This is a genomic window from Halococcus thailandensis JCM 13552, assembly GCF_000336715.1.
Classification (GTDB): Archaea; Halobacteriota; Halobacteria; order Halobacteriales; family Halococcaceae; genus Halococcus; species Halococcus thailandensis.
This window is the reverse complement of the sequence record NZ_AOMF01000155.1, coordinates 164,927-213,539: the sequence shown is the minus strand read 5'-3', so window position 1 is coordinate 213,539 and position 48,613 is coordinate 164,927. Positions and strand designations below refer to the sequence as shown.

Below are 48,613 nucleotides of genomic sequence, written 5' to 3'. Positions count from 1 at the left end.
GGACGCGGGTCTCGCTCGTTGCCTGACTTAACAGGACGCCTCACGGTACGAGCTGACGGCGGCCATGCACCTCCTCTCAGTGGCTCAAGTAAGCCCATCAGACTGACTGTCACTGCACACTGTCGGTGCCGGTGAGATGTCCGGCGTTGAGTCCAATTAAACCGCAGGCTCCTCCGGTTGTAGTGCTCCCCCGCCAATTCCTTTAAGTTTCATCCTTGCGGACGTACTTCCCAGGCGGCTCGCTTCTCGGCTTCCCTACGGCACAGCGCTGGCTCGTAGCCAACGCCACACCTAGCGAGCATCGTTTACAGCTTGGACTACCCGGGTATCTAATCCGGTTCGAGACCCAAGCTTTCGTCCCTCACCGTCGGGTCCGTTCTCCAGAGACGCTTTCGCTACCGGCGGTCCGTCCAGGATTACGGGATTTCACTCCTACCCCGGACGTACCTCTCTGGTCTCCCGGCCCCAAGCCGACTGGTTTCCGCCGGACGTCCACCTGTTGAGCGGGTGGATTTCCCGACGGACCCGTTCGGCCGGCTACGGACGCTTTAGGCCCAATAATAGTGGCTATCACTCGAGCTGCCGGTATTACCGCGGCGGCTGGCACCGGTCTTGCNGTTCGGCCGGCTACGGACGCTTTAGGCCCAATAATAGTGGCTATCACTCGAGCTGCCGGTATTACCGCGGCGGCTGGCACCGGTCTTGCCCAGCTCTTATTCTGAGACCTTCTTACGGTCACGAAAAGCGAGGACTGTATGCCCTCGCACTCGGGGTCCCCTTATCGCACTGGCGTGCAGTGTAAAGGTTTCGCGCCTGCTGCGCCCCGTAGGGCCCGGTATCTTGTCTCAGATACCGTCTCCGGGTTCTTGCTCTCACAACCCGTACCGATTATCGGCACGGTGGGCCGTTACCCCACCGTCTACCTAATCGGCCGCAGTCACGTCCTCCGGCGGCGGACCGTTTCCGACTTTCTGTNGTACCGATTATCGGCACGGTGGGCCGTTACCCCACCGTCTACCTAATCGGCCGCAGTCACGTCCTCCGGCGGCGGACCGTTTCCGACTTTCTGTGTTCCAACATGAAAGCAGTATCCGGAATTAGCCTCAGTTTCCCGAGGGTATTCCGGTCCAGAGGGTAGTTTGACCACGTGTTACGGAGCTATTTGCTACGGGTCTAAACCCGTACAACTAGCATGGCTGAATCGGACCCCGATAGCNACACAAGGGTGTGTTCACCTATCGGGTTCGCGTTCGTGACACCGCGGACCGAACCGGGTGTCACCGAACTATCAGGGCTAACGTCAGATCCCGTCTTGACGGCGGACCGCAGGGGCGGAATCCTCATCTCCTTCGGATCTCTTCGTACACCGTTCGAGGGTATAAACCCTTCGAAGCGGTGACCCGGTGAGCGAGCCGATCTCGCCCACCGCGATCCGGCGAGAGCCGAGTTGAACGGCCCCCGAGTGTCGCTTTCTTTCTGCATTCCATCCGAGTGCCCTGTACCACTTAAGGGCGTCGGATCGTCGTTCGGTCGATCGTTTCCAACCGACCTTCGCATTCCATTCGAATGCCGGGTAACGGATAAACCCGTCGGAAGAGACGCCGTGTGTCGCCCGTTCACGCCGAACTCGTGTGTCGCTGTGACGAGTGAAGTTCGATGCCGCGCTTCGAAAATATTGCTGCTACCAAAAGGACAGAGCCCGGAGACCGCCGCGAAAAAACGGCGAACTATCATTACTGTGATTGTATGGCCTCGAAGAGCTGTTGCGCGGCTGGAGGTCGACCGTTCATCCCGCGCGTGTGCGTCGGGTCGGGTCGGATGTCTGGCCGCGCGTGTGGGCGTCGGCACGTCGAACAAAAAGTCGGCCCGGTTCGTCGGTCGCGGCTTACAGCTCTTCGAGATGTTCGATGCCCTGTTTCGAGACGTTCGCCTCCGTGATCCGATCGGGCATCCAGTCTGGTTTGTCGTCGGGTGCGTCCTCGCGCCACGCCCAGCCCTCGTAGATGTGGACCTTCTGCGTGCCCTTCTCGCGCAGTCGGAGATCCGCCCGACCGGCATCGTCCTCCGAATCGGCAGGATCGAGCCGGCGAGCGGCCTTCAACGCCGCCTGCCGTGGCGTCCGTCCCGAGAAGACGCTCGTTTCCCCATCACTCTCGCGCAGTGCGAAGTTTCGCTTACCGTCCGTATCACGTGCCATGGTTTTGGTCGCTCCATGGGAACCCAACGCAGGCCACATTATAAATATATCCCCGGCAGGGGGCGTCGACACGGATCGGGACCTATCGAAGCGTCGATCACCGACGGGGAGGGTGATCCGGTCGCCGCTCGGACCGTAACGTTAAGTGTATGCTACGTCGAACCCCGGTCAAGACTCCGCGATGGTACGGAAAAAGAAACTGAGTCCCAGCGGGGCAAAGGACGACGACGGCGAATACCACAACGTCCACGTCAACCTTCACGAGGACGAGCTGGCCGTCGCCGGGATGGCCATCGGCGACGAGGTGTTCGTCCGGGTGCGCGAGGACAAGATCATCATCCAGAAAGCCGACCAGGACGAGGTCGAGCACGACTTCTGAGTCGCCCAAACGACACATTCCCGATGCGCGCGTACGATGCCCTGAAACCACTGTTGTTCCGCCTCCCGCCCGAAACCACCCACAGCGCGGCCCACGCCCTCCTCGATGGCGTCCAGCACACGCCGCTCGAACGCGCCCTCGACGCCCGCTACACCGTCGACGACCCCCGACTACGGACGGACGTGTTCGGCTGTGAGTTCCCGAATCCGGTCGGCGTCGCCGCCGGTTTCGACAAGAACGCCGAGGTCCCGCGCGGGCTCTCGAAACTCGGCTTCGGCCACGTCGAAGTCGGCGGCGTCACCGCCGAGCCGCAGTCGGGCAACCCACAGCCGCGGCTCTTCCGCCTCCCGGAGGACAGGGCGCTGGTCAACCGAATGGGGTTCAACAACCACGGTGCCGACCGCATCGGCGACCGACTCACGCGTGCGCGCGTTGATGTTCCCGTCGGCGTCAACATCGGGAAATCGAAGACGACGCCGCTCGACGAGGCGGCCGCCGACTACCGCTACTCCTACGAGCGCTGCGCGGCGGGCGACTACTTCGTCGTGAACGTCTCCAGCCCGAACACGCCGGGCCTGCGCGATCTCCAGAACCGCGAACATCTGGAACGGATCCTCGGTACGCTCCAGGACGCCGGCGCGAGCCCGCTGCTCGTGAAGCTCTCGCCGGATCTCACCGACGACGCGACCGCGGAAGCGATCGAGGTCGCCGAAGAGCGCTCCCTCGACGGGATCATCGCCACGAACACGACCACCGAGCGAGCGTCGTCGCTTCGTGGGAAACACCGAACCGAAGAGGGCGGGCTCTCGGGAGCGCCGCTCGAATCACGTGCGACGAGAGCCGTCCGTTTCGTGGCCGAGCGCACCGACATGCCGGTGATCGGCGTCGGTGGCGTTTCGAACGCGAAGGATGCCTATCGAAAGATCCGAGCCGGCGCGTCCCTCGTCCAGCTCTACACCGGGCTCGTCTACCGGGGACCGGCCATCGCGCGCGCGATCAACCGTGGCCTGCTCGCTCTCCTGGAGCGCGACGGGTTCGAATCGGTCGCCGACGCGGTCGGCGCGGACAATTAACTATCGCAGCGCGTCGGCGCGAAACTCGAAACCGACGACAGGAACCTCCAGCCCGTGCTCGACCAGTACCTTCGGGTGGAGTTCGCCGACGACGCCCGCGTGCTCGCCGTCGAGCACGACGCTCGCGACGCGACCCTCGATGAACGAGGGATGGTCGGTCGCAGATGTTTGCAATTCGACGTCGAACGCGCGCGCGAGCGATTCTAGCCGCCCCTTCGCGTCCTCGTAGGAAGCATCGGTCCGGGCGAGCACGCCAGCGATGCGGCGCTCCTCGGCGACGTTCGTGTTCTCGTCAGGATCGACATGGGCGGCGAGACCGACCTCGNCGAGCTCCTGTGGGTAGCGTCGATGGGTGTTGTTCTCCAGAACCATCAGTAGCGAGGGGAGCGCCCACGTGCGGACGATCTCGTAGTCGCGGCTATACGGTTCGGCGATCGTCGCGGGCTCGGCGGCCCCGAGAGCGTCGTCGCTCGGCGAGAGGTCCATTCGGTCGAAGTTCTCCGACTCGCCGATGAGATGGAAGTCCAGCAAGTCCTCGAAGCCCAGGCCGACGAGCGTCTCGCGGATCGCCCGCTCGTGGCGCGAGCGCTCGTGGCGGCCGCCGACGGTGCTGACGTCGGGATACTCCGGCTCCAGACGGTTGAACCCGTACGCGCGCCCGATGTCGTCGATCACGTCGACGGGATGGAGCACGTCGGTCCGATAGGGCGGGATCGAGACGCGATAGCTGAGTGTGTCGCCCTCGCCGTCGCTCTCGGCGTCGAGCCCCGCCCGTTCGAGCAGATCGATCACCTCCTGCTGGTCGACGTCGATGCCGAGTGCGCGCTCGATACGCTGGTGGGAAACGGTCTTGTCGTCGGTCGCGAGATCGGGACGGTCGAGCGTTCGGTCGGGATATTCGACACTCACGCGCTCGATCGTCGCGCCGCGCGCGTCGAGCGCGTAACAGATGATGTTGCACATCCGATCGATCGTCCACTGGTCGGTGCCCGTGAGCTCGACGAACAGTCCCCGACTGCCCGTGTCGACCTCGGTGCGCCGACCGTTGATCACCGGCGGGAACGAGAACAGTCCGAGATCGTCGTAGATAGCGGGGTAGCGCTCGTAGCCGTCGAGCAGGGGGGCGTACGTCTCGCCGGTCGGATGATCGGTGAGCACCTCGGCGGGCGTGAGTTCGTCGTTGCTATCGAGCGGGACGAAACTCTCCCCGTCTGGATCGATACCGCGATAACTGATCGAGTTCTCGCCGCCCTCCACCCGTGACTGGCCCTTCAGCATCGTCAGATCGTGAATGCCGATCGCGCCCTTCGCGCGCCCGCGACCCATCGTCGCGTGAAGTTTCTCCTGAAGCTGGATCAGCGAGTCGAGTCCTGCCTCGTCGAGGTCGAGACCACGGATCACGGCCCCGGTGACGTACGGGCGCTCGTCGGGCACGCTCTCGTTGACCTCGATCGTCCAGTCGGCGTCGTTGGTCGATGGAACGTAGACCCCGCTGTCGTCGCCGTACTGATAGCGCAGCGAGCGCGCGACGCCCTCGACCGAGAGGCGATCCAGTCGATCGGCCTCGAACTCCAGTTGAAACAGTCCGTCCTCGGTCTCGCCCTCGAACTCCAACCCGAGCTCGAAGAGGTCATCGAGCAGTTCGTCGTCATCCTTCTCCCCGTGGCCGGTGAACCGCCGGAGTTCGTCGGGATCGACGTCGACGACGGGCATCAGTAGACCACCTCCGCGTTCCGCAGGAAATCGAGATCGACGAGCGTCCCGTGGACGTCGCGGATGTCCTCGAAGCCGTGCGTGAGCATCAGCAGTCGTTCGAGCGCGAGCCCCCAGGCCATCACGTCGCAGTCGACGCCGAGCGGGTCGAGCATCTCCGGGCGGAACAGTCCAGAGTTGCCGATCTCGACGAGCTCGCCGGTAGTCGGATGTTCGCCGAACAGTTCGAAGCTCGGCTCCGTGTAGGGGTTGTACGTCGGCTTGAACTCCAGATCGGTGATGCCGAACTGGGCGTAGAACTCGGTGAACGTACCCATCAGGTCGCGTACTGAGAGATCCTCGGCCATCACCAGCCCTTCGATCTGGAAGAATTCGAGCAGATGGGTCGCATCCAGCGTATCGTTTCGATACACCTTCTCGACGCTGAACAGTCGCTGTGGCGGTTCCAAGTCACCGGCTGCGACGCCGGCGAGATGGCGCGCCGACAGCGAGGTCGTGTGTCCGCGCAGCGAGAGCCGTCGGGCGACGTCGGTCGACCACGGCGAGTGATAGCCGTCGCCGTCCGGACCGACTCCCTCGCGGTGGGCGTGTTCGACGCCAGCGACCAGTTCGTCGGGGAGCTCGTCGATCGCGTCGGGGTCGGCAAGCGTGAACTGGTCCCAGTGGGTTCGTGCGGGGTGATCCTGGGGCATGAACAGGCAGTCGTTGATCCAGAATTCGGCGTCGGCGTGTGGGCCGTCCATCTCCTCGAACCCCATCCCGACGAGCACGTCCGTCACACGCTCGGCGGTCCGGCGAAGCGGATGGAGACGACCGGCCTGCGCGCGCTCGGCGTCGGCTTCGACGTTATATGCGGCGAAATCGGCGTCGCGCCACTCGCCGGTGGTGAGCATTTCGGGAGTGAGCGCCCCCACCGTATCCGCCGTTTCGATCCCCTCCATCAGCGCGGTGACGCCGTCGTCGGTGAGCGTGACCTCGCGAATCGTGGTCTCCTCGCGCGCGACGAGGTTGCGACCGGCGAGCCCGTCGAGCACCGACTCGTCGTCGATAGATCCGTCGTCGGCGAGCGCCGCGAGCGCCAGCCGCTCGGGATCGTCAGCCGGGTCCGCATCGGGAGCGACCGAGATCTGTCCATCCTCGATCGTTCCGTAGCCCTTCCTGGAGAAGTTCGAGAGCGCGATGTCGACCTGCGGGCCCTCGAGATCGGCCTCGTCGATCGCGCTGCCGAGGTCCGTCTCGCCGCCGATCGCGACGACGGCCTCGCGGAGCGCCAGTTCGGGCAACTCGGTGTCGGCGTACTCGCGGCCTTCCTCGGTGAGCGTCGCGTCGGTCTCGACGCGTTCGGTGAGGTCGACGAGTCCCTCCTCTTCGAGAGTGAAGGCCGCGCCGACCACTGTCGGTTCCGGCAGATCGGCCTCGGCGGCCAGTCGCTCGATCGACCGTGCCTCGTTCGCGCTCGCGGCTTCGAGCACGGCGCGTTGTGCGTCCGGGAGTTTCATGCAGGCGTCTATCAGGGTCGCTCAACTAACGGTTCCGACTCGGGGCGCGGACCCACCGAAGAGCTAACCCCGTCGAGCGAGAGGCTTCGGGAACGATGTCGCCGAAACGCATCGCCGAGGCGGAGGCCGACGAGGCCGAGATCGAGAACCAACGGGCCACCATCACCGAACGCGCGGCGATGGATCGCCAGCGCGACGAGGAGATCGAGAACGTGCTCGACGCCGACCGCGAGACGCTCGTCGAGCGCGCGGGAGTCGACGAACCACCAGGCGACGTGGTCGGTGAGCAGGAATCGTGGCACGAGGCCATCGAGCAACTCGCCGCGACGAACGCGGAGTCGATGGCCGACGCGATGGCGACGAAGGTCGACACTCTCCGCGGGCGGGCCGAACGGGAGCATCCGTCGCTGTTGCGCCTGCGCTTTCGTCCGGAGGAATCCTTCGAGTTCGTGCCGGGTCAGTACGCGCGCATCAGCTACGAACAGGAGGAGCCGCGCGTCTACTCGATCGCGAGTTCGCCCAACAGCGACGAGCTCGAACTCTGCATCCGGCGCGTGCCCGACGGCGAGCTCACGCCCGATCTCTGCGACAGAACCGCCGTGGGCGACGAACTGTTCCTTCGCGGACCCTACGGCGACGAGTTCATGCTCCAGGACCCCTCCGAGCGCGACCTCGTCTTCATCGCCACCGGAACGGGCGCGGCCCCGTTCAAGAGCATGATCGACTACACCTTCGAGGAGGGGCGCGACGAGTTCGAGGGTCACGAACGCGACGTCTGGCTGTTTCTCGGGGCTTCCTGGAAGGACGACCTCCCCTACCGCGAGGAGTTCCTCGCGCTCGCCGACGAGAACCCGAACTTCCACCCTGTCTTCACCTGCAGCCGCGAGGAGTATCTCGGCGACTGGGACGGCGCGACCGAGTACGTCCAGCACACCTTGCTCAAATATCTCGACCCCGACTGCGTCGACACCGACAGCCTTCCGCCCGATATCGCCGAGTTCGTCGGCGGCGAGACGAAAACCGGCATCGAAGCGAGAATCGACCCGAAAAACGCCGAGGTGTACGTCTGTGGCATCGGCGCGATGTGCGAAAGCGTCCGCGAGGTCGTCGAGCCACTCGGGGTGCCCGATCTCTACTACGAGGAGGAAAGCTACGGGTAAGCGGGCGGATCGGCCGAATTAGGCAGTCAGTTTGCCGCTTCGGTTTCGGCACCGAGGCCGAGATCGATGTCGAGACCATCCAGCACTTCCTTCGCTTCCTCGCGTTTTTCCTGATGATCTTCGAGGAACTCGCGCATCAGTTCCGCGGCCTGCTCCTTGCAGCCACCACAGAGGCGCTCGCCGTTCGTACACTCCTCGTAGACGCGGATCGCGAACTCGTCGTCGTCCGCCGCGAGCAGGTAGTTGTAGAGCTCGTAGACCGGACATTCGTCGGCCCGACCGCCGAGTTCGCGCTGTTTTTCGGCCGTCTCGCGCCCGCCCGTGGTCGCCGATTTCACTTTCTCGTAACCGTCTTCGGGGTCGTCGAGCAGGCTAATGTGGCTCGCCGGCACCGAGGAGCTCATCTTCCCACCCGTGAGGCCGGTCATGAACCGGTGATAGATCGAGGAAGGAGCGACAAACCCGTAGCCGCCGTGATCGAGTTCGACCTCGCGCGCGAGCGATTCGGCATCCTCCCGCGAGAGCTCGAAACTGTCGATGTGGCCCTCGTAGACGCGCTTTTCGCCCTCGACCGCCTCGATGAGCGCTTCGAACGCCTCGTCGGTCGCGGTGCGATCGAGGAACCGGGTCCGCGGGCGGAGCGGTTCCTTGCCGGCGGCGCGGAGTTTCTCGATCGCGCCCGCGCGTGTGGAGCCCGCGTCTCCCGAATCGGCGAGCCAGTCGGCGGCCTCGACGCAGCGGATCGGCTCCTCATCGGTGCTCTCGGAGAGCGCGTCGTACGCCTCGCCGATGAGTACGCGCTCCTCGCTGTCGGTCTCGAAGCTCGCGTACGCTTCGCTGACCTTGAAATAGCGCATGCTGGCCGCGAGATCGCGCGAGAGCCTGACGTGGGGATCCTGGTCCGGGCCCACCGGGATCACCGTGGGTTTCGGTTCGTCGATCTGAGGGTAGAGGATGTCCGCCATCTGGGTGACGACGCTCTGCATGTGCGAGACGTTGGTCTCGCCGTCGAAGCCGTAGAGCGCCTGCATCTCCGAGAAGTTGACGTGCGCGCCGAGTTCGAAGGCGAGATCCTGGAGCGGACGATTATCCGATTGGCGATAGATCTCACCCTCCTCGGGATCGAATCCGAGCGCGATGAGGCTCAGCAGGTACTCACGCGAGTGGCGGGCGATCTCGTCCCAGGAGAGCCCGCGGGCGCTGTGGGCCTCCATGTCGGCGATCAGCGCGTAGGCGTCGCCGCCCTGCTGCTGGTGCCAGACGATCTCGTCGATGACGAGCTTGTGACCGATGTGCGGATCGCCGGTCGGCATCCACCCGGAAAGAACGGCGAACTCGTCGTCGTTCGCCATCGCGCGCGCGACACGATCGTATCCTCGATGGCCGAAGATGACCCCGCGACGCATCAGATAGTGGGGGCTCGGCACGTCGGGGAGCACGTCGTCGAACTCCTCGATGCCGAACTCCTCGAAGAGCTTGCGGTAGTCGGCAACGGTCGAGGATCCCCACGGGTCGAGCGTCGTCTCGTCGGCTCCAGTCGCTGTGCCACCATCCGTTCGAGGTAGCTGGTCCGGCGCTCGTCGGTCGTCCGCGGGCTGTGGGTCGGTCATGGTGTGATTCGCTCGACGGCGAGCCAGTCGATGTCTTCATTCATGTGGGTCAGCGCAAAAGCCATTCGCTTGTGAACCCCGCCGGCGAGCCGCACGTCGAGCGAGAGTTCGCGCGGGCCGAAAGTATAGTCGGCGGGAAGCACTCGCACCAGAAATTCCGAGTGGCCGAGGTTCTCGACCGACTCGACGTCCGCGTATGTCCGGAAATCAGCGCCGAACTTGAACCCGGTTTTGGGGACGAGTCCCGACCGCCGCAGCGTGGCGTAGACCGCAAGTCGGCGGTCGAACCGCTCACCCTCGACCGCTCGCCCGCGCTCGACGACCGTTTCGGCTCCGCCGTCGAGCTCCAGCACCCCCTCCCGGGCGAGAAATGCCGTCTCGACGAGTGAGAGCTGGAGCGGGCCACCCTCGGCCCCGCGGCCGGCGAGGCGCTGACCGTAGAACGCCCGCTCGTAGAGATCGTCGGGTGGGTTCCAGAGCACGGTTCGATCCTCCAGCAGGTCGGCGGCGATCCCGGTCGGGCGATCGTAGTCGGTGCTTCCCGTCATCTCGGGACGCGAGGTGTCGAGATAGGTGATCTCGCTCTCTTCGTCGACGACGGCGAGCACCACGCTCCCGAGGTCGCTCGCGGACACCGCCGCGCGCTCGCCGACGACGCGCACGTGGTAGGCGATCGCGTCGTCCCACGGTCCGTTGCCCTGCGGGTAGACCACGAGATCCGCACTCGTCCGTGCGTCGTCACCGTCGACCCAGCCCTCGCGCGCGGGCGAGAGGTAGAACCCGCGCTCGCGGAAGTCCTTGTAGACCAGAAACCGGACCACACAGTCGGTCGCAGCGAGGAATTCCGCCAGCCCCATCCCGTCGACTGCGTCGAGATCGTCGCGAAAGAGCAGGTGGGCGGCCTCGACCGGCGCGAGCACGACGCCCGCGCCGTCGGGCCGACCGTAGCCACTTGAGTCGTAAAAGCGCTGGCGCGCGTCGCCGCCGACCCGGACGACGCCGCCGTCGAGCGTGCCTTCCATAGCGACAGCGGGTCGCGCGACGACAAGTCGCCTGCGGTCGGCCGTGATGGCCTAATGAAGATCGAAGCGGATCAACCGGCGCGCCCGCAGGTCGCGTCGAGACAGCGCCGTCCACTAGTCGTGTCGAACGCCGGCAACCCGCACTCGCAGTCGCCGTCGACCGTTCCCGACGGGATCGAGAACGCGGTCTCGCAGTCGGGATAGTTCTCACAGCCGGCGAGCAGTTGGCCGTTGCGGACGATATGGAGATCGCCGTCGCAGTCAGGGCAGCCCCACTCGTGATCGAACGCTTCGTTCACTCGGTCGTCGAGCGATTCGCACTCGCGGTCGATGCAGAGCGTGAACGCCCGCCCGCGCTCGGCGACCATCGTCGGCAACCCGCAGTCGCGACAGGCCCGGTCGAGCACGTCCGCGCCCGCCGGCAGCCCGTAGCGCTCGTCGCAGTCGAGACACGTCACCGCACCGTTCGTGCGGACGAGCACACCCTCGCAGTCGGGGCAGTCGCCTACGGGAACGCCGGCGTCGGAGGCCGGATAGCGCGCGAGTCCGTGCTCCTCGTTGGCGACGACGTCCAGCGACGAGTCGCCGTCGGTGGCGGTCAGCGAAAACGTCCCGCCGCTCGTCCCTTCGTAGCTGAGCGTCTCGGGACGGGTGAGCCACGCCGCGGGCTGATAGCCGTCGCGGTCGTGGATCAAAACCGTGTCGTCGGGTTTGATCACCACGACGACGTCGCCACGCTGTTCGCGCTCGCCGTCCTCGGTGATGGTGCAGTCGCCGGCGAAGATTCGGATAGCATCCATGAGGCGGCTGGCCGCGGCTTCGTAGTTGAACCTACGCCTCGCTGGGAGGAACTCAATCGACCCAAACGGTTCGCGTCTCGGTAATCGGCGCGAGCGGCAGATCCGGGAAGACGATCTCGACGATGAACTTGAGCGTATCGGGCTCGCCGCCGAAGACCGGGGCTGGAACGGTCTCCGACCCCAGAAACGAACTCGTCGCCGTCATCTCGGTGTCGTTGACCGAGACGCGGATCCCGGCGCGCGCGCCGTCGCCATCGTTCTCGATCGTCACCTCGCACAGTTCGTTCTCGCCGCGTGCGATCCGTTCGGGGAATTCATTCCAGTCGATCGACAGCGCGGGGAGATCGCGCGCGCTCTCGACGACCCGCTCGGCAACGCCTTCCGTGAGACCGGCGGCGACGAGCTCCTCGACACCTGCTTCGACGACGGCAGCGGGAGTTTCGATCCCCTCACCGGCGAGTTTGCTCGCTCTGCCCGGGCCGACGCCGTCGATTGCGGTGAGCGCGACTGACTCCTCGCCCACCCCGTTCTCGACGCGCGCGGCCGCGCGACGTGCACGATTGGCCTCCCACTCCGAGCCGAAGCGATCGAGGAAGGCCCGGAGCGCGGCGAGCAGGCGCACGGCGTTCTGGCGAATGACCCACGCGTCGCTCTGGAGTTCGCTCGGCGTCGCGGCGCGCGTGCTCGACGCGAGAATGGCCAGCACCTTTCGTCGGCCCGGATCGAGATCGCCGTGACCGTCGAGCACGCTCTCGATGGCGTCGCGCTCGGCGCGGCGGGCGTTCACGCTGTCGAACTCCGCGCTCCGGGCGACCGCTTCGAGAAGGGCGCTCGTCGTCGGATCGGTGCCGGCGAGATCGTAAAATCGGTGAGCGGTCGGCAGTCTGAGGTAGTACGCCGACGCGAGCGTGCCGAGCGGGGTGGCCGAGACGGTGTCGTCCTCGATCGCGACGAACCCCCGGTCGTCGAGCGTCGAGAGCGCTTCACGGACACGTTCCCTGAGCGCCGCGACCGCGCCCCCGTCGGCACTCTGGGCACGGACGAACGCGAACGTCGTCTCGAGCCACTCCATCACCTCGGAGACGTCGTCGATGGTGCCCATCGCGATCTCGGCGTTGAGATGCGTGTCGAGGTCGGCCGTGAGGTGGGAGTCGATCTCCGTCCCGTCACGGAGCAGTTTGCGATATTTCTCGGCATCGCTCCCGTCACAGACCACGTAGGCGTAGCCCGCGTCGTCGTAGCCCGGCCGGCCCGCGCGCCCGAGCATCTGGAGCACGTCGAGCGGGCTCATGTCGACCTCGCCCTCCAGGGGGTCGTGATATTTCGTGTCGCGGATCACGACACATCGTGCGGGCAGGTTGACCCCCCACGCGAGCGTCGAGGTCGAGAAGAGGAGCTGTATCTTCCCCTCGCGGAACCATTGCTCGACGTGGTCTTTGTCCGATTTCGACAGACCGGCGTGATGGAAGGCGACGCCGTCGAGCGCCGATTTCCGGAGGGTCTGGTTCTCCAGAACCTGCGTCTCGGTATGGAAATCGTAATCGCCGCGCGCGCCGATCGGGACGTCCCGCGAGGCGAGTTCGTCGCGAGCCTTCTCGGCCGCACGCACCGTGTCCTGACGAGAGGCCACGAAGACCAGTGCCTGGCCGTCGTCGCGGATGTGTTCTTCGGCCAGATCGAGCGCACGATACAGCCGACGGTATTTGTCGGCGAAGGCGTTCTCGCCGTGCGTGTAGGTCCGGACGCCGGATTCGAGATCGACGGGTCGATACTCCTGGCCGAAATCGAAGGTCGTCTCCGGGACTGCGTCGAGCCAGTCGGCGATCTCGTCGACGTTGGGCATCGTCGCCGAGAGCGCGACGACGCGCGGGGCCGCGAGCCGGCGGAGCCGGGAGATCGTGACCTCGAGCACGCTCCCCCGATTCTCCGAATCGAGCAGATGGACTTCGTCGATGACACAGCAGCCCACGTCGGTGATGAACTCGTACCGGGGCGAGTCGTGTTTGCGCGTGGCCGAATCCACCTTCTCGGGCGTCATCACCAGAATGTCGGCGCGTTCGGCTCTACGGGGGTTCAGGTCGCGCTCGCCGGTGACGACGTAGACCGAGTAGCCCAGCTCCTCGAACCGTTCCCACTCGCTTTCCTTCTCGTTGGTGAGCGCGCGCAGTGGTGCGATGAACAACGACGTCCCGCCCGCGTCGAGACACTTGCAGATGGCGAGTTCGGCGAGAGCGGTCTTCCCGCTCGCGGTGGGTGCGCTGGCGACGACGTTCTCGTCGCGGTCCATGATCGCCGGCAGCGCCTCGCGCTGCATCCGGTTGAACTCCTCGAAGGCGAAGGCGTCGGCGAACTCGGGGACCGCCTCGGCGACGTTCATGAGGTTTGCTCCCGGAGACGATCCCCACGAGCACGTCGCGAGCGAAGCGAAACGACGACGTTCACGAGCGTCGCCCCCATCGATCCTGGAGGCGTCGCGGGCGAAATGAGGCGACGGGAGTCACGTGCGTTGGTCTGTGGCTGGCGCGGCCAAAGGCGTTTCCTTACGCCCGCATGGCGCGTCTCGGCGACTCGCTACCCATCCGCATCCGCGTCGGCATCGGTACCATCGGCGTCAGCATCGGCCCCGTCCGCATCGGCGTCAGCGTCGTAGCCGTCAGCGTCCGCATCGGCGTCGTTCCCGTCCGAATCGCTGTCGGTGTCGGTGCCGTCGGAGTCACTGTCCCTGTCGATACCATCCGAATCGCTGTCCCTGTCGATACCATCCGAATCGCTGTCCCTGTCGATACCATCCGAATCGCTGTCCCTGTCGCCGGTCGCGGTCGGTCGGCCGGAGCGATCGTCTGGAGAGCGGTCGTGTTCGGCGAGGTCGTCGCCGGTGAGATAGAGATAGACAGGCGGGAGGAGGTAGGCGACGATGGCGACGGCGACGAACCACTGCTCGAAATACGCGAGCAGTCCGAGCCCGGTGAGCGCCGCCGTCGCCGCCGCGTGGATCCCCGTCCGCTGCTTCGTGTATCGCCGGTAATACTCCCAGCCCCGACGGAGTCGACCCATGCTTGCCGTGCTCATGGGGCCACTACCGTCGCCGGCGTAATCAGGATGTTCCCGGCACAGTGGGCGGCGACGCGCTCACCGACGGAAGTGTGCCGCCCATGATCTCGTGACGGCGGAGATCCAGAAGAGCGCAAGGATAACGACGTACGAGAGTACGTCGACGCCAGCGACGCGACGAGGCCTCACTCGTATTCGCCCTTGTCGACGTCGGGTTCGGGTTGGACGGACATGCCGACGCGCTGTTGGGGGAGGAAATGCGCGAGATCGGTCGTAGTGACGATGCCGACGGGTTCGCCGTCCTCGGTCACGGGGAGTTTCTTGACCGTGTTCTGGCCCATGCGCTCGCCCGCATCGCCCACGCTGTCGGTCGGACGGATGGTGACGACCGGATCGGACATCAGTTCGGCGACCGCCGTTTCCGTCGGATCGAGCCCGTCGGCGACGCTACCGACGATATCCGTCTCGGTGACGATCCCCTCGATGCGCTCCTCGCCGACGATCAGCGAGCCGATCCCCTGGTCGGTGAGCGCACGGGCAGCGACCGCGATCGTCGTCTCGCCGGTGACCGTCCGGACCGGCGTCGTCATGACGTCGTTCACGGGTGTGTCCTTCATTGGCGTGTGTAGCGGTATCGTTCCCACAACTTAATCGTACTGGTCGTGGCGACCCGACGAACCGCACGCTTTTGCCGGGCGACCCCCGACGGGCGGTATGAGTCGGGCGCGCAAACCGGCGTGGCTGAAGAGCCGCCCGCCGTCGGGCGAGCAGTTCACAGAGATCAAGGCGACCCTCCGCGAGCGCGACCTCCACACCGTCTGCGAGGAGGCCAACTGCCCGAACATGGGCGAGTGCTGGTCCGGACGGGACGGACCGGGCACCGCGACGTTCATGCTGATGGGCGAACGCTGCTCGCGCGGCTGCAACTTCTGTGACGTCGAAACCGGCGGCATGAGCGCGCTCGATCCCGACGAACCCGCGAACGTCGCCGACGCGGTCGCCGAGATCGGCCTGGAGTACGTCGTCCTGACGAGCGTGGATCGCGACGATCTCGACGACTACGGAGCCGCCCACTTCGCCCGCACGATCAGGGCGATCAAGGAGCGCGACCCGTCGATCCTCGTCGAAGTGCTGATCCCAGATTTCCAAGGCGAACCCGAGCTCGTCCGAGAGATCATCGACGCCGGCCCGGATGTGATCGCTCACAACATCGAGACGGTCGAACGGCTCCAGTGGCCCGTCCGCGACCGGCGGGCGAACTACGCCCAATCGCTCTCGGTGCTCGAACAGGTCGAACGCGAGTCCGAGATCCACACCAAGACCTCGATCATGCTCGGCGTCGGCGAATACGACCACGAGGTCTATCGCACACTGTCGGACCTCAGGGAGGCCGACGTCGACATCGTGACGCTCGGCCAGTATCTCCAGCCCTCGCGCTCGCATCTCGACGTCTCTTCCTACGTGCATCCCGATAAGTTCGAGACCTGGCGGACGGTCGCCGAGGAGGAGTTGGACTTCCTCTACTGCGCCAGCGGGCCGATGGTCCGCTCGTCGTACAAGGCCGGCGAGCTGTTCGTCGAGGCCGTGCTGCGAGAGGGCCAGTCGGTCGAGGGGGCTCGTCGGTCGGCGCGGGCGGCCTCGCAGTCGGTCTGATCGAGGGCTCAGGCGATCCCGAATTACCGATCAGACGCGTTCTTTCAGCTCGATCCGGTAACCGAACGGGTCGACGACGTAGATCGACGGAGCCTCACCGGTCGCCCCGCGCGGCGCGGCGAGCTCGTCGTCGATCTCGACGCCTTCCTCGTCGAGGCGTTCCCTGATCGTTTCAACCGATTCCTCGACGACGACGCAGAAATGGTTGAAATTCGTCGCCGTCGGTGGCTCGAACTCGTCGGTCGGCCAGAGATGGACGACCGCGGTCGCCGACAGTCGTGCGTCGAGAAACGGTTTTTCGCCCGTCTCGTAGAGCGTGTCCTCGATGCCGAAATCGAGCCGGTCGCCGTAGAACGTCCGTGCGGCGTCGGCCCCGTCGGCCGGGATGCGGAGATTGACGTGATCGAGATGTCGTGCCTTCACGCATCGATCTTCGTCGCCGAGTCGCAAAAACCGTCTGGCGGTCGGCTGGTCGTCGCCCGTCCCGCGACGGATGTTCGTGGTTCCGATCTTCACGAACGAACCGCGATTACTGACGAAGTCGTCGTTTTTCGTGTGCGAACGCGACACACGAACGGTTTTTCAGGGCTAGGGTGGCAAGAACAGCGGTCACAAAAACCCTTTTACAAAAAGGATATAACTGCGGCAATCAATGGTGCAGGTATGTCAGCGAGGTGGCTCCGCCCGTGAGCACGTTACAGCACGAGGTCGGCGAGCGCATCGAAGTTCTCGACAAGAACGGGGAGGTACGCGACGGTGCGACGGTGCCGGACATCGACGACGAACTGCTGATCGCGATGTACCGCGAGATGCGGCTGGTACGCCACTTCGACCAGCGTGCCGTCTCGCTCCAGCGCCAGGGACGCATCGGCACCTATCCGCCGCTGTCGGGCCAGGAGGCCGCACAGATCGGCAGCGCCCACGCGCTGGCCGAGGAGGACTGGCTGTTCCCGAGCTACCGCGAGCACGGCGCGTCGATGATCCGTGGGTTCTCGCTGGAGCGGACCCTGCTCTACTGGATGGGTCACGAGGTGGGCTACGAGGAAGAGGACGCCAACATCTTCACGCCCGCGGTGCCGATCGCCTCCCAGCTCCCGCACGCCGTCGGCGCGGCGTGGGCCTCGAAACTCCAGGACGAGACGAAGGCGTTTCTCTGCTACTTCGGCGACGGCGCGACCAGCGAGGGCGATTTCCACGAGGCGATGAACTTCGCGGGCGTGTTCGACACCCCCACTATCTTCTTCTGTAACAACAACCAGTGGGCGATCTCGGTTCCGAGAGAACGACAGACGGCGAGCGCGACGCTCGCCCAGAAGGCCAACGCCTACGGGTTCGAGGGCGTGCAGGTCGACGGGATGGATCCGCTCGCGGTCTATCAGGCCACCCAGCAAGCCGTCGAGAAGGCCAAGGATCCCGACGAGGACGAGCTGCGGCCGACGATGATCGAGGCCGTCCAGTACCGCTTCGGCGCGCACACGACCGCCGACGATCCCTCGGTCTACCGCGAGGACGACGAGGTCGAGGAGTGGAAACAGAAGGACCCGATCCCGCGACTGGAGGCGTTTCTGGAGGATCAGGGACTGCTCGACGACGAACGCATCGATGCGATCGAGGAGGACATCGAGGAGAGCGTCGCCGACGCGATCGAGGCGGCCGAGTCCCACGAGCGCCCGGAGCCCGAGGAGATGTTCGCGGACGTCTACGCCGAGATGCCGAAACGGCTCGACCAGCAGCTACAGTACCTGAAGCGCCTGCGCGACGACCACGGCGACGAGGAGATCCTCGAATGAGCACGACAGAACAGCAGGAAACGGGCGAAACGCAGAGCCTGACGCTCGTCCAGGCGGTTCGGGACGGGCTCTACGGCGAGATGAATCGGGACGACGACGTGGTCGTCATGGGCGAGGACGTCGGCGAGAACGGCGGCGTCTTCCGGGCGACGCAGGGCCTCCACGACGAGTTCGGTGGTGATCGCGTCATCGACACGCCGCTGGCCGAGTCGGGCATCATCGGCACGGCGATCGGGATGGCCGCCTACGGGATGAAACCCGTCCCCGAGATCCAGTTTCAGGGGTTCATCTACCCGGGCTTCGACCAGATCGTCAGCCACGCGGCGCGGCTCAGAAACCGCTCGCGCGGCCGGTTCAACTGCCCGATGGTGATCCGTGCGCCCTACGGCGGCGGCATCCGCGCGCCGGAACACCACTCCGAGTCCAAAGAGGCGTTCTTCGTCCACGAGGCTGGCCTCAAGGTCGTGATCCCGAGCACGCCCTACGACACGAAGGGGCTGCTCGCCGCCTCGATCCGCGATCCCGACCCCGTGCTGTTCCTGGAGCCGAAACTCATCTACCGTGCCTTCAGGGAGGACGTTCCCGACGAGTCCTACACCGTGCCGCTCGGCGAGGCCGCCGTCCGCCGCGAGGGAAGCGACGTCTCGGTGTTCACCTGGGGTGCGATGACCCGCCCGACGATGGAGGCCGCCGAATCGCTCGCCGAGGAGGGCATCGACTGCGAGATCGTCGATCTCCGTACGCTCTCGCCGCTCGACGACGAGGCGATCGTCGAGTCGTTCAAGAAGACGGGGCGAGCGGCGGTCGTCCACGAGGCCCCCAAGACCGGCGGGCTGGCCGGCGAGATCACCGCGACGATCCAGGAGGAGGCGCTCGTCTATCAGGAAGCACCGATCACGCGCGTCACGGGCTTCGACACGCCGTTCCCGCTCTACGCGCTCGAGGACTACTATCTGCCCGAGGCCGCCCGCATCGAGGACGGGATCCGGGAGGCCGCGGAGTTCTGAATGGTCCGCGAGTTCGAACTGCCCGACGTGGGCGAGGGCGTCGCCGAGGGCGAGATCGTCGACTGGCTGGTCGAGGAGGGCGACGCGGTCGAGGAGGACCAGCCCGTCGCCGAGGTCGAGACCGACAAGGCGGTCGTCGACGTTCCCTCGCCAGTCGACGGCAGCGTCCAAGAGATCCATGCCGAGGCGGGCGAGATGGTGCCGGTCGGTACCGTGATCATCACGTTCGCCGAGGAGGGCGACGAGGCGACGAGCACCGAGGAACCGACGGAGACGGACGCCACCACGGAGGAAAGCGCAGCGACGGGCGACGTGGAGACGACAGCCGAAGGGACGGCGGACGAGGAGACACCGACCGCGAGCGGGCGCGTCTTCGCCGCCCCGAGCGCGCGGCGGCTGGCGCGCGAACTCGGCGTCGATATCGGAAGCATCGACGGCTCCGGACCCGGTGGTCGAGTAAGCGAACACGACGTGCAAGCGGCCGCCGATGACGCGACGGGAACGGACGAGGAGGAAAGCGATTCGCCCGAACCGGCCGCCACGCGCGTCGAGGACTCCAGTGGAGCGAATGCTGGATCCACGGACAGCGCCGGGGGCGGCGCGGCACAGACATCATCGACGGGACAGCCGTCGGCGAGCGGGTCCGCGTCGAGTGGTGCGATGGCAGGCGAATCGGCCGACCGCGAGCGGACGCTCGCTGCGCCCGCGACGCGGAAACTCGCCGAGGATTCGGGGATCGATATCGACGCCGTACCCACCGACGAGGAGCGCGACGGCGAGGCGTTCGTCACGCCGGCGGCCGTCGAGTCCTACGCCGAAGCCCAGCAGGCCGCACAGGACGCCGATAGGAAGGCACTCGCGGGGGCGAGGGATGAAGAGCGGATCCCCTACCGCGGGGTTCGGCGAACCATCGGCCAGCAGATGGCGGAATCGAAATACACTGCGCCCCACGTCACTCACCACGACGAGGTCGACGTCACCGCGCTTGTCGAGGCACGGACCGATCTCAAGGAGCTCGCCGACGAACAGGAGATCAGCCTCTCGTACATGCCGTTCGTCATGAAGGCCTGCGTGGCCGCGCTGCGCGAGTTCCCGATGGTCAACTCGATGCTCGACGAGGAGGCCGAGGAGATCGTCCAGAAGAAATACTACAACATCGGCGTTGCGACCGCGACCGACGCCGGGCTGATGGTGCCCGTCGTCGAGGATGCCGACCGAAAGAACATGCTCCAGCTGGCCTCGGAGATGAACGAACTCGTCGAGAAGGCCCGCGAGCGCACGATCAGTCGGGACGAAATGCAGGGCGGCACCTTCACCATCACCAACGTCGGGGCCATCGGCGGCGAGTACGCGACACCGATCGTCAACCACCCCGAGGTGGCGATCCTCGCGCTCGGCGCGATCAAGGAGAAACCGCGAGTCGTGGACGGCGAGATCGTCCCCCGAAAGGTGATGACGCTCTCGCTGTCGATCGACCACCGCGTCATCGACGGCGCGATCGCGGCGCAGTTCACCAACCGCGTCGAGGAGTTCCTGCAGAATCCCCAGCGGTTGCTGCTCGAAGCGTAGTCGATTCAGACCCTACTGATTTTTCACGTCCGCGCGCCTCCGATCGGTATGGTCGTCGGAGACGTCACGACGGGGACGGACGTACTGATTATCGGCGCTGGCCCCGGTGGCTACGTCGCCGCCATCCGCGCGGGACAGCTCGATCTGGACGTGACGCTCGTCGAGAAAGAAGCCTACGGGGGAACCTGTCTGAACCACGGCTGCATCCCCTCGAAGGCGCTCATCTCGGCGACCGACGTCGCCCACGACGCGAGCACGGCCGAGGAGATGGGCATCCACGCCGATCCGGCCGTCGATCTCGCGGGGATGGTGAGCTGGAAGGACGACGTCGTCGAGCAGCTCACAAGCGGCGTCGAGAAGCTCTGCAAGGCAAACGGCGTGAACCTCGTCGAGGGGCGTGCGGAGTTCGCGGGCGAGAACACCGTCCGCGTCGCCCACGCGGGCGAGGGGCAGGGCTCCGAAACGATCGAGTTCGAGCACGCGATCGTCGCCACCGGCTCGCGCCCGATGGAAATACCGAACTTCGAGTTCGACGGCGAACACATCATCTCCTCGCGCGAGGCGCTCGCGCTCGATGCAGTGCCCGAGAGCCTCGTCGTCGTCGGCGCGGGCTACATCGGCATGGAACTTTCGACTGTCTTCGCCAAGCTCGGCACCGACGTCACCGTCGTCGAGATGCTCGATTCGGTGCTGCCGGCCTACGAGGACGACGTCGCGCGCGTCGTCAAGAACCGCGCCGAGGAGCTCGGCATCGACTTTTACTTCGGCGAGGGCGCGAGCGAGTGGGAAGAATCGGGCGACGGGATCACCGTCAAGACCGAAACCGAGGACGGCGACATCTCGGAGTTCGGAGCCGAAAAGGCGCTCGTGGCGGTCGGGCGCGAACCCGTCACGGACACGCTGAACCTCGACGCGATCGGGCTCGCGACCGACGAGGGCGGCTTCCTCGAAACCGACGACCGCGCACGGACCGACGTCGAGAACGTCTTCGCCGTTGGCGACGTCGCCGGCGAGCCGATGCTGGCCCACAAAGGGATGAAGGAGGGCGAGGTCGCCGTCGAGGTCATCGCCGGCGAGCCGTCGGCGCTCGACTACCAGAGCGTGCCGGCCGCGGTGTTCACCGACCCCGAGATCGGGACTGTGGGAATGACCGAAGAAGAGGCCGAGGAGGCGGGCTTCTCGACCGTGGTGGGCGAGATGCCGATGCGTGCGAGCGGGCGCGCACTCACCCTCGGCGAGAGCGACGGGTTCGTCCGCGTCGTCGCCGACGACGATGCCGGATTCATCCTCGGTGCGCAGATCGTCGCGCCAGAGGCTTCGGAGATGATCGCCGAGCTCGGGCTGGCCGTCGAGATGGGTGCGACCCTGGAGGACGTCGCCGCGACGATCCACACCCATCCCACACTCGGCGAGGCCGTGATGGAGGCCGTCGAGAACGCGCGTGACAGGGCGATCCACACGCTCAATCGCTGAGTGAATTCACGGATTCACGTGAATTCGTGAGTTTCGGAGAGCACCGACGAGCACCGCAGTGTCCGCCGGGCTTTTGTTCGACTAGTCGTAACGTAGCGGTATGAGCGGCTCCGAGGAAGACATCGAAGAACTGCGCAAGCAGAAACTCGAACAGCTCAAAGAACAGCAGCAGGGTGGCGGGCAAAACGAGGAAGCCAGACAGGCCCAGCAGGAACAGGCCGAAGCACAGAAATCGGCCGTACTCCGCCAGAACCTCACCGACGGCGCGCGACAGCGGCTCAACTCGGTGAAGATGAGCAAGCCCGAGTTCGGCGAACAGGTCGAACAGCAGGTGTTCGCGCTCGCACGCAGCGGCCGGCTCGGCGACAAGATCGACGAGGACCAGATGCGGGAGTTGCTCCAGGAGCTCAAACCCGACAAGAAGAGCTTCGACATCAAACGACGGTAAATTCGATCCACACAGGATATTACTATTCGTAAACTAGATTAGATTGGTGAAAGCCAAGGGACGTCATCAGGCACCCATATGTAACTATGTTGTCAAATATGCTGGATTCTGTATTGTCAGTAGCAGTATCATTAATTACAGCAGTTACGACTGTCCTGCTCACGTTTTACGGGAGAGACAGAAAGAAAAAGAGTAGTTCCCTAAAGGCGTTGGAAACCGAAATAAGTCAGAACGATATACACACAGAAATGATTGCTCATGATTTATTTCAGTTCAGAGATGGTACAGGAGAAGTTGCCAATGAGAGAACAACACTTCCACTAGAGACATCTGCATATGAACTCGTTAAAAATTCCGGCTTTTTAGCGACTTTACCACCAACTAGTAGGCAGAGTATACATTATCATTATACATTAGTACGAAGTTTGAATAGAAAGTTGGAGCAGCGCAATGATGTGCAGCATGGTGTTGGATCTTCTGGAGAAAGTAGTGCGGTGAATGATATTGATGAGATGATTCTGCATCGTATAATCGACATTAGCGATCCACGTCGTCTTGAAGTAATTGCAGAGAACTTACGAGAAAATGAAATAGTTGAATCAGAGTTTAGAAATGCTTCAGAGAGCCAGCCAGATGAAAGAGAAGAAAGAAAAGACTTGCCAAGACAAACGTATGATGGTATCTTGCATTTCGTTGAAAATGAAATGAGATCAGAGGGTATTATTCCAAGATTATCGGAGCTATTCAGCCGGATGTGATAAACTATCTGACAGTTTCTGCCCCTGATTGAAATATTGATTTGTACACCCAGCCTAATGAGTCTCTATTTTCTCACAGTGTTCTATAAGTAGCGCATTCCGTAAGGGTGAACACGCCGATACCGCCAACGGACAGTATGTACGACCGCATCAAGGGCTTTCGCGACTTCTACCCCGGCGAGATGAGCGCTCGCCGTGAGGTCATCGACGACGTCGAGGAGGTCGCCCAGCGCTACGGCTTCCGCGAGATCGGCACGCCGGCGCTCGAACGCACGCAGATGTACGCCGACAAGAGCGGCGAGGAGATCGTCGAAGAACTCTACAACTTCACCGACCACGGCGGCCGCGAGGTGGCGATGACGCCCGAACTCACCCCGACGGTCGCGCGAATGGTCGTCGAAAAGCAGCAGGCGCTCTCGAAACCGATCAAGTGGGTCTCCTCGCGACCGTTCTGGCGCTATGAGGCGGTCCAGCAGGGCCGCTTTCGCGAATTCTACCAGACCAACGTCGATATCTTCGGCTCGTCGGAACCGATCGCCGACGCCGAGATCCTCGCGTACGCCGCCGACGCGCTCACCGAACTGGGGCTCACGGGCGACGACTTCGAGTTCCGGGTGAGCCACCGCGACATTTTGGGTGGGCTGTTGGAATCGTTCGATGCCGACGTCGACACCGAGGCGGCGATCCGCGCGGTCGACAAACGCGACAAACTCGCCGTCGGCGAGTATCGCGCGCTGCTCGGTGATGCGGGCCTCTCGGAATCCGACGCCGAGGCGTTCGACGAACTGCTCGCAACCGAGGAGGAGAACCTCGACGAGCTCGTGGCCGCCGCCGAGACCGAGCGCGTCGAGAACGCGGTCGAGAACCTCCAGAACGTGCTCGACGCGACCGCGGATCTCGGCGCGCGCGACTACTGCACGCTCTCGCTCGACACCGCACGGGGGCTCGACTACTACACCGGCGTCGTCTTCGAGTGTTTCGACACCACCGGCACGGTGGGCCGAGCGGTGTTCGGCGGCGGGCGCTACGACGACCTCATCGAGGGGTTCGGCGGCCAGCCGACGCCCGCGGTCGGTGTCGCGCTCGGGATGGCGACCCTCTCGCTACTCTGCGAGCGCGCCGGCGTCTGGCCCGAAGAGACCACGACGACCGACTACTACGTGCTCCAGGTAGGCGACACGCGCGAGACCGCCGCCGGGATCACCCGGGATCTGCGCGAGCGTGGCCACGTCGTCGAGACGGACATCGCCGGCCGGAGCTTCGGTGCACAGCTCGAGTACGCCGACTCGATCGGTGCCGAGACGACGGTAATCGTCGGCGAACAGGACCTCGCCGGCGGGAACGTGACCGTCAAGGAGATGGCATCGGGCGATCAGCGCCAGGTGCCGGTCGACGAGTTTCCCGACGCCAGCGAAAGAAAGTAGGGAACAGGGTCGTTCGGTCGGGCAACGATGACGGACGACCTGCCGACACCGGGTGAAATCATCACCATACACGAACGGATCGATCGACGATACGGTCTGAAATACGAAGGTATCCGTATCGCAGCACCGAGGAGGATGCTCAGACGCGAGGTCATCGAACCGGCTGCCGAGTACGACGACCCGTACCACCGGGCGGCGACATTGCTGTTCGGGATACAGAGTGCCCACGTCTTCGAGAACGCGAACAAGCGGACGGCGTGGACCGCGACGATGGAATATCTGGAACGAAAGGAGATCAGACCTGACTTTCAGCAAGACAAGGAGACGATCGAACGCATCATTCGCCGTGCCGGTCTATTCGAGATCGGCGAACTCGCCGCGTGGTTCGAAGCGGGCGAGATCGACGAATCGAGCCTGCCGGAACACTAATCATGAAACGAAACGATAGCACTGGCATGGCCGAATCGGAACACGAATCGGACGAGGACGGATTTCGCGAGCGTGTCGACCGGATCATCGAACGCGAACGGCCGATTCTCGACCGACTCGCTGACGAACAGACCGACACCACATAGCGTCGCACCCGTTCCAACGGCATTCGCTGGACGTTGTGGGATCGTCTGATCATCAAGTACGTTATCTATTCTCGTTTTTCCACGAGAGTTTTCGAGAACGGCTGCCAGAGAGAGCGACGTTAGTCCTGGGCTGTCGGTGCGGAGCCGACGGTATCGGGGTCGACGGCGACGGTCTCCTGAACCTGCGTGTAGACGAGCACGAGGCCGAGAGCGGCGAGCACCGCGCCGAAGACGAACGGGGCGGCGTAGCCAAAGCGCACCAGAAAGCCCGACGCGAGCGGCCCGATCGCGGTGCCGAGGCCGAACGACATCGTCAGGACCGACAGCTGCGTGCCGGACGAGCCCTTGCTCGCGAGATCGCCCGCGAGCGCGAGCGCCGGCGCGAACACGAGCGCGCCCGCGATCCCCTGTGCGGCGCGGGCGACGATCATCTGCCACGGCGCGACGACGAACCCCTGCGCGAGCGTCGCGGGCACGAGCAGGACGAGCCCGATGAGGATGAACGGTTTGCGGCCGTAGCGATCGCTCGCGCTCCCGATGGGTGCCTGGAAGAGCACCTGCATCAGGACGAACGCCGAGAACTCGATGCCGAACAGCTGTGCGCCCTGTCCGAGGCGGGCGTTGACCTGCGGTTCGATCGCCGAGAGCAGGGCGATACCGACGGCCATGAACAGCGAGGCGACGCCGAGGGCGAACACCGGGTCGATCAGCCCGTCGGCATCGTGGTCGAACACCGCGATCGAGGTGTCCTCGTCGTCGGTCGAGCGCTCGATATCGGGATCGTCGACGAGCAGCGTGACGAGTGCGAAGCTCACCACCGCCGAGACAGTCGCGATGTAGAACGCCGCCTCGAAGCCCGTGATCGAGAGCCCGAGAAGGGAGTACGGGCCGCCGTTGATGACCGAGCCGGCGACGACGGGCCCGGCCCCGAAGCCGAGCAGTCGGAAGGTGTTGAACGTGCCCATGTTTCCGCCACGGGTCTCGTCGTCGGCGAGTTCGTTGACCAGCGCGATCGTCGCGACGATCGTCAGCGACGCGCCGAGCCCCTGTGCGATCCGGATGGCGAACAGCATCCAGTAGCTCGTCGCCAGCGAGTAGGTGAAGTTCGCGACCGCGAGCAGTCCCAGCCCGGCGAGGACGAACGCCTTTCGCTTGCCGAGTTTGTCCGACAGACGTCCGGCAAAGGGCTGGAGCGCGCTGTTGAAGAAGCCAAACGCCGAGAGGATCAGCCCCGTGAGCAGCGAGACGCCGAGCCCGCCCGTCCCGCCCTCGATCGTGCCGCTAGCGATGTAGATCGGGAGGACGACGATGAGAAAGGAGTTGCCCACCGAGTCGGCCATCCGGGCGATCGCCAGCGCGAGCACCTCACGGTTGATGCCGAGATACTTGTTGATCGTGCTCACTGTCGACCCGCGCGTTCGGACTGTGCCGCTCCGACGGACGACCGTCTCCGTTCGACGTAACGATTCTGTTCGAAAACCATCTCTGACTGGTCGGTTAGTCTCGCGCTCGTATGAACCCTTTGGCCAGAAACGATCAGTTGCGACGGTCGACCGACGGAATCGGTACGGGTCGTCTGGTTTCCGACGGAACGAAGAGTCGACGGGGCGAAACACGATCGATGCGTGCGTTCCGGCTCGCCTACGACGGCCGTCCGTTCCACGGCTTCCAGCGCCAGCCCACGGTACCGACCGTCGAGGGGACGCTGTTCGATGCGCTTCGCGAGCTTGGCGTGCTCGATCCGGACGAACGGAAACCGTCGGGCTACGCCGCCGCGGGACGGACCGACCGGGGTGTCTCGGCAGTCGCCCAGACGATCGGACTCGCAGCGCCGGAGTGGCTCACGCCGCGGGCGCTCAACGGCGTGCTTCCAGGGTCGATCCGCGCGTGGGCGCACGCCGATACGGAGTCGTTTCACGCGACCCACGACGCCGTTGCCCGTGAATACACCTACCAGCTCCACGCGCCGGCGGCCGACGGCGAGCGGGCGCGCACAGTTCTGAGACGACTCGCGGGCGAACACGATTTCCACAATTTCACGCCCGACGATCACAACACCATTCGTACGCTCGCCGGCGAGATCGAGCGCGACGGCGAGTTCCTGATCGTGACGCTCCGTGCGGGCGGCTTCTCACGCCAGCTCGTTCGCCGGATCGTCACGTTCGTTCGGAACGTCGCGACCGGCGATGCGTCGCTCTCGATGGTCGATCGCGCGCTCTCGGACGAAACGCTCTCCGGGCCGGACGGGATCGCGGCCGCGCCGGCCGCACCGCTCGTGCTCACCGGGGTCGACTATTCGGGACTCGACTTTCGCGTCGACAGCGAGGCCGCCGCGAGCGCTCGGGAGCTGTTCGAAAACATTCGTACGGAGGCCACGACGCGAGCGCGCGTCGCCGGCGAGATCGAGCAACGGATCGAATAATGAGGAGAGCTACTGGACGTCGTGACGGGCCGGGGTGTCGGCGCTCGCCTCGTCGAGGGTCGTCCCGCACCACTGACAGAAGTCGAGATCGTCCTCGACGGGCCGGCCGCAGTCGGGACAGACCGCCATCTCCGTGCCGGCGCTCCGGACGCGGAGGAGGTAGTTGTTGACGACCGCGAGCCGGTAGGCGTCGAGCACGCTGAGCAGCGAGACGGCGAGCAGCGGCGCGGCGTCGAGCCACGCGAACGACTGGCCGGAGACGAGCGCATCGAGCGTCGCGTCGGGGACGAACGTGCTCGAGAGCATCGTCAGCCCGAGCCAGCCGAGCGCCCGGAGCCACCGCCGGAGGTAGAGGTGGCCGAACGCGGGCGCGATGGCCGAGAGCAACGCCGCGAGCCACGGCCGTTTCCGCGAACGGGTTTCTCCCATACATTGACTGAACAGTTATTCATTCTTGAGTCTTTCGTTCGTGGCGCTTCCGTCGCCGGTTCGGGAAGGTTTACCCCGCTCGGCCGCCGTGTTCTCGGCATGAGTTCGGTTCCCGAACGCAGCGAGATCGACACCGAATACACGTGGGACCTCTCGAACCTCTACGCCACCGACGAGGACTGGGAAGCCGCCTACGAAGACGTCGAGGAGGGTATTTCGGCGCTCGAAGCCTACGAAGGCCGGGCAACCGAGGACGGCGAGACCCTGCTGGCGACGCTCGAAACGCGCGAGGAGCTGTTCAGAAGCCTCTCGAACGTCGTCTCCTACGCACGGATGCGCCGCGACGAGGACACCACCGACCAGCAGTATCAGGCCCTCACCGCGCGGGCGCAGTCGCTGGCGAGCGACGCATCGAGCGCGGCGAGTTTCATCGACCCCGCGCTCCAGGACTGCACGCGCGAGGAGCTTGACGCGATGATCGAGGAGGAGCCGGGGCTCGAAACGTACGATCACTACTTCGACGACGTGTTGCGGATGAAGCCCCACACTCGCTCGGCGGAGATCGAATCGCTGCTCGCGGATCTCGGCGAGGTGACGGGCGCGGCCAACGAGGTCTACGAGATGCTCACGAACGCCGACATGGAGTTCCCGACCGTCGAGGACCCCGACGGTGAGGCCGTCGAGATCTCGCTGAGCAACTTCACGAAGCTCCAGAAGCGCCCCGACCGTGCCTTCCGGCAGGACGTCTACGAGCAGTTCTACGACGAGTGGGAGGACGTCAGAAACGCGGTCGGAGCGGCCCACCGCAACAGCGTCAAGGCCGACGTGAAGCTCGCCGACGCCAGGGACTACGACAGCGCGCGCGAGGCCGGCCTCGACGGCGCGAACATCCCCGTCGAGGTCTACGACACGCTCGTCGATACTGTACGAGGGAACCTCGACGTGCTCAACCGCCACGCCGACCTCAAACGCGACCGCCTCGGGGTCGACGAACTGCGGATGTGGGATCTCTACATGCCGATGGTCGACTCCGAGAGCCCCGAGGTGCCCTACGAGGACGCCAAAGAACACGTCACGGCCGCGGTCGCGCCGCTCGGCGAGGAGTATCAGGAGCAGCTCGCGGCAGGCCTCGACTCCCGCTGGGTCGACGTCTACGAGAACCAGGGCAAGCAGTCGGGGGCGTACTCGGGCGGAACCTACGATTCGCAGCCCTACATCCTGATGAACTACCAGGACGACATCGCCTCGATGTACACGCTCGCCCACGAACTCGGCCACTCGCTGCACTCCGAACTGGCGAGCGAGGCCCAGCCCTACATCTACGGGGACTACGAGATCTTCGTCGCCGAGATCGCCTCGACGGTGAACGAGGCGCTGCTGACCCACCACCTGCTCGACACCGTGGAGGACGAGTCCTTCCGCCGACACGTGCTCAACGAGTATCTCGAACGGTTCCGCGCGACGCTCGTCCGCCAGACGATGTTCGCCGAGTTCGAGCAGCAGACCCACGAGCTCACCGCGGCGGGCGAGGCGCTCACGCCCGACCGTCTCGACGACATTTACGGCACACTCAAGGGTGATTACTATCAGAACGCGGCGATCGACGACCGCATCGCACGCGAGTGGATGCGGATCCCGCACTTCTACCGGCCGTTCTACGTCTACCAGTACGCGACGGGGATCTCGGCGGCGGTCGCGCTCGCCGAGCGCATCCGCGAGGGTGACGATGACGCCGCGGAATCCTATCGGGAGTTCCTCTCGGCCGGCTCGCACGGCTATCCGATCGACCTGCTCCGCGAAGCGGGCGTCGACATGACCACCGCGGACCCGATCGAGGCGGCGTTTACGGCCTACGACGACGCGCTTTCGGAATTCGAAGAGCTGGCATAAACACCCCGAACCCAAAACCACTTTTAACGAAGAGACCCAATCGTGGGGTAAGAATGTCCCACAGTCCCTCCCTCCCGGACCGACCGCGCCTCGATCTCGATCCGGAGTTGAGCGATGCCGAACGGCTCGATGCCCTGGCCAAACACTTCGAGAGCGTCTCGGACGTTCACGACGAGCTCGCCGACCGCCTCGAAGAAGCCGAGGCCGAGCGCGAGGAGCTTTCAGAGGAGGCCGAACGGCTCCAGCGCGAGAACGAGGCGCTCAAGACCTCCTCGCTGTACGTCGCCACCGTCGAGGAGTTCACCGACGAGGGAGCGATCGTCAGACAGCACGGCAACAACCAGGAGGTGCTGACGGAGGTCGCGCCCGGGATCGCCGACGAGATCGAGAACGGCGATCGCGTCGCCGTCGACGACTCCTTCAGCATCCAGCGCCCGCTCGACAGCGAGACCGACGTGCGCGCGCAGGCGATGCAGATCGAGAACCGCCCGGCGGTCGGTTACGCCGACATCGGCGGGATCGACGACCAGATCCGAGAGGTCAGGGAAGCCGTCGAGATGCCGCTGGTCGATCCCGAACGGTTCGACACCGTGGGCATCGAGCCGCCGACCGGCGTCCTGCTCCACGGCCCGCCCGGCACGGGCAAGACGATGCTCGCCAAGGCCGTCGCCAACGAGACCGATGCAACCTTCATCAAGATGGCCGGCTCGGAGCTCGTCCGCAAGTTCATCGGCGAGGGTGCACGGCTCGTCCGCGATCTCTTCGAACTGGCGAGCGAGCACGAACCAGCAGTGATCTTCATCGACGAGATCGACGCCGTCGCCTCCAAGCGCACCGATTCGAAGACCTCCGGCGACGCCGAGGTCCAGCGCACGATGATGCAGCTCCTCTCCGAGATGGACGGGTTCGAAGATCGCGGCGACATCTCGATCATCGCCGCCACGAACCGCTTCGACATGCTCGATCGGGCGATCCTCCGTCCCGGCCGGTTCGACCGCCTCATCGAGGTGCCGAAACCCGGGCCCGACGGGCGCGAGAAGATCTTCGCCATCCACACGCGCGGGATGAACCTCGCCGACGACGTCGAGTTCGACGAGCTCGCAACGATGGCCGACGAGTTCAGCGGCGCGGAGATCGAGAGCCTCACGACCGAAGCCGGCATGTTCGCCGTCCGCGACGATCGCAGCGAGGTTCGGATGAGCGACTTCGAGGACGCACTGGCGAAGATCACCGAGGACGACACCGCCGCCGATCCGGTCGCCTTCCTCTGAGCGACGCGGATCGCAACGCTCACCGTTCGGTCGCTCCATCTTCCTGTATGCAGATCAGAATCGTCACCGGAACCGGCACCGGGCCGACGCCGATCGCGGCCTACGATACTGCACTCGCCGCTGCTGGCGTCCACAACTACAACATCACCACCGTTTCGTCGGTGATCCCCGACGACAGCACGCTCGAGATCGTCGACAGCGCCCCGGATCTCGGACCGGTCGGCGAGCGCCTCACCGTCGTCGAGGCGCGCGCCACGAGCGGGGTGGGTGAGAACGGTGCGGCGGCCGGTCTCGGCTGGACGACGACCGAGAGCGATCGGGGACTGTTCTACGAGGCGACCGATACCGACCCGGAGAGTGCCCGTGAGGGCGTGGCTGCGGGGCTCGACTCCGGGCGCGCGCTCCGCGAGTGGACGTTCACCGACGAGCGCATCGTGACCGAACACGTCGAAGGGACCGACGGAACGTTCGCGACGGCGCTCGTGCTCGGGATCTACGGCGACAGCGAGCCGATCTAGCTCGATCACCAGACGTGACAGGTGGTGTCGCGAACGGGAGTCTTTTCAGTACGTCGGCCCAACCATCGCCGTCCTTCTCATGAACGATCGCACACCAATGGGACCGAACGTCAACACCGCCGACGTGGAGCTCTCGGTCGAGCAGCGCCGGGCGCTCCAGGCCGGTCTCGACACCGTGGCCGCCCGCACCCGCGAGTATCTCCCCGACGAGTACGTCGTCGGCGCGCAGATCATCGCCGGCACGGACGGTCCACAGGGGACGATCGCGGTCCAACCACCGATCGGTGCGGCCGTCAGCGCCGGCTTCACGCCGGATTTCGACGATCTGAGCGACGGCATCGCCGAAGAGGACAGAACCGAAGTCGCGAGACAGCTCGCCGCCAGCGCCGCCCTCCAGGTGAAACAGGCGGTCTCGGACGGCATCACACCGGTCGGTCGCTAACTTAGACGCAGCCGTTCGGCGGGTCGTAAAACAGCACGTAGCCGAGCATCCCGATCGCCGGCAGCGTGCCGATGGCGAGCGCGACGGGGAGCGACAGCGCCGAGACAACGCCGGTCGCCCAGCCCGCGAGCAGGAGCGCCGGCAGCGCGATGAGCAGGAGATCGGCCGGCGCGATCGTTGGCCGGCGCTCGCGGACGATTTCGACGACCGAATCCTCCGAATCGGACTGGCCTGAGCGGTTCATCGTACGACGGCCAACGGCCGCCGGGTAATTAAATATTATTACCGCCAGCGACGAGCGGTCACTTCCCCCAGAAGGGGTCGCGCTGGCGCTGTTTGTCGAGATAGACGTGCAGCGCTTCGAGCTCATCGGCCGGGATGTCGTCGGTGAGCTCCTGTTCGAGCACCTTGGCGTGTTTTTCGGGGATCTCCGACCAGAGTTCGTCGCCCTCCTCGATCTGGCGGCCGACCGTCGGCCCGTCGATCGCGACGCTGACGCGCTCGCCCGCACGGGCCTGGTCGACGTCCTCGCCCTGTTCTTGGATCCCTTTGACCTGCCCGCGGCGCTCGGGTTCGCTTCCCTCGAAGTCGACGACGGTTGCGTTGCGCTTCAGCGTGCCCGTCATCACCTCGACGCCGACGACGGCGGGGTCGTTCTGCCGGAAGGTGTGGTCGGGCAGCAGGCGAAAGCGGGCGGGTCGTGAGATGTTCTCGAGGATGGTGTCCTGCTGACTGCGCTCGCGCTCGGCGATGAACTCCTCGTACTCCTCGATCAGGCGGTAGATGACGTCGCTCTCGAAGATCCGGATGTCGCCCTCGTCGGCCTGTCGCTCGGCGTTGTCGAGCACGTCGACCGAGAAGGCGAGCACCGTCTCGTGGCGCTCCTCGTCGGCGGTGCTCGCGACCGTGACGTCGCGCGGCGCGACGTCGCCGACCTCGGCGCGGACGATCGGGATCTCGGCCTCGTCGAGTGCGTTTGCGACCGCCTCAAGGCTGCCCAGCGTGTCGGCCTTGACGACGACACCCTCCTCCTCGGTCGTGACGCCGATGGCCGCCAGTTCTTCCTGGACTTCCTGGACGACTTCCTCGCGCGAGCGGTCGCGGACGACACGGACGGGTGCGCCGGCCATCGCGTCGTCGAGATCGGGTGCGGCGATCTTGAGACCGGCCGCCGCGCTCACCGCGTCGACCTGCTCGAACCGCTTTTCGGTGCGGATCTCGGCGAGCGGGCGCGGCTGGAGCAGCGCGCGCACGTCGGTCACGATCGGGTCGCCGGTCGCCCCCACGACGACCGTGTCGTCGGCGCGCACGGTTCCATCGTAGAGCACCACGTCGATCGCCGTGCCGAAGCCCTTCTGCTCTTTGACCTCAAGCACTGTGCCCGCGCCTGGCCCTTCGGCGTCGATGGCCATCGCGTCCTTGAGGTAGCGTTGCGAGAGCCCCATTAAAACTGTCAGCACGTCGGGCACCCCCTCGCCGGTCTCGGCGCTCGTCGGCACGACGCCGACGTTGTTGGCGAAGTTCTGGACGCGCCAGTACATGTCCGCCGAGAAGTCGTGTTCCGAGAGTTCGCCGATGAGTTCGTAGAGGCGCTCGTCGAGCGTCTCGCGCGCGCGATCGGACTGGGCGTCGTAGCTCTGCTGGATGGGGGCGTCGTCCTGCGGGTTCCAGCCCGGCACGGTGTCGATCTTGTTCGCCGCCACGACGAACGGCGTCTCGGTGCGCTGGAGGATGTCGATCGCCTCGATCGTCTGTGGCTGGAACCCGTCGTTGACGTCCACCACGAGCACGGCGATATCGGCGAGCGCACCCCCACGAGAGCGCAGCGTCGAGAAGGAGTGGTGACCCGGCGTGTCGATAAAGAGAAGGCCAGGAAGATCGAAGTCGGTCGGATCGACGAGACTGCCCGCGAGCTCCGAGACCGTTTCGAGCGGGACGGCGGTCGCGCCGATGTGTTGGGTTATCGCCCCCGCCTCGCCCTCCGTGACCGTCGAGCCACGGATCCGGTCCAGGAGGGTCGTCTTGCCGTGGTCGACGTGACCGAGAACGGCGACGATGGGGGTCCGAAGCGTTGCTACTGCGTCGCCGTCCGTCTCCGCGTCAGTATGTGTCTCCGACATGGCGTTCACCCGAGAAAGTCGTTATTCGTTCGAGTCGGTCACGGCAGTTAAGCGCGTCGTCACGCCCGCGTGGGCGAGAAACGGAAACTGCACCGTCTGCATGCGAAGTGGCTCTCGCACTGCGGTACAATCGGCGTCGGTCATGCGGACAGAGCACACGCCAGCACGAAAACGATATCGTCGGGCGCTCCGCGCGCGGGAATGCTCTCGGGCCTCCGTGGTGTTTATAATGGGCGGCCACGGTAGGGCGGGTATGCCGGACGTACTCGCACGGAAGCTCATCGACAAGGCCGTCATCGGCTCCGACGGTACCGAACTGGGCACGCTCTCGACGCTGACGATGGACCCCGACACGGGGCGGCTGGGCGATCTGCTCATCACGCCGCGGAGCGAGACCACCGAACAGATCGACCTCGAACGCGACGAGGACGGGAGATACGCCGTCGCCATCGGCCGCGTGCAGGCCGTCAAAGACCACATCGTCGTCGACCGCTAATGGAGATCCTCGACGCCTCGGCGTTCATCAACGAGTACGACGCCGGCGACGACATCGCGACCGTGCCCGCCGTCGGTGCCGAACTCGACGGCGAGAGTTCCTATCGCTACGACGCGCTCGAAGGGGCGGGTATGTACATCCACGTGCCCGAAGAGGCCGTCATCGGGCGCATCGAACGCGCCGCGAGCGAGAGCGGCGACAAGGACGAGCTCTCGGAGACGGACATCGAACTACTGGCGGCCGCCTTCGAACTCGATGCGAAGCTGGTGACCGACGACTACGCCATGCAGAACGTCGCCGAACGACTCGACATCTACGTCGAGTTCATCGCTCGCGACGGGATCACCGAACAGCGCGACTGGGACTTCCAGTGTCAGGGCTGTGGCCGCGTGTTCGACGAGAACAAGGATCGTTGTCCGATCTGTGGCAGCGGCCTCACCCGGAAGAACCCCTCGTAGTTACGGGGAAAGAAAGCCCAATCCACTCGTCTCGACGAGATAGAGCTGGACGAACAGGAGGGCGTTGTAGCCGCCGTGGACGAGGATCGGCACGAGGAGGTTGTCGGTGTACTCGTAGAGCGTGCCGAGCACGAGTCCGAGGACGAACGTCGAGACGACGTAGCCCCAGACCCCGGCCGCGCCGCTCGCCGCGACCAGCGCCGTGACGTGAGCCAGCCCGAAGAGCGCGCTCGACCCGACGATCGCGCCGACGGGCGAAAACACCCGTCGGAGCACGCCCTGAACCCCGCCACGGAACAGCGTCTCCTCGCCCGGCCCGGTCGCGACGAACGAAAGAACGACCAGCGACAGCGCGAGCAACGGCTGTGCTCTCGCAGCACTCTCGATGCGGTTCGTTCCCGGTGCGAACCCGAACTGATCGAGAACGATCCCGACCCCCTGTGCCGCGACGAGGAGAACGACGAATCCGACGACGACCCAGCCGATGTCCCGGAGGGTTCGCCGCGGGCGCGACAGCGACGGCCATCGGATATCGAGCAGTCGCGGACTGTCGCTGTAGCGCATGTAGCCGAGGACGAACGAAACGAACGCCGCCCCCTGGAGGAGCGTCGAGAGAGTGTAACTGACGGATCCCTCGATCGGAAAGCCGAAAGCCAGCAGACCAAGCGTCAGCGGAACGGCGAGGAGCTGTGCGAACAGAAAGCCGCCGGCGGCGAGTCCGAGCGCGACCGAGACGGCGAGCAGGTAATCGCGCCAGTCGTTCCCGCCGGCGGCGTGTTCGGATGCCATCGCGTGCGGGCACTCATCGCCGATTCGGCATACGTCCTCCGCTTTTCGAGCGCTACTCGACGACGAGGCGGGTCTTCTCGGCGACGGAGTCGCTTTCGTCGTTTCCGTCGCCGATCAGCCCGCGGGCCGCACGCTTGCCCCACTCGACGGCGGGCTGGGTGAACGTCTCGATGCCGTAGAGTTCGCCCGCGAGCACGCAGGCGACCTCCATCGTGTAGAGCAGTTCGCCGATCCCGGCCTCGTCGACCCAATCGAGTTCGATCCGTACCGAGGGACGGCCGGCCTCGGCGAGGCTCGCCTCGGTGGCGGCGAACTCCGCATCGAGCAGTTCGCCGAGTCCCGTGTCGCCCAGATAGGCGAGGTCGTCGTGGTCGGTTTCGGGAACTCGAAGATCGGGACGCTCGCGCGGGCGGACGAGCGTGACGAGCGTGTTTCCGGGTCCTGCCCGGTAGCGCTGGAGCTGGGAGTGCTGGTCGGTCGCGCCTAGCGCCCTGGTTGGGAGCTGGCCGAGCCCGTCCTTGCCGAGGCTCTCGGCCCATAACTGTGCAAACCACTCGGCGAACGATTCGAGCGATTCGGCGTAGGGCATCATGGCGTTGATCGCCGCCCCGCGCATGTCGAGCGCGTACGCCACGGCCCCGTAGGCGTAGGCCGGCGTCTCGAACAGGGAAGGAGAGAGTTCTGCCGCGCGCACACCGCCGTCGAGGATCGCCCCGATGTCGTGGCCACGGATGGCCGCCGGAGCGAGACCCACGGCGGAGAGCGCCGAAAAGCGGCCCGGGACACCGTCGGGCACCGCGAGCGCGGGCAGGTCGTGGCGATCGGCCAGTTCGCGCAGCGGGCCGGCGTCGCCCGTGATCGTCACCACTCGCTCGGTCCAGTCGACGCCCGCCTCGGTGAACGCCTCGCGCACCACGAGGAAGTTCGCCAGCGTCTCGGCGGTGGTGCCGGATCGGGAGACGACCGTCACGGCCGTCTCGGAGAGCGGAAGCAGCGAGAGTACCTCCGAGACGTGGTCGGGATCGACGTTGTCGAGCGTCAGGAGCCGCGAATCGCCGAGCGCCTCGGCGATGGTCGCCGCGCCGAGCGCGCTGCCGCCGATGCCGACGACGAGGACGTACGCCGCGTCGTTCACCGGTGCGACCGTCTCCGTGATCTCGTCGGGATCGGTCGTCTCGGGCAGATTCAGCGCGGCGTAGCCGAACTCGTCGTCGCGTCGGCCGCGCTCGATGCGCTCGTGGGCGCGCGCCACCCGCTCGTCGAGGCGATCGAGTGCCTCGCGGGAGATGCCCGGCGAGGCCTCGCTGGCGAGCGCGTTGCCGATGTCGATTTGCATACCGGCCGTGACAGGGCCGTCCCCAAATCGTTGCCGACCGCGGCGTTTAATCGCCCGCCGCCCGGACCCGACGCATGGGTGAGGCGAACGTCGAGGAACCGGGCGGGACGAGCGGGCCGGACGAGGAGGCCTACTCGGGGCTGTTCGGTGCGATCCCGTACGCGTTCGGATCGAGCCGGTCGTGGCTGTTCAAATCCTACGTCGTCGTCGGCGGGCTCGTGGCACTGCTCGTGGCGATCCTGATGACGCTCTCGCTCGTCACGCTCGTCTCGCGGACGGCGACCGCCGGCGGCGGGTCGCTGACGCTCTCACGGGCGTTTTTCGTGCTCGTCGGACTGTTCATCGTCGGCCCGCTGCTCGCACCGGTCCTGTTCGTCGCGCGCCGCCATCGCCGCGTCGGCGACAGGAAGCGCTACGACACGAGCCTCGCAGTCGCTGGCTACCTGTTCTTCGTCGCGCTCTACATCGGCCTGGTGATCACGATCCCGGCCGGTGAGCGGGAAGCGGTCAGCGGGTCGCTCGCGGGCGTCGTCGAGTTCCTCTACGCGCTCCCACAGCTCTGGGGACTGGTCCCGCCGGTCTGTGCGGCCGTCGGCATCTATCTGGTCCATCGGCTCATGCGGTGACCGCCGCCCCGAACTGAAAGGGTCAATCGGATCGCGCTCGAACAGTGAGTATGCCGACCGAGAGCACGTTTCTCGTCACGCACGCCGACGACGAGTCGGCGGTGTTGCACGATACGGCCGACGGACAGGTCCACACGCTCGCGGCGAACCCCGGTCTCGACGCGGACGACGCGATCGAGGGGACGATCGCGCCCGCCGGACCGATGGAGCTCGCGTGGGAACTGATCGAGATGGATGCACGGCGCCCGCTATCGACCGAACACAGCGAGGAGCCACCCACGAGTCAGGAGCACGAACTTGCGGACGCACAGGAAGCAGGCGAGCTGACGACCCGCGAGCGCGCCGGTGTCGGCGAGATCCACGTGCTCACGGTGCCTGCAGAACGCGTCTCCGAGGCGGTCGACGACGTGCTCGACGACGAGGCGACGCTCGTGCGCGCGGCCCGACTCGGCGTGAACCGGGTCGAAGTGCGTTCCGATGCCGAGGCGGGCGTCGTGGCGGTTCGATATCTTCCCTGAGCGAGGGGAGAGTGAGAGGAAGAGAGGAAATGAAGAGGAGAAGAAGGGATTCCAGCAACAGAAAGCTTATTCCACGGTGTGAGAGACGGGAAACGATGAATCGACGAGGGACGCTGGCGTGGCTGCTCGTCGCGGTCGTCTGTCTGTCCGCGCTGGGTGCGTTCTCGGCGACGGTCGCGAGCCAGAGCGCCACGGTGAACGAGACCGGACCGAACGACGAGCGGGCGGACGCGATGGAGCTCCCCGAGCGGACGTTCGTCGAAGCCGATACGAAGGACACCGACGACGACTGGTACGAGTTCGAGGCGAACGCCGGCGAGGCGATCAGGGTGACCGGTGGTTTCGGAGCCGAATACCCGACCGTCACGCTGCACGGACCGAACGGCGAGCTCGGCACCGGGACGGCGGGCGGCACCGAGGACGCCGCCATCATCGGTGCCGTCGCCCCCGAAGACGGGACGTACTACCTCGAAGTCACCCACGAGACCGAGTTCGAGGCGCGCTACTCGGTGGCGGTCGCGACCGCCGCACAGGACGAGTTCGAGCGCGGCGAGCAGGGAGCCACGGTCGTTGAGCCGGGGAAGACCTACAACGCGACGCTGTTCGAGCAGCGCGAGGACGTGTTCGCGGTCGAGGCGAGTGCGGGCGAGACGATCACCACGACCGCGCGGATAACCGATCCTGGGGCCGAGTACGGCCAGAACGTCGCCGTCTCCCTCTTCGACGGTGACGGCAACCGCCTCGATCCCACGAGCGGGCGCAATCACACGAACACCTTCGCCACCGAAACGACCTCGGAACAGCAGTTCACCGTCCCCGAGTCCGGAACGTACTACGTCCACGTCGCGTCGGCACGCTCCGTCGTCGGCGTCACCGGCTTCACCGGCTACGAGCTGACCGTCGACACGAGCGGCGGATCGAGCGACGGATCGTCCGATGCCTCCGCACTGACGATCGTCGGCGGCAGCCCGGAGGACAAGGTGAGCTACCGGATCGGCTACGAGGGAACCGTCGAGCGCAGCGGCGAGAGCCACGGTGCGCCGATCGCGGACAGACACGTCACCGTCGACCCGGACGTCGACGAGATCGGTGACGCGCGCGTCGACGGACGGCTCGGCGGCGGTGGCGACGCCTATCTCGTGACGGGCGAGATCACCGGTCTCGAGATCGACGGCGACGCGGAGATCTATCTCGATGGCGAGCAGGTCGATCCGGCGCGGTTCGGTGGCGTCGCCGACGAACGAACACCGACGCAGACTGCGACGCCCACACCAACCGCGACGGCGACGCCGACGGCAACCCCGACGACAACGCCACCCACCGAGACGGCGACACCATCGGCGACCGCGACGACGACAGCGGGTACAACCGACGGGCAGACGACGAACGCGACGAGCAAAGGGGAGATACTCGGCGGGGCCGAGACCGACACGGAGACGACGAGTTCGGGCGGTCCCGGCTTCGGGATCGCCGTCGCGATCGTCGGGCTGCTCGTGGCCGCGCTGGTCGCGACGCGGCGCGAGTGAGCGGGCGGAAACATACAAACGTTTATTCGCGGGCCTTCCGGACCGCAGGACATGGCTGCGCTCGACGTACCGGCAGTCGATTACACCGACTATACCGACCGCCAGCTCGCCGCGATCCCGCTGGCGGTGCTCGTCCTCGCGCTCGCGGTTCTCGGCGGCTGGTTTCTCATGACCGGCGCGCCGGTGACGCCCGGCATCGAGTTCACCGGTGGTACCGAACTCCAGGTCACGACGGGAGCGGGTCAGGCCCAGATTCAGGACAGTTTTGCCGCTCTCCCCGCCGTCGACGGTCAGCCAACCGTCACGCCGACCGCGGGCGGCAACACCTTCATCGTCACCACCCAGTCGACCGACACCGACGCGCTCACGTCGGCCGCCGAGTCCGCGGGCTACACCGTCGAATCCGTACAGGAGACCTCCGCGAGCTTCGGCTCCGACGTCCAGCAGCTCGGGGTGCTGGGGCTGGCGGCGGCGTTCGTCGGCATGGCGCTGCTCGTGTTCGTGCTCTTTCGAAGCCTCGTCCCCTCGGTCGCCGTCATCCTCTCGGCGTTTTCCGATATCGTCGTGCCGCTCGCGCTGATGAACCTCTTCGGGATCGAGCTCTCGCTGGGCACGGTGGCGGCGCTGTTGATGCTGATCGGTTACAGCGTCGACTCCGACATCCTGCTCAACAACCACGTGCTCAAGCGCCGCGGTGATTTCTACGAGAGCACCTATCGCGCGCGACGCACGGGCGTGACGATGACGCTCACCTCCATGTCGGCGATGGCGGTGATGGCGGTCGTCGCCTCGAAGTACGTCTTCAACATCCCCCTCCTCTCGCAGGTCGGGGTCGTGCTCGTGATGGGGCTCGCCGTCGATCTGATGAACACCTATCTGCTCAACGTGAGTCTGCTTCGCTGGTACAAGTTCGAGGGGATCGCGCGATGATCCGTGAGAACTGGCGCATCGGCCTGCTCGTGATCTTCGTCCTCGCGGCCGCCGTCGCGCTGTTCGCGCCCGGCCTCGGCGGTGGCGTGGCGGCGAACGCGACCGACGGCAACGTCACGACCGGGCCGACGAACCTCCAGTACGGGCTCGATCTCTCCGGCGGCTCGCAGATCCGCGCGCCGCTGTCGGGCCTCACCGCCGAGGGCGTCGACGTCGGCCCCCGAGGAGGAAACAACCTCACCGGACAGGTCGCGAGCGAACTGAACGTCTCGACGACCGACGTGCGGGTGCGCCCCGGCAACGGCAGCGCCACCGTCGAGGTCTACTCGGGCAACGTCTCCCAGCGCGCGTTCGCGAGCGCGCTCCAGTCGGCCGGCTACGACATTCAGCGAAGCGACGTCAGCGACGGTCTGACCAAGGAGACCTACGACACGGCCGTCGAAGTGCTGAGCAACAAGATCAGCGAATCCGGCCTCTCCGGCGGCTCCGTTCAGACGGTGTCCTCGGGTGGCGAACGCTACGTCAGCATCGAGGTGCCGAACCAGAACCGCTCGGAGCTCAGAGAACTGGTCGCCGATCAGGGTCAGGTGAAGACGATCGCGTACTTCACCGTCGAGGGCAATCGAACGCCGAGCTACTGCGAGGGTCCTGTCGGAACGAACGCCAGCGGCAACGGTAGTGCGAACGGGACCGGCCCGACCACCTGTAACGTGACCGCGCTGCCGAGTCAGCAGTCGTTCCAGGACGTGCGACCCGTTCAGCAGGATCAGAGCGGCCGACCAGTCGTTCCGGTGACGCTCACCGAGGAAGCGGCCAAGCCGTTCACCGAGAAGATGCAGCGGTTCGGCTTCGACGACCCGTCGAACCGCACCTGTGGCTACGGTCGCGGCGGTGGCGGCCACTGCCTGCTGACGGTGCGTGACGGCGAAGTCGTCTACTCGGCAGGCGTCGACCCCGATCTCGCACGGAGTTTCGCCAGCGGCGAGTTCGTCGACGACCCGGTCTATCAGACGTCGGCACAGAACGCCTCACAGGCTCAGGGGCTCCAGGTCGACCTCCAGGCGGGTGCGCTGCCCGCGCCACTCAATCTGAAAGAGGGAACGAGCCAGTACATCCTGCCGAGCGTCGCCCAGCGGTTCAAGGGGCTCTCGCTCGTCACGGGGCTCGTGGCGGTGCTCGCGGTCAGCGTGGCGATCTTCGTCAGATATCGTGAGCCGCGCGTGGCGGTGCCGATGCTGCTGACGGGGCTCTCGGAGGTGTTCATCCTGCTCGGCTTCGCGGCCACGATCGGGCTGCCGCTCGATCTCTCGCATATCGCCGGCTTCATCGCCGTCATCGGGACCGGGGTCGACGATCTGGTGATCATCGCCGACGAGATCCTCCAGAGCGACGTGAGCACCGGGAGGGTGTTCAAGAGTCGGTTCCGGCGGGCGTTCTGGGTCATCGGCGCGGCCGCCGCGACGACGGTGATCGCGATGAGTCCGCTCGCACTGCTCTCGCTCGGCGACCTCCGCGGGTTCGCCATCATCACGATCGTCGGTGTGCTGATCGGCGTGCTGATCACGCGCCCGGCCTACGGCAACGTGCTGCGCCGGCTGCTCACCGACAACTGAGCGGGCACGGGATCGAATCGACCATCGACGACGCCGGCGAACGGGAGCCTTTTGCACCGACCGCTCCAACCGGGCGCATGGCCCAGTCATCCGAACACCACGGCGAGTGGCCGCTCAAACGGCTGCTGACAGAGGTCGTCGGCTCGGGACACAAATCGGCCGACGACATGACGCGCGCGCAGGCGACCGAGGCCTTCGAGCGCATCCTGGACGACGAGCCCGATCACACGACGCTCGGGGCGTTCTGGCTCGCCAACCGCTGGAAGCGCAACACGCCCGATGAGCTGGCGGCGTACATCGACACCATGGCCGACCGGTCGGTGGAGTTCGCCACACCCGACTGCGATCCCGTCGACTGCGGGGCGAACTACGACGGGAAGGGCCGCTCGGCGATACTGGGGGTCGGTGCCGGCATCGTCGCCGCGGCGGCCGGCACGCCTGTGGTAACACACTCCGGCGATCGCGTCCCCACGCAGAAACAGGACGCCTACAAACACGTTCTCGACGAGTTGAGCATCGAAACCGATCTCGCACCCGCCGAGAGCGCCGACATGGTCGACGAGACGGGCTTTGGCTTCTACTACCAGCCGAACTTCAACCCCGGTGTCGCCGACCTCGTAGAGCGCCGCGACACGATGGGTGTGCGGACGTTCGTCAACACGATCGAGACGCTCGCCAACCCCGCCGACGCCGACGTCCATCTCGGGAGTTTCTACCACCTGCCCTACGCGAAGCGGATCATCGACACGTTCGCGGCGAGCGAGCGCTACGGGATCCCCCGCGTGGTGATGTTTCAGGGGATGGAGGGGTACGACGACATCCGGCCCGGGTCGACGACGGTCGCCGTGGGTGAAGACGACGAACTCGACGATTTCGAGATCGAGACCGACGAGTACGGCATGGATTTCGCCGAGGAAGACCTCGAAGTCGACGACGTGGCGACGGACTCGGCGGCGATCACCGAAGCCGTGCTCACGGACGATCGGGAGGACCAGTTCGCCGACGCCATCGCGCTCAACGGCGCGTTCCGCATCTACGCCCGCGAGGACTGCGACTCGCTCGACGAGGGGCTCGCGATGGCACGCGAGGCTATCGCCGACGGCAGCGCCGAAGCGGTGCTCGACGAACTTCGAGCCTTCTGAGCCGTCGGAGTCGGCAGGGTTTTCCATCGCGCCGTCGACGTGCGGATATGACAGACGCGACGCTGCACACCAATCGCGGCGACATCGAGGTCGAACTGTACGACGAGCGCGCGCCGCGCACGGTCGAGAACTTCGTCGGGCTGGCGACCGGCGAGCAGGAGTGGGAAGACGGCGGCGAGACGGTCGAGAAACCGCTCTACGACGACGTGGCCTTCCACCGCGTCATCGAGGGGTTCATGATCCAGGGTGGCGACCCCGACGAGAGCGGTCGCGGCGGCCCGGGCTACACCTTCGACGACGAGTTCCACGACGACCTGCGCCACGACTCCGCAGGAACGCTCTCGATGGCCAACTCGGGCCCCGACACCAACGGCTCGCAGTTCTTCATCACGCTCGATTCCCAGCCCCATCTCGACGACCGCCACGCGGTGTTCGGCGACGTCACGGACGGGATGGACGTCGTCGAGGAGATCGGCTCCGTGCCGACCGACGCCAACGACCAGCCCCAAGAAGAGGTCGTCCTCGAATCGGTCGAGATCCACGAGTAAACCGACAGACGAAACCGCGGGGAGGGTCTCGTTCGACTATGGCCGACGATCCCGTCGATCCGAGCACCATCGGCGAGCGCGACGCTCCACCCATATCGGAGAAACCCTACAAGATCGTCTTCGAGGCGAACAAGTGCATCGCGGCGGGCAAATGCGCCGAGGTCTCCGACAACTGGTCGATGAACATCACGAGCGGGATCGCCGAGCCGGCATCGTATTTCATCACCGAAGCGGAGCTCGACGACAACATCGAGGCGGCCGAGGTCTGTCCGGCGAAGAAGGATCGCGGCGTGATCCACGTCGTCGACCGCCGGACGAACGAGGAGATCGCCCCCGATCCCGACGGCGACGGCACGCTCTCGGTCGACTGGTGAATCGAAACGGGTTTTCGCACGCGGGCGAACGCTGAACTGCGCGAGGGTGGCCGAGTCTGGCCAAAGGCGGCGGGCTTAAGACCCGCTCTCTCAGGAGTTCATGCGTTCAAATCGCATCCCTCGCATCACACCCCCCCCCCCTCGACTCTCCATCGCCCACCACACCGGCGACGGGTTTATCATGGTTCCGCATGACCAGTCGCGTGATGAACTCGGAACTGCTCGCCGGCGACGTCGCCGATCAGCTCGTGACGGCCACCCGGACCGCGACCGGCGACCGGCTCCGCTCGGTGACCTACTTCACCCGCACCGACTACGACCAGCTCTACCTCCGTGGCGACCTCGAACGCGACGCCGACGTGATGAGCTTCATCGGCCACGAGTGGCACGACTTCAAGAACACGCGCAACGCCTACCGGAGCTCCGAGCTCGGCGGCTATCGCCACACCATCAGGGTGTTCGAGAACGGCGATCTCCTGCGCATCACGACCGATCGCAACGGGGTGTTCGTCACCACCGACGGCCTGACGATGAGCGACTTCGAGGCCGTCGCGAGCGCCGTCCTCTCGATACTCGACGACCGCTGACGACGCGCTTTTGCCCGCGAGCACCCGAACGCAACCATGACCGACGACGCGTTCGCGGCCCACGACGCCTACGAATCGGATGAAGGAGAGTACGCGCTCACGACCACGCCGTTCGACGGCCGCGTCGCCGTCGCTGACGACGAGTACCGAGTGTGGGTGACGATGCCGACGCTCGACGCCGCCACCGAGGAACCGGTCGAGGACGTCCTCGAGAATGGGTGGTTCGAGACGCTCGCGCTCCGACTGGAGGATGCCGGCGGTGCGACGCGCGGCGATGTCGAGGTTCCCGAACCGACCGTCGAGCGCCGGAACGGGGAGGTGCGCGTCGAGTGGCTGCTCGCGCACGGCGACGGGGCCCGGGCGGCCGAGGCGGCGAAGGCGCTGGTCGAGTACGCCGAAGGGACGTACGTCGAGGGGATCGTTCCCGGCTACTCCTATCTGCCGCCCGTCGCCGATCTCATCGCGCGCGCCCGGACGGAGGGTGACGGCGAGGGCGAGCGCGGCCCGATGCCGCTTTAGACCGCGCCGACGACGAGATGGCGCACGTCGCCGAGAACGTCGAAATCGGCGAGTGCGACCACCCGATCACCGCGTTCGAGCGAGTCGTCGGCGTGGGGCAGGTCGACCGCCTCGCCCTCCTTCCCGAAGGCGAGGAGTTCGGCCCCGCCGGGGAGTTCGAGCTCGCTCAGGCTGTAGCCGCGCATCGGCGAGGCTTCGGTGACGGTGAACTCGACGAGCTGGAGATGCTGGGCGATGTCGGCGATCGCACGGGTCGAGCCGCCGACGAGGGCGTTCTTCGCGCCGATCGCGCCGAGTCGTTCGGGGTAGACCACCTCGTCGACCGCGGCGGCGTACTTCCGGTAGATCTCCTGGTAGTAGTCGTCGTCGGCGCGCATCACGGTGCGACAGTCGTACGCGTCGGCGATCATGCAGGCGACGAAGTTCGTCGTCAGATCGCCCGTGAGCGCGCCGATCGCGTCCGCGTCGGCGATGCCCGCCTCCACGAGATCCTCCTCGCGACTCCCGTCGCCGTCGAGCACGTCGACGATCTCCAGGCGCTCGCCCCAGAGACGTTCCAGTCGTTCGGGATCGTTGTCGACGACGGTCGCCTCGTGACCCTCCTCGGCGAGCACCCGTGCCGTCCTGAGCCCGACCCGCCCGGCCCCGATGATGACGAATCGCATACTCCCACTACATCATGGTCAATAATAACAGTACGCACGATTTGCTGGGTCGGCCCTCGTGACGCACCGACCCGCTCCCCTCTCCCCTCCCACTCCACCTTGTCCCGCGTGCTTTCGACACCCCAAAGGTCGTTCGGGCGGTAGCGGTGGTATGGTTTCGGTCGCCGACATCGTTGGATTGCTCGTCGTCGTCGGCGTCAACACTGCCGTCGCCGCGCTCGCCACACGATTTCTGCGCGTGCAGCTCACCACTCGCTGGGGCACTGCTATCTACATCGTCGCCCTCGTACCCGCCGTCCAGCTGCTCGTCACGCTCGGACTGACCGGTCCGCTTGGGCTCGGCCCCGATCTCGGCAGTTCGCTCACCGTCGTCAGCGTCGCGGTCGCGCTGCCGTTCGCGCTCGGAGTCGCCTTCGATTACTTCTGGATGCCCTCGCCCGCCGAGGTCGAACTGCCCGAACGCCTCGAACGATCCTAATCGAGCAGTCGATCGAGCGCCGTCTCGACCGCAGCGAGGACGTCCTCGGGCGGCTGACTCGCGTCGATCCTGACGAACCGCTCGGGTTCGTACTCGATGAGTGTCTCGTAGTTCGATCGGACGGCCGCGAGATAGCCCGCCTGTTCGAACTTGTTCGTCGCGCCGCTTCGTGCCGCACCGGTCTCGGGGTCGATGTCGAGATAGATCGTCGCATCCGGCGGGCGCGTCCAGGGCTTGTGCACGCCACGGATGTATTCCATCGGCCGCTTTACCTCCCCTTCGAGCGCCGCGCCCTGGTAGGCGTAGCGCGAGTCCGAGTACCGATCCGAAACGACCAGTTCGCCGTCGGCGAGTGCGGGGCGCACGGTATCGGCGAGGTGGGCAGCGTGGTCGGCGGTGTACAGAAAGAGTTCGGCGAGCGAGTCGGCGTCGGGGTCGTCGATCGAGCGCGCGACCGCCTCGCCGTACCAGGAGTCGGTCGGCTCGCGCGTGAACACGCCGTCGTAGGACGCCCGGAGCGCCTCCCAGACGGTCGTCTTGCCGCTGCCGTCGATCCCCTCGATCGTGACGAGCATGGTCATCGTTCGCCCGCCGACGGGTAAGTCCCGTCTTCCGGTGACGGTAGTTTTAGGTCAACTCGCCGAGTCATTCGGGTATGGACGTACTCGTGACCGGCGGCGACGGCTTCGTCGGACGCTCCCTCTGTGACGAACTGGCGGAACGCGGCCACGACGTGACAGCGCTCTCGCGCGATCCCGACCCGACGGTGTTCGAGCAGGACGTCTCCACCGCCGTCGGCGACGTGACGGCCTACGACTCCATGGTCGAGCAGTTCGAGGGCCGGGACGCCGTGGTGAACCTCGTCGCGCTCTCGCCGCTCTTCCAGCCGCCGAGCGGGACGAGCCACCGCGAGGTCCACCTCCGGGGCACCGAGAACGCCGTCCGGGCCGCCGAGGAGCACAGTGTGGAACGGTTCGTCCAGATGAGCGCGCTCGGCGCGGACCCCGACGGCGACACGGCGTACATCCGCACGAAGGGCCGTGCCGAAGGGGTCGTCAGGGACTCGAGCCTCGACTGGACGATCTTCCGACCCTCCGTCGTCTTCGGTGACGGCGGCGAGTTCGTCTCGTTCACGAAGAAGGTCACGCCGCCGTATCTCGCACCCCTCCCACGTGGCGGGCGCACGCGCTTTCAGCCGATCTGGATCGGCGATCTCGCCCCGATGCTCGCCGACGGGCTCGACGACGAACACGTCGGCGAGACGTACGAGCTCGGCGGTCCTGCCGTCCTGACGCTCGCCGACGTGGCCAAACTCGCCTATCGCGCCGAGGGCAAGCCGGTCTCCGTGCTGCCGGTGCCGATGGGACTGACGAAGCTCGGCATGAGCGCGATCGGCCCCGTACCGATGATCCCGTTCGGCCCGGATCAGGCGCGCTCGCTCGAGATGGACAACGTCGTCGACGAGAACGACATCGGGGCGTTCGGGCGCGGTGAGTCTGAGCTGACGACGCTCGCGTCGTATCTCGGTGTCGAGTAGAGTCCGGCGATCGCAGCGGTCCACGACCACCGGGGATATGACCCTCGGCCCGTAGTTTCCGTATGCGCGTCGTCGTCCCGTTCGCCGCCGAGCAGCCGAAAACCCGCCTCGACGGCTTTCTCACCGCCGCCGAGCGCCGGGAGTTCGCCGACGCGATGCTCGCCGACGTTCTCGCCGC

General features: G+C 65.8%; 51 protein-coding genes, 1 tRNA gene and 1 rRNA gene (1 of these 53 only partly in view). 33 read left to right on the top strand and 20 right to left on the bottom strand.

What is annotated here, in order from left to right:
- A 16S ribosomal RNA gene (locus tag C451_RS21090) occupies positions 1-1,239 on the bottom strand; the annotation flags it as partial.
- 646 nt (positions 1,240-1,885) lie between these two features.
- Positions 1,886-2,197 (bottom strand): non-histone chromosomal MC1 family protein, encoded by a 312-nt coding sequence (locus tag C451_RS11100; protein WP_007740578.1) that lies wholly within the window; start codon positions 2,195-2,197, stop codon positions 1,886-1,888.
- A 181-nt stretch (positions 2,198-2,378) separates the two neighbouring features.
- Here C451_RS11100 and C451_RS11095 point away from each other — a divergent pair, with 181 nt between their 5' ends.
- Positions 2,379-2,576 (top strand): hypothetical protein, encoded by a 198-nt coding sequence (locus C451_RS11095; protein ID WP_004051936.1) that lies wholly within the window; start codon positions 2,379-2,381, stop codon positions 2,574-2,576.
- A 23-nt stretch (positions 2,577-2,599) separates the two neighbouring features.
- Positions 2,600-3,649 (top strand): quinone-dependent dihydroorotate dehydrogenase, encoded by a 1,050-nt coding sequence (locus C451_RS11090; protein ID WP_007740577.1) that lies wholly within the window; start codon positions 2,600-2,602, stop codon positions 3,647-3,649.
- Here the strand turns inward: C451_RS11090 and pheT are convergent, their stop codons facing one another.
- Both pheT and pheS read right to left on the bottom strand, forming a co-directional pair.
- Complete coding sequence (gene pheT, locus C451_RS11085; RefSeq protein WP_007740576.1) at positions 3,650-5,362, bottom strand: phenylalanine--tRNA ligase subunit beta; 1,713 nt, start codon at positions 5,360-5,362, stop codon at positions 3,650-3,652. It abuts the gene before it with no gap.
- Positions 5,362-6,861, bottom strand: coding sequence for a phenylalanine--tRNA ligase subunit alpha (gene pheS / locus C451_RS11080; protein WP_007740575.1), 1,500 nt, complete (start codon positions 6,859-6,861; stop codon positions 5,362-5,364). The genes pheT and pheS overlap by 1 nt, the downstream gene beginning before the upstream one ends.
- Before the next feature lie 95 nt (positions 6,862-6,956).
- Between pheS and C451_RS11075 the strand changes: the two genes are divergently transcribed.
- Entirely contained in the window at positions 6,957-8,021 is a 1,065-nt protein-coding gene (locus tag C451_RS11075; protein WP_007740574.1) for a ferredoxin--NADP reductase, read from the top strand.
- Positions 8,022-8,047: 26 nt separating this feature from the next.
- On the opposite strand, the gene C451_RS11070 is transcribed toward C451_RS11075, so the two are convergent.
- From C451_RS11070 to C451_RS11045, 6 genes are all read right to left on the bottom strand, one after another.
- Complete coding sequence (locus C451_RS11070; protein ID WP_007740573.1) at positions 8,048-9,631, bottom strand: tryptophan--tRNA ligase; 1,584 nt, start codon at positions 9,629-9,631, stop codon at positions 8,048-8,050.
- The gene (endA, locus tag C451_RS11065) at positions 9,628-10,653 is read right to left on the bottom strand and encodes a tRNA-intron lyase (protein WP_007740572.1); all 1,026 of its coding nucleotides are present in this window, start codon (positions 10,651-10,653) and stop codon (positions 9,628-9,630) included. The genes C451_RS11070 and endA overlap by 4 nt, the downstream gene beginning before the upstream one ends.
- A 71-nt stretch (positions 10,654-10,724) precedes the next feature.
- The gene (locus C451_RS11060; RefSeq protein WP_007740566.1) at positions 10,725-11,453 is read right to left on the bottom strand and encodes a topoisomerase DNA-binding C4 zinc finger domain-containing protein; all 729 of its coding nucleotides are present in this window, start codon (positions 11,451-11,453) and stop codon (positions 10,725-10,727) included.
- A gap of 52 nt (positions 11,454-11,505) precedes the next feature.
- On the bottom strand, positions 11,506-13,830 hold the full coding sequence (locus C451_RS11055; RefSeq protein ID WP_007740560.1) for a DEAD/DEAH box helicase: 2,325 nt from the start codon (positions 13,828-13,830) through the stop codon (positions 11,506-11,508).
- Positions 13,831-14,024: 194 nt separating this feature from the next.
- A complete protein-coding gene (locus tag C451_RS11050) occupies positions 14,025-14,522 on the bottom strand; it encodes a hypothetical protein (RefSeq protein WP_049913081.1) in 498 nt (165 codons plus the stop codon).
- A gap of 167 nt (positions 14,523-14,689) precedes the next feature.
- Positions 14,690-15,121, bottom strand: coding sequence for a CBS domain-containing protein (locus tag C451_RS11045; protein WP_007740558.1), 432 nt, complete (start codon positions 15,119-15,121; stop codon positions 14,690-14,692).
- A gap of 97 nt (positions 15,122-15,218) precedes the next feature.
- Here C451_RS11045 and lipA point away from each other — a divergent pair, with 97 nt between their 5' ends.
- Positions 15,219-16,157: a lipoyl synthase gene (gene lipA / locus C451_RS11040; protein WP_007740556.1), complete on the top strand. Its 939-nt coding sequence runs from the start codon at positions 15,219-15,221 to the stop codon at positions 16,155-16,157.
- Between the two features lie 30 nt (positions 16,158-16,187).
- Here the strand turns inward: lipA and C451_RS11035 are convergent, their stop codons facing one another.
- The gene (locus C451_RS11035) at positions 16,188-16,580 is read right to left on the bottom strand and encodes a VOC family protein (RefSeq protein WP_049913087.1); all 393 of its coding nucleotides are present in this window, start codon (positions 16,578-16,580) and stop codon (positions 16,188-16,190) included.
- A 263-nt stretch (positions 16,581-16,843) separates the two neighbouring features.
- On the opposite strand from C451_RS11035, the gene pdhA reads away from it, so the two are divergent.
- The 8 genes from pdhA (at position 16,844) to C451_RS11000 (ending at position 25,055) form a co-directional block, all read left to right on the top strand.
- A complete protein-coding gene (gene pdhA / locus C451_RS11030) occupies positions 16,844-17,947 on the top strand; it encodes a pyruvate dehydrogenase (acetyl-transferring) E1 component subunit alpha (protein WP_007740554.1) in 1,104 nt (367 codons plus the stop codon).
- Entirely contained in the window at positions 17,944-18,954 is a 1,011-nt protein-coding gene (locus C451_RS11025) for an alpha-ketoacid dehydrogenase subunit beta (protein WP_007740553.1), read from the top strand. Before pdhA ends, C451_RS11025 begins: the two co-directional genes overlap by 4 nt.
- Entirely contained in the window at positions 18,955-20,523 is a 1,569-nt protein-coding gene (locus C451_RS11020) for a dihydrolipoamide acetyltransferase family protein (protein WP_007740552.1), read from the top strand.
- Between the two features lie 48 nt (positions 20,524-20,571).
- Positions 20,572-21,996: a dihydrolipoyl dehydrogenase gene (gene lpdA / locus C451_RS11015; RefSeq protein WP_007740551.1), complete on the top strand. Its 1,425-nt coding sequence runs from the start codon at positions 20,572-20,574 to the stop codon at positions 21,994-21,996.
- A 100-nt stretch (positions 21,997-22,096) separates the two neighbouring features.
- Positions 22,097-22,444 (top strand): DNA-binding protein, encoded by a 348-nt coding sequence (locus tag C451_RS11010; RefSeq protein ID WP_007740549.1) that lies wholly within the window; start codon positions 22,097-22,099, stop codon positions 22,442-22,444.
- Positions 22,445-22,542: 98 nt separating this feature from the next.
- On the top strand, positions 22,543-23,202 hold the full coding sequence (locus tag C451_RS22065) for a hypothetical protein (RefSeq protein WP_152420457.1): 660 nt from the start codon (positions 22,543-22,545) through the stop codon (positions 23,200-23,202).
- 137 nt (positions 23,203-23,339) lie between these two features.
- Positions 23,340-24,626 (top strand): histidine--tRNA ligase, encoded by a 1,287-nt coding sequence (hisS, locus tag C451_RS11005; RefSeq protein WP_007740548.1) that lies wholly within the window; start codon positions 23,340-23,342, stop codon positions 24,624-24,626.
- A 27-nt stretch (positions 24,627-24,653) separates the two neighbouring features.
- Positions 24,654-25,055: a Fic family protein gene (locus tag C451_RS11000; RefSeq protein ID WP_007740547.1), complete on the top strand. Its 402-nt coding sequence runs from the start codon at positions 24,654-24,656 to the stop codon at positions 25,053-25,055.
- Between the two features lie 265 nt (positions 25,056-25,320).
- Here the strand turns inward: C451_RS11000 and C451_RS10995 are convergent, their stop codons facing one another.
- Positions 25,321-26,604, bottom strand: coding sequence for an MFS transporter (locus C451_RS10995; protein WP_007740546.1), 1,284 nt, complete (start codon positions 26,602-26,604; stop codon positions 25,321-25,323).
- Between the two features lie 218 nt (positions 26,605-26,822).
- Here C451_RS10995 and truA point away from each other — a divergent pair, with 218 nt between their 5' ends.
- On the top strand, positions 26,823-27,623 hold the full coding sequence (gene truA / locus C451_RS10990; RefSeq protein WP_049913086.1) for a tRNA pseudouridine(38-40) synthase TruA: 801 nt from the start codon (positions 26,823-26,825) through the stop codon (positions 27,621-27,623).
- 9 nt (positions 27,624-27,632) lie between these two features.
- Here truA and C451_RS10985 read toward each other — a convergent pair whose 3' ends face one another.
- Complete coding sequence (locus tag C451_RS10985) at positions 27,633-28,052, bottom strand: zinc ribbon domain-containing protein (protein WP_007740544.1); 420 nt, start codon at positions 28,050-28,052, stop codon at positions 27,633-27,635.
- A gap of 99 nt (positions 28,053-28,151) precedes the next feature.
- Here C451_RS10985 and pepF point away from each other — a divergent pair, with 99 nt between their 5' ends.
- From pepF to C451_RS10965, 4 genes are all read left to right on the top strand, one after another.
- Positions 28,152-29,942, top strand: a complete 1,791-nt coding sequence (gene pepF, locus C451_RS10980; protein ID WP_007740543.1) for an oligoendopeptidase F — start codon at positions 28,152-28,154, stop codon at positions 29,940-29,942.
- Between the two features lie 53 nt (positions 29,943-29,995).
- Positions 29,996-31,213: a proteasome-activating nucleotidase Pan2 gene (pan2, locus tag C451_RS10975; RefSeq protein ID WP_007740542.1), complete on the top strand. Its 1,218-nt coding sequence runs from the start codon at positions 29,996-29,998 to the stop codon at positions 31,211-31,213.
- Positions 31,214-31,260: 47 nt separating this feature from the next.
- Positions 31,261-31,731 (top strand): pyruvoyl-dependent arginine decarboxylase, encoded by a 471-nt coding sequence (locus tag C451_RS10970; RefSeq protein WP_007740541.1) that lies wholly within the window; start codon positions 31,261-31,263, stop codon positions 31,729-31,731.
- A 79-nt stretch (positions 31,732-31,810) separates the two neighbouring features.
- On the top strand, positions 31,811-32,173 hold the full coding sequence (locus C451_RS10965) for a DUF5811 family protein (protein WP_394295068.1): 363 nt from the start codon (positions 31,811-31,813) through the stop codon (positions 32,171-32,173).
- Between the two features lies 1 nt (position 32,174).
- Here the strand turns inward: C451_RS10965 and C451_RS10960 are convergent, their stop codons facing one another.
- From C451_RS10960 to C451_RS24070, 3 genes are read right to left on the bottom strand one after another with little or no spacing between them, the layout of a single operon-like run.
- Positions 32,175-32,417, bottom strand: coding sequence for a hypothetical protein (locus C451_RS10960; protein WP_007740539.1), 243 nt, complete (start codon positions 32,415-32,417; stop codon positions 32,175-32,177).
- Between the two features lie 58 nt (positions 32,418-32,475).
- Positions 32,476-34,293: a translation initiation factor IF-2 gene (gene infB / locus C451_RS10955; protein WP_049913080.1), complete on the bottom strand. Its 1,818-nt coding sequence runs from the start codon at positions 34,291-34,293 to the stop codon at positions 32,476-32,478.
- Between the two features lie 21 nt (positions 34,294-34,314).
- The gene (locus tag C451_RS24070) at positions 34,315-34,437 is read right to left on the bottom strand and encodes a hypothetical protein (protein WP_275039329.1); all 123 of its coding nucleotides are present in this window, start codon (positions 34,435-34,437) and stop codon (positions 34,315-34,317) included.
- 109 nt (positions 34,438-34,546) lie between these two features.
- On the opposite strand from C451_RS24070, the gene C451_RS10950 reads away from it, so the two are divergent.
- Entirely contained in the window at positions 34,547-34,789 is a 243-nt protein-coding gene (locus tag C451_RS10950) for a PRC-barrel domain-containing protein (RefSeq protein WP_007740536.1), read from the top strand.
- Positions 34,789-35,247: an NOB1 family endonuclease gene (locus tag C451_RS10945; RefSeq protein WP_007740533.1), complete on the top strand. Its 459-nt coding sequence runs from the start codon at positions 34,789-34,791 to the stop codon at positions 35,245-35,247. The genes C451_RS10950 and C451_RS10945 overlap by 1 nt, the downstream gene beginning before the upstream one ends.
- Here C451_RS10945 and C451_RS10940 read toward each other — a convergent pair whose 3' ends face one another.
- Positions 35,248-36,036, bottom strand: coding sequence for a CPBP family intramembrane glutamic endopeptidase (locus C451_RS10940; RefSeq protein ID WP_007740531.1), 789 nt, complete (start codon positions 36,034-36,036; stop codon positions 35,248-35,250).
- Between the two features lie 52 nt (positions 36,037-36,088).
- The gene (locus C451_RS10935) at positions 36,089-37,372 is read right to left on the bottom strand and encodes a hypothetical protein (RefSeq protein ID WP_007740530.1); all 1,284 of its coding nucleotides are present in this window, start codon (positions 37,370-37,372) and stop codon (positions 36,089-36,091) included.
- A gap of 74 nt (positions 37,373-37,446) precedes the next feature.
- Between C451_RS10935 and C451_RS10930 the strand changes: the two genes are divergently transcribed.
- The 11 genes from C451_RS10930 to C451_RS10880 all read left to right on the top strand — a co-directional run bounded on the left by C451_RS10930 (position 37,447) and on the right by C451_RS10880 (position 45,755).
- Positions 37,447-37,998, top strand: coding sequence for a hypothetical protein (locus tag C451_RS10930; RefSeq protein ID WP_007740527.1), 552 nt, complete (start codon positions 37,447-37,449; stop codon positions 37,996-37,998).
- 50 nt (positions 37,999-38,048) lie between these two features.
- On the top strand, positions 38,049-38,516 hold the full coding sequence (locus C451_RS10925; RefSeq protein WP_007740522.1) for a DUF5812 family protein: 468 nt from the start codon (positions 38,049-38,051) through the stop codon (positions 38,514-38,516).
- Between the two features lie 95 nt (positions 38,517-38,611).
- Positions 38,612-40,042, top strand: a complete 1,431-nt coding sequence (locus C451_RS10920) for a PGF-CTERM sorting domain-containing protein (protein ID WP_007740521.1) — start codon at positions 38,612-38,614, stop codon at positions 40,040-40,042.
- Positions 40,043-40,093: 51 nt separating this feature from the next.
- Positions 40,094-40,972 (top strand): protein translocase subunit SecF, encoded by an 879-nt coding sequence (secF, locus tag C451_RS10915; protein ID WP_007740520.1) that lies wholly within the window; start codon positions 40,094-40,096, stop codon positions 40,970-40,972.
- The gene (locus C451_RS10910; protein ID WP_007740519.1) at positions 40,969-42,585 is read left to right on the top strand and encodes a preprotein translocase subunit SecD; all 1,617 of its coding nucleotides are present in this window, start codon (positions 40,969-40,971) and stop codon (positions 42,583-42,585) included. The genes secF and C451_RS10910 overlap by 4 nt, the downstream gene beginning before the upstream one ends.
- Positions 42,586-42,662: 77 nt before the next feature.
- Positions 42,663-43,727, top strand: coding sequence for an anthranilate phosphoribosyltransferase (locus tag C451_RS10905; RefSeq protein WP_007740518.1), 1,065 nt, complete (start codon positions 42,663-42,665; stop codon positions 43,725-43,727).
- A 47-nt stretch (positions 43,728-43,774) separates the two neighbouring features.
- Positions 43,775-44,275 carry a peptidylprolyl isomerase gene (locus C451_RS10900; protein WP_007740517.1) on the top strand — a complete coding sequence of 167 codons (501 nt, stop codon included), beginning with the start codon at positions 43,775-43,777 and terminating at the stop codon, positions 44,273-44,275.
- Between the two features lie 38 nt (positions 44,276-44,313).
- Positions 44,314-44,649 (top strand): ferredoxin, encoded by a 336-nt coding sequence (locus tag C451_RS10895; RefSeq protein ID WP_007740516.1) that lies wholly within the window; start codon positions 44,314-44,316, stop codon positions 44,647-44,649.
- Between the two features lie 40 nt (positions 44,650-44,689).
- Positions 44,690-44,774 (top strand) — tRNA-Leu (locus tag C451_RS10890).
- A gap of 81 nt (positions 44,775-44,855) precedes the next feature.
- Positions 44,856-45,236: a DUF7522 family protein gene (locus C451_RS10885; RefSeq protein WP_193788308.1), complete on the top strand. Its 381-nt coding sequence runs from the start codon at positions 44,856-44,858 to the stop codon at positions 45,234-45,236.
- A 36-nt stretch (positions 45,237-45,272) separates the two neighbouring features.
- Positions 45,273-45,755, top strand: coding sequence for a DUF5813 family protein (locus C451_RS10880; RefSeq protein WP_007740510.1), 483 nt, complete (start codon positions 45,273-45,275; stop codon positions 45,753-45,755).
- Here C451_RS10880 and C451_RS10875 read toward each other — a convergent pair.
- Entirely contained in the window at positions 45,752-46,420 is a 669-nt protein-coding gene (locus C451_RS10875) for a potassium channel family protein (RefSeq protein ID WP_007740509.1), read from the bottom strand. The genes C451_RS10880 and C451_RS10875 overlap by 4 nt on opposite strands.
- A 151-nt stretch (positions 46,421-46,571) precedes the next feature.
- On the opposite strand from C451_RS10875, the gene C451_RS10870 reads away from it, so the two are divergent.
- Entirely contained in the window at positions 46,572-46,898 is a 327-nt protein-coding gene (locus C451_RS10870; protein ID WP_007740507.1) for a hypothetical protein, read from the top strand.
- Here the strand turns inward: C451_RS10870 and tmk are convergent.
- Positions 46,895-47,473, bottom strand: coding sequence for a dTMP kinase (gene tmk / locus C451_RS10865; RefSeq protein WP_007740505.1), 579 nt, complete (start codon positions 47,471-47,473; stop codon positions 46,895-46,897). The genes C451_RS10870 and tmk overlap by 4 nt on opposite strands.
- An 80-nt stretch (positions 47,474-47,553) precedes the next feature.
- Here tmk and C451_RS10860 point away from each other — a divergent pair, with 80 nt between their 5' ends.
- Positions 47,554-48,435: a complex I NDUFA9 subunit family protein gene (locus C451_RS10860; RefSeq protein ID WP_007740502.1), complete on the top strand. Its 882-nt coding sequence runs from the start codon at positions 47,554-47,556 to the stop codon at positions 48,433-48,435.
- 62 nt (positions 48,436-48,497) lie between these two features.
- Positions 48,498-48,613, top strand: the 5' end (the start) of a protein-coding gene (gene cofC / locus C451_RS10855; RefSeq protein WP_007740501.1) for a 2-phospho-L-lactate guanylyltransferase. Its footprint extends 502 nt past the window's final position; 116 of the gene's 618 nt are visible here — the first part of the coding sequence; the start codon lies at positions 48,498-48,500; the stop codon falls past the right edge of the window.

Excerpts from the sequence above, each read along its gene's own strand:
- C451_RS10945 (WP_007740533.1), top strand. The coding sequence starts at position 34,789 with ATGGAGATCCTCGACGCCTCGGCGTTCATCAACGAGTACGACGCCGGC.
- C451_RS11075 (WP_007740574.1), top strand. The coding sequence starts at position 6,957 with ATGTCGCCGAAACGCATCGCCGAGGCGGAGGCCGACGAGGCCGAGATC.
- lipA (WP_007740556.1), top strand. The coding sequence starts at position 15,219 with ATGAGTCGGGCGCGCAAACCGGCGTGGCTGAAGAGCCGCCCGCCGTCG.
- C451_RS11090 (WP_007740577.1), top strand. The coding sequence starts at position 2,600 with ATGCGCGCGTACGATGCCCTGAAACCACTGTTGTTCCGCCTCCCGCCC.
- C451_RS10875 (WP_007740509.1), bottom strand. The coding sequence starts at position 46,420 with ATGCGATTCGTCATCATCGGGGCCGGGCGGGTCGGGCTCAGGACGGCA.
- C451_RS10920 (WP_007740521.1), top strand. The coding sequence starts at position 38,612 with ATGAATCGACGAGGGACGCTGGCGTGGCTGCTCGTCGCGGTCGTCTGT.
- C451_RS11045 (WP_007740558.1), bottom strand. The coding sequence starts at position 15,121 with ATGAAGGACACACCCGTGAACGACGTCATGACGACGCCGGTCCGGACG.
- C451_RS11020 (WP_007740552.1), top strand. The coding sequence starts at position 18,955 with ATGGTCCGCGAGTTCGAACTGCCCGACGTGGGCGAGGGCGTCGCCGAG.
- C451_RS10895 (WP_007740516.1), top strand. The coding sequence starts at position 44,314 with ATGGCCGACGATCCCGTCGATCCGAGCACCATCGGCGAGCGCGACGCT.
- C451_RS11070 (WP_007740573.1), bottom strand. The coding sequence starts at position 9,631 with ATGACCGACCCACAGCCCGCGGACGACCGACGAGCGCCGGACCAGCTA.
- hisS (WP_007740548.1), top strand. The coding sequence starts at position 23,340 with ATGTACGACCGCATCAAGGGCTTTCGCGACTTCTACCCCGGCGAGATG.
- C451_RS10960 (WP_007740539.1), bottom strand. The coding sequence starts at position 32,417 with ATGAACCGCTCAGGCCAGTCCGATTCGGAGGATTCGGTCGTCGAAATC.
- pheS (WP_007740575.1), bottom strand. The coding sequence starts at position 6,861 with ATGAAACTCCCGGACGCACAACGCGCCGTGCTCGAAGCCGCGAGCGCG.
- tmk (WP_007740505.1), bottom strand. The coding sequence starts at position 47,473 with ATGCTCGTCACGATCGAGGGGATCGACGGCAGCGGCAAGACGACCGTC.
- C451_RS10985 (WP_007740544.1), bottom strand. The coding sequence starts at position 28,052 with ATGGGAGAAACCCGTTCGCGGAAACGGCCGTGGCTCGCGGCGTTGCTC.
- pan2 (WP_007740542.1), top strand. The coding sequence starts at position 29,996 with ATGTCCCACAGTCCCTCCCTCCCGGACCGACCGCGCCTCGATCTCGAT.
- C451_RS10970 (WP_007740541.1), top strand. The coding sequence starts at position 31,261 with ATGCAGATCAGAATCGTCACCGGAACCGGCACCGGGCCGACGCCGATC.
- secF (WP_007740520.1), top strand. The coding sequence starts at position 40,094 with ATGGCTGCGCTCGACGTACCGGCAGTCGATTACACCGACTATACCGAC.
- C451_RS11095 (WP_004051936.1), top strand. The coding sequence starts at position 2,379 with ATGGTACGGAAAAAGAAACTGAGTCCCAGCGGGGCAAAGGACGACGAC.
- endA (WP_007740572.1), bottom strand. The coding sequence starts at position 10,653 with ATGGAAGGCACGCTCGACGGCGGCGTCGTCCGGGTCGGCGGCGACGCG.
- C451_RS10940 (WP_007740531.1), bottom strand. The coding sequence starts at position 36,036 with ATGGCATCCGAACACGCCGCCGGCGGGAACGACTGGCGCGATTACCTG.
- truA (WP_049913086.1), top strand. The coding sequence starts at position 26,823 with ATGCGTGCGTTCCGGCTCGCCTACGACGGCCGTCCGTTCCACGGCTTC.
- C451_RS10885 (WP_193788308.1), top strand. The coding sequence starts at position 44,856 with ATGAACTCGGAACTGCTCGCCGGCGACGTCGCCGATCAGCTCGTGACG.
- C451_RS10880 (WP_007740510.1), top strand. The coding sequence starts at position 45,273 with ATGACCGACGACGCGTTCGCGGCCCACGACGCCTACGAATCGGATGAA.
- C451_RS10965 (WP_394295068.1), top strand. The coding sequence starts at position 31,811 with ATGAACGATCGCACACCAATGGGACCGAACGTCAACACCGCCGACGTG.
- C451_RS11055 (WP_007740560.1), bottom strand. The coding sequence starts at position 13,830 with ATGAACGTCGCCGAGGCGGTCCCCGAGTTCGCCGACGCCTTCGCCTTC.
- C451_RS10900 (WP_007740517.1), top strand. The coding sequence starts at position 43,775 with ATGACAGACGCGACGCTGCACACCAATCGCGGCGACATCGAGGTCGAA.
- C451_RS10950 (WP_007740536.1), top strand. The coding sequence starts at position 34,547 with ATGCCGGACGTACTCGCACGGAAGCTCATCGACAAGGCCGTCATCGGC.
- pepF (WP_007740543.1), top strand. The coding sequence starts at position 28,152 with ATGAGTTCGGTTCCCGAACGCAGCGAGATCGACACCGAATACACGTGG.
- infB (WP_049913080.1), bottom strand. The coding sequence starts at position 34,293 with ATGTCGGAGACACATACTGACGCGGAGACGGACGGCGACGCAGTAGCA.
- C451_RS11050 (WP_049913081.1), bottom strand. The coding sequence starts at position 14,522 with ATGAGCACGGCAAGCATGGGTCGACTCCGTCGGGGCTGGGAGTATTAC.
- C451_RS10935 (WP_007740530.1), bottom strand. The coding sequence starts at position 37,372 with ATGCAAATCGACATCGGCAACGCGCTCGCCAGCGAGGCCTCGCCGGGC.
- C451_RS10860 (WP_007740502.1), top strand. The coding sequence starts at position 47,554 with ATGGACGTACTCGTGACCGGCGGCGACGGCTTCGTCGGACGCTCCCTC.
- C451_RS24070 (WP_275039329.1), bottom strand. The coding sequence starts at position 34,437 with ATGACCGACGCCGATTGTACCGCAGTGCGAGAGCCACTTCGCATGCAG.
- C451_RS11010 (WP_007740549.1), top strand. The coding sequence starts at position 22,097 with ATGAGCGGCTCCGAGGAAGACATCGAAGAACTGCGCAAGCAGAAACTC.
- C451_RS10910 (WP_007740519.1), top strand. The coding sequence starts at position 40,969 with ATGATCCGTGAGAACTGGCGCATCGGCCTGCTCGTGATCTTCGTCCTC.
- C451_RS10930 (WP_007740527.1), top strand. The coding sequence starts at position 37,447 with ATGGGTGAGGCGAACGTCGAGGAACCGGGCGGGACGAGCGGGCCGGAC.
- C451_RS11025 (WP_007740553.1), top strand. The coding sequence starts at position 17,944 with ATGAGCACGACAGAACAGCAGGAAACGGGCGAAACGCAGAGCCTGACG.
- C451_RS22065 (WP_152420457.1), top strand. The coding sequence starts at position 22,543 with ATGCTGGATTCTGTATTGTCAGTAGCAGTATCATTAATTACAGCAGTT.
- C451_RS11000 (WP_007740547.1), top strand. The coding sequence starts at position 24,654 with ATGACGGACGACCTGCCGACACCGGGTGAAATCATCACCATACACGAA.
- lpdA (WP_007740551.1), top strand. The coding sequence starts at position 20,572 with ATGGTCGTCGGAGACGTCACGACGGGGACGGACGTACTGATTATCGGC.
- C451_RS10905 (WP_007740518.1), top strand. The coding sequence starts at position 42,663 with ATGGCCCAGTCATCCGAACACCACGGCGAGTGGCCGCTCAAACGGCTG.
- C451_RS11100 (WP_007740578.1), bottom strand. The coding sequence starts at position 2,197 with ATGGCACGTGATACGGACGGTAAGCGAAACTTCGCACTGCGCGAGAGT.
- C451_RS10870 (WP_007740507.1), top strand. The coding sequence starts at position 46,572 with ATGGTTTCGGTCGCCGACATCGTTGGATTGCTCGTCGTCGTCGGCGTC.
- C451_RS10925 (WP_007740522.1), top strand. The coding sequence starts at position 38,049 with ATGCCGACCGAGAGCACGTTTCTCGTCACGCACGCCGACGACGAGTCG.
- C451_RS11060 (WP_007740566.1), bottom strand. The coding sequence starts at position 11,453 with ATGGATGCTATCCGAATCTTCGCCGGCGACTGCACCATCACCGAGGAC.